The organism is Candidatus Methylopumilus turicensis, assembly GCF_000953015.1.
GTDB classification, from domain to species: domain Bacteria; phylum Pseudomonadota; class Gammaproteobacteria; order Burkholderiales; family Methylophilaceae; genus Methylopumilus_A; species Methylopumilus_A turicensis.
The window spans coordinates 1607488-1664616 of the sequence record NZ_LN794158.1 but is presented as its reverse complement, the minus strand read 5'-3'; the positions used below and the strand labels follow the sequence as shown (position 1 = coordinate 1664616).

The following is a 57129-nucleotide window of genomic DNA, read 5'->3' as shown; positions in this document are numbered from 1 at the left end:
TTTTGGTTGGAGTTATGGCTGGGATAAAGCGGGCACATTGGGCTTTTTGGTGACGTCTATTTTAATCGCGGTGATGTACACCACGTTTATCTTTAGTTTTACCGAGTTAACCACTTCTATACCACATGCTGGCGGCCCTTTTGCTTATGCAAGACGCGCTTTTGGCGCTAAAGCTGCTTATGTGGCAGGCTTTGCCACCTTAATTGAATTTGTGTTTGCGCCACCAGCCATTGCGATGGCGATTGGCGCTTATCTGAACGTTCAGTTCCCTACCGTGGATCCAAAAACGTTTGCGATGAGTGCGTATTTAGTTTTTGTGTTGCTCAATATTGTGGGTGTTCGCATTGCGGCAACCTTTGAATTATTCGTCACTATTTTGGCGATTGCGGAATTGCTGGTATTTATGGGCGTTGTTTCTCCAGGCTTCTCAATGGCTAATTTTGTGGCACATGGCTGGTCGGGTGCAGACACATTTAGCTCAGCTTCTATTTCAGGCATTGTGGCTGCGATTCCTTTCGCGATTTGGTTCTTCTTGGCCATTGAAGGCGTAGCGATGGCAGCGGAAGAAGCACAAGATCCTCGCAGAACAATTCCTAAGGCTTACATCGCTGGTATTTTAACGTTGGTCGCATTAGCAATTGGTGTCATGGTGTTTGCGGGCGGTGCTGGCGATTGGAAAGCGCTTGCCAATATTAACGACCCATTGCCACAAGCCATGAAAATGATTGTGGGTGAGAACAGTGGTTGGTTACATATGTTGGTGTGGATTGGTTTGTTTGGTTTAATTGCTTCTTTCCATGGCATTATTTTGGGTTATTCACGTCAAATTTTCGCATTGTCTCGTGCTGGTTATATGCCTAAGTTTTTTGGTGTAGTGAATGAGAAATTTAAAACCCCGCATCGTGCCATTATTGCCGGTGCTGTAGTGGGTGTGCTTGCGATTGCTGGTGATGAGTTCCAATTTGCTGGCATGACATTGACGGCAAACTTAATCACGATGTCTGTGTTTGGTGCGATTGTGATGTACATCGTTTCAATGTTGAGCTTGTTTAAATTACGTCAGGCTGAGCCAAATTTAGACCGTCCATTCAAGGCAGTTGCTTATCCATTATTCCCAGCAATTGCATTAGTGTTGGCGGGTATTAGCTTGGTGACCATGATTTACTTTAACCAACAATTAAGCTTGGTGTTCTTTGGCTTGATGGCGCTTGGTTTTGTGTACTTCAGCATGACGCAACATCACCGTGATGCTTCATCTGATAATCATTAATTACAGTTTAGTTTTTAGGGTGTAAATTAAGAACCGCGTCAGATTGTTGGCGCGGTTTTATCCATTAAGGTGCTTATGATTTATCGTTATTCCATCGACAGTCATACCTATCAATTTGAAGACTTGAAAGCTGTGCTGGCTAAAGCCACGCCTGCGAGGTCTGGTGATTATTTAGCGGGTGTTGCCGCAGAGACGTACGCCGAAAGAATGGCGGCACGCATGTGCTTGGCTGAGATTCCGCTGAAAACTTTTTTAGAAGATTTGATCATTCCTTACGAGTCAGATGAGGTCACGCGACTCATAGTCGATACGCATAATCAGCAAGCCTTTGCAGAAATAAGTCATCTCACAGTGGGAGACTTTAGGGATTGGCTGCTGACTGATGCAGTGGATACAGCAACGCTCACTCGGGTTGCGCCAGGCATCACGCCGGAAATGGCTGCCGCCGTCAGCAAGCTGATGCGTAACCAAGATTTAATTTTGGTGGCTAAGAAGTGTCAGGTGATTACGGCATTTAGAAATACGATTGGCTTACCAGGTCATATTTCCACACGTTTACAGCCTAACCATCCCACCGATGACCCGCGCGGGATTGCCGCTTCTATTGTAGATGGTTTGCTCTATGGTTCAGGCGATGCCGTCATTGGTATTAACCCAGCTACGGATAGCATTCCTGCTTTGATGGACTTATATTTCTTGGTGGATGAAATCATTAATCAATATCAAATCCCCACGCAGTCGTGCATCTTGACCCATGTGACCAATCAAATTCAGGTCATTGAAAAAGGCGCACCAGTAGATTTGGTATTTCAGTCCATTGCGGGCACTGAAAAAGCGAATAAGAGTTTTGGGATAGATTTGGCTGTGCTTGCAGAAGCACAGTCCGCAGCACTTTCGCTTAATCGCGGAACAGTCGGCAATAACGTCATGTATTTTGAAACTGGGCAAGGTTCAGTCCTTTCCGCGAATGCAAATTTCGGGGTGGATCAGCAGACTTGCGAGGCTCGCGCTTATGCGGTGGCGAGACACTTTTCACCGCTACTCTCTAATACCGTGGTTGGCTTTATCGGCCCAGAATATTTGTACGATGGTAAACAAATTATCCGTGCAGGTTTGGAAGACCACTTTTGTGGAAAGTTATTAGGCGTGCCGCTGGGCTGTGATGTTTGTTACACCAATCATGCGGAAGCTGACCAAGATGACATGGACACATTGATGACCTTGCTCGCTAATGCTGGGTTGACTTTCATCATGGGCATTCCAGGTGCGGATGACATTATGCTCAATTACCAAACCACCTCTTTCCACGATGCGTTGTACTTAAGAAAAGTACTAGGCTTGCGCGCTGCGCCAGAGTTTGAAAAATGGTTAAAACAGATGCATATCATGGATGAAAAAGGCAATGTCCAGCCTGTCACCCAAGCGCATCGTTTGTTACAAAACATGCCTAAACATTTGCTGAATGCGAGTTAACCAAATGACCAAAGAATTTCGGCCAACAATCAAAACTTCAGCCAGTACGGTGCAAGACCCTTGGGGCGATCTTAAACAATTTACCCGGGCCCGTATTGCCCTGGGGCGTGTTGGCAGCAGCTTGCCGACCAAAGAGATTTTAAGCTTTGGAATGTCCCATGCCATGGCGCGAGATGCGGTGCATTTAGCTTTAGACACTGATATCTTGCAATCGCAAATTGAAAGCCTTGGTGTTGAGGTCTTGAAATTGCATAGCCGTGCGCCTGATCGGGCCAGTTATTTATTAAGGCCAGATTGGGGGCGTCGATTAAGCGATGAAAGCGCCGAAATTATCAAAGCCCTTCCACAAGAAAAAATAGATGTCAGCATTGTGATTGGTGATGGACTCTCATCGCTAGCCGTGCAAAAGCATGCAGCGCCCATGTTGCAGGCCATTCAACAAACCATGCCTAGCGAGTGGAAGCTTGGCCCTGTGGTGATTGCCAGCCAAGCCCGCGTTGCTTTGGCCGATGAAGTTGGCGAGTTGATGCATGCGCGCATGGTGATTTTATTAATTGGCGAACGACCTGGCTTGAGTTCGCCAGATAGTTTGGGGCTGTATTTAACCTATCAGCCCAAAGTCGGTTGCAGCGATGCTGACCGCAATTGCATTTCAAATGTACGGCCAGAGGGGTTGAATTATGAAGCCGCTGCTAAGAAATTGATGTGGCTTGCTCAAGAATCTATGCGACTTAAAGTTTCAGGAGTCGCATTGAAGGACGAAAGCGATGTGCACCAAATTGATAAGGATGCCCAACAGTTGCTGACATAGGGCTCAGTCAATATCCGCCCACAAAGCCGTCGAATATTACGCTAAAGCTTTCGCACTTGATTGGTGCGATATGCGCCTTTTGTCAGTTAATGGTGCATTTAGGTGGCGCTGCACTTTGTGTAAGCCCTGATACTTTTTTACATTGGCCGTCTAGTTAACGAGGTCTTTGTCTAGCAAGCTTGTTAGCGACATTGTGCCATCTAGGCTCTAACTTATTAATTTTTAATGAAATTAATAATGCTCATTTAAAACATGAGGTTGGATATCTTGTATGACACCTCACTTGAAATCTTCGTTTTTATCTACTTTAAAAGTTGGCACGGCGATTGCTTTATATAAATCGTAAAACTTTGTTTTTATTTTTTTGCACTTCATATTAAAAGGAAAAATTATGCGTAAATCATTATTACTTGTTGCCGTTCTTGGCACATTGGCCTCATCACAAGCTGTGATGGCTGCTGAAGCGGCGGCTGCAACCCCAACATGGACATTCCCAACGAGCGTTTCATTGGTGAGCGACTACATCTGGCGCGGTCAGTCTCAAACTTGGGGCAACCCAGCGGTGCAAGCTGGTATCGAAGCAGACCACGTTTCGGGCGCTTATGTTGGTTTTTGGGGCTCTAACGTATCTAGCCATTGGTTGCCAAATGCAAACGTAGAGATGGATTTCTCTGCTGGCTTCCGCAATACATTTGCAACAGACTTTAAATATGACATCGGTGGAACATATATCTACTATCCTGATGCTGATTTTTCTAAAGCCCCAGTATTCGCGTATCAAAAATCTAAACTAAATACCTTGGAGTTGTACGGCAGTTTAGGCTGGAAGTGGTTCATGGTTAAAGGCGGTTATATGCCAACTAAGTTTTACGGCTGGAACACAAACAACTCAGGTACAGCCGCTACTAACCCACCAAATGGTCAAAGTTTTGCTGGTGATGCATCAGCAGGCTTAACTGGTGATACAAAGGGTTCTTATTACTATAGTGCTAGTGCTAGTTATGATTTCCCTATGGCTATTAACGTAGCTGGCGAAGTTGGCCATCAAACCATTGCAAATAGTACTGGTTTAGATTGGACTTGGTACAAGTTAGGTGTTACAAAAACATTCGAAGGCACTTTGGCTGGTTGGTCAGTAAATGCGTTTTATACAGGAACCACAGGCAGCGATGCATATAAAGGCTTCTTATCATTCGACAAAGCATCTGACACATCAACAGTCGATAAAAGTAAGTTCGTTGTTGGCATCACAAAAAGCTTCTAATCCGAAAGCGTTTTATTTTTAAAGCTATTTGAAGATATGTGGGCTATATGGCCTGCATATCTTCAACCATAGTGAGGAGACATAACATGAAATTTGTATCAGCGATTATCAAGCCATTTAAGCTTGACGAAGTGCGTGAAGCGCTTTCAGCGATTGGCGTTCAAGGAATCACGGTGACGGAAGTTAAAGGCTTTGGTCGTCAAAAAGGCCATACAGAGCTTTACCGTGGCGCTGAGTATGTGGTGGACTTTTTGCCTAAAGTGAAATTAGAAGTGGCGATTTCAGATGAAATGCTTGATCAAGTGATCGAAGTGATTGAGAAGTCTGCAACGACAGGAAAAATCGGGGATGGCAAGATTTTTGTCTTCAATCTTGAGCAGGTTTATCGCATTCGCACCGGTGAAACCGGTCCTGAAGCGCTATAAGGAGACAGACATGAAAAAATTATTATCAACGCTCGCGTTAATTAGTGCATTAGGGCTGGGCGTATTTGGTGTTACCAGTGTTAGTTACGCGGATGATACCAAAGCAGTTGCAACAGCCGTTGAAGTTGCGCCAGCCACAGATGCTGCCGCGGTTGTGCCTGCTGCACCTGTCGCTGCCGATGAGGTTGCCGCGACGCCAGTTTCAAACAAGGGCGATATCGCTTGGATGATTATGGCAACCGTCTTAGTCACCTTAATGGTGATTCCAGGTTTGGGTTTATTCTACGGCGGCTTGGTGCGCAGTAAGAATATGCTATCAATTTTGATGCAAACGTTTGTGATTTTCTCACTCATCGGTGTGCTTTGGGCTTTGTATGGTTATAGCGTAGCCTTTACTGATGGCAATGCCTTTTTTGGCGGTTTATCTAAAGCGTTCTTACAAGGCATTACACCCGATTCAGTTGTTGGCACCTTTAGTAAGGGTGTTGTGATTCCTGAATACATTTATGTCGCTTTTCAAATGACGTTTGCTGCCATTACACCGGCTCTGATCGTTGGTGCATTTGCGGAACGCATTAAGTTTTCAGCGGTATTGTTATTTGTGGTGCTTTGGTTCACGTTCTCTTACTTGCCAATTGCTCACATGGTTTGGTTCTGGGCAGGTCCTGATGCTTACACCACAAAAGCTGCGGCAGATGCTGCAACTGCTGGTGCAGGTTTCTTGTTCCAAAAAGGCGCCTTAGATTTTGCTGGCGGCACAGTCGTGCATATCAACGCGGGTATTGCGGCTTTGGTTGGTTCAATCATGCTTGGTAGACGTCTAGGCTATGGTAGAGAAGCCATGACACCACATAGCTTAACGATGACGATGATCGGTGCTTCGTTATTGTGGGTGGGTTGGTTTGGTTTCAACGTCGGTTCAAATTTAGAAGCGACAGGGTTTGCTGGCCTAGTGTTCGTGAACACCTTACTAGCAACCTGTGCGGCAACACTTTCTTGGACCTTTGTTGAGTGGATCACTAAAGGCAAGCCATCGATGTTGGGTGGTGTTTCAGGTGCGGTTGCAGGCTTGGTCGCGATTACGCCAGCGTGCGGATTTGCAGGCCCGATGGGTGCAATTGTTTTGGGTCTCGTTGTTTCACCCATTTGCTTCTTATTTGTATCAAAAGTAAAAAGTTGGTTTGGTTACGATGACTCACTCGATGTATTTGGTGTGCACGGAGTAGGCGGTATTGTTGGTGCGATTGGGACGGGGATTGTGGTCAATCCAGCGTTTGGTGGCACTGGCGTTTACGACTACGTCGCCAATGCTGTTGGCAGTTATGATATGTTGACGCAAGTGACTAGTCAGGCCTGGGGTGTGGGCGTGACAGTTGTTTGGTCAACCGTGGTTGCTGTGGTGGCTTACAAGATTGTGGACCTTGTTGTTGGTTTACGTGTAAGCGAAGAAATGGAACGAGAAGGTCTAGACACCAGTGAACATGGTGAGCGCGCTTACCATGTCTAAACTGATGGGTTACTAGAGGTAAATAAAAAAGCGGACAGCAATGTTCGCTTTTTTTATATCTGCGTGATTCATAGATAACTGCGTTAAAATTAGCAGCTAATTTAATTGTTTGGATATGCCCATTCATGATTCCACATCTGACGACCGCACTTAAAGGCCCTCTGCTGGCATTAGAGAAAAATATACTCGACAACATGCCTAAGATTGAGCATTGGTTTCGTGTGCAGTGGCTCGAGCATAGCTCGCCATTTTATGCCTCGGTAGATTTGCGTAATGCCGGATTCAAGCTTGCGCCTGTGGATACCAATTTATTTCCAGGCGGATTTAATAATCTTAATCCGGCTTTTTTATCATTGTGCGTGCAAGCGGCAACCGTCGCTGTTGAAAAGATTTGTCCTGAAGCGCATCGCTTATTACTGATTCCAGAGAACCATACACGTAACACTTTCTATTTGCGTAACGTGGCTGCTCTTGCGCATATTTTGCGCCAAGCGGGTTTGGATGTGCGGATTGGTAGCATCAATCCTGAAATTACTGAGCCGACCCAAATTGAAATTGAGCCGGGCCAAACCATTTTGCTGGAGCCAGTCAAGCGCGTTAAAAATCGCCTCACTTTAGAGGGGTTTGATAGTTGTGCAGTGCTTCTGAATAATGATTTGTCAGGTGGTATTCCTGATATTTTGAAAGGGGTAGAGCAAAATCTGATTCCACCTTTGCATGCCGGCTGGGCAACACGTCGCAAATCTGAACATTTTTCTGCTTACAACCAAGTGGCTGAACAATTCGCTGCGTTTTTAGGCATTGATGAATGGTTGATTAATCCTTATTTTGATACGGCGAGTGGTGTCGATTTTCAGGCGCGCGTAGGCGAAGATGAAATGGCAGCAAAAGTGGAAACTTTGCTCGCTAAAATCCAACAAAAATATCAAGAGTATGGCGTAGAACAAGAGCCTTTTTTGATTGTGAAAGCTGATGCTGGCACTTATGGCATGGGTATTATGACTGTGAAGAGCCCTGACGATGTGCGCGACCTAAACCGTAAACAGCGCAATAAAATGGCGGTGGTCAAAGAAGGCATGGAAGTGAATGAGGTCATCATTCAAGAGGGTGTTTATACCTTTGAGACGATTAATGATGCAGTGGCTGAGCCTGTGGTTTATATGATGGACCACTTTGTTGTGGGCGGTTTTTACCGCGTGCATACTGGTCGAGCCGTGGATGAAAACCTCAATGCGCCAGGCATGCATTTTGTGCCATTGGCATTTGATACCCCATGCTCAACGCCTGATTGCGCCGATGCGCCCGACACTGCTAAAAACCGCTTCTACGCTTATAGTGTGGTGGCGCGGTTAGCCTTGCTCGCGGCTGCGATTGAGCTAGAAGAAAACGACCCGGAGCGTTTGTAATGCGTATCGCACTTATTCTTGATTCTTTACATACCTTAAAACCACACAAAGACAGCAGCCTGGCCATGATGCGTGAGGCCGCCGCTCGTGGGCATGAATTATTTGTGGCACTCCAAGATGATTTGTTTTTACGCCAAGCGCAAGCGCGTTTGCGTGTGCAGTCTTTTGAATTTGTAGATGATGAGAATTGGTTTGTGGTGGGAGATTATCTTGAACATGCTCCGCAAGATTTTGATGTGGTGTTGATGCGAAAAGACCCGCCATTTGATAACGAATTTTTATATTCCACTTACCTTTTGGAGTTGGCCGTCAAGCAGGGCGCACGGGTGCTCAATAACCCAAGCGCCATTCGTGATTGGAATGAAAAACTTTCGGTCGCGAATTTTCCACAGTTTTCGCCTGAGTTTTTAGTGGCGCGTGACATCGGTTTAATTCGAGAGTTTTTACGGTCATATGGTGACATTGTGGTGAAGCCGCTTGATGGGATGGGCGGTACTAGTATTTTCAGACTCACGCAGTCAGATCCCAATATTAGTGTGATTCTTGAAACGATCACGGATAACGGTAATCGCACCATCATGGCGCAACGTTACTTACCGCAAATTTTGCAAGGCGATAAACGCATTATTGTGATTAATGGTGAGCCACTCCCTTATTCGCTGGCACGCATTCCAATGGCTGGCGAAACCCGGGGTAATTTAGCCGCGGGTGGAACCGGTGTGGCACAGAAACTTTCGGAGCGCGACCTTGAAATTGCTAGCACGGTTGGCAAAGTGCTTAAAGAAAAAGGCTTATTCTTGGTTGGTTTAGATGTCATTGGCGAGCATCTCACTGAAATTAATGTGACTAGCCCCACAGGCATGGTGGAGATTGCGGCACAAACCCCATGCAATCCGGCAGCTGTGTTTATGGATGCTCTAGAAGCGTTATAAATTCATGCGATTTTTGGTCTTATTTTTCGCAGTCATCTTAAGTGCTTGTGGCAAAGCGCCTTTGGTGCAAACCCAGTCTTATGTGTTTGGTACGCTGGTGGATATTAGTATTTATGGCGAAACAGAAGAAAAAGCGCATGCCGTCACTAGCCAAATTCTGCAAAACTTTCAGAGGCTACATCATCAATATCATGCTTGGCAGTCTGATAGCGAACTTAGTAAACTGAATCAACGTTTTACAGCAGGCAAAACGCCTGTCGAAATTAGCCCAGAACTTGCCCAAATACTGACGCAAGCCCAAGTGTTATCCAAGCAATCTGAAGGATTATTTAATCCTGCGATTGGTGGTTTGATTGGCGCTTGGGGTTTTCAACGCGATGAATTTACCCCTGTCGAAATTAACGATGCGGCTATTCAACAGTGGGTGCATGCCAATCCACAAATGTCGGACATCGTGATTAAAGATCACGCTGCTTATAGCCTAAATCCAGCTGTACGGCTTGATCTAGGAGGCTATGCCAAAGGCTATGCCTTGGATTTAGCGTTGGCAGAATTGCAAAAGCAAGGCGTCAACAATGCGCTGGTGAATCTTGGCGGTAATATCATTGCGCTTGGTCAGCATGGTGATAAGTCATGGCGAGTGGGCATTCAGCATCCACGCGCCCCTAAGCCGATGGCAACGGTTGATTTGCCCAGTGGTTGGGCCATTGGCACTTCTGGCGACTATCAACGTTACTTCGAGCAAGGTGGAAAACGCTATTGCCATATTATTGATCCGCGTACTGGCTACCCAACACAAAGTGCACAATCAGTGACTGTGTTAATCCCGCCAAGTCCTCAAGCGGGTGTGTTATCAGATGTGGCGTCTAAACCAATATTTTTGAGCGCGCCGGATCAGCGTGAAAATGCCGCAAAACTGATGGGGGTGGCTAACTACTTAATCGTTGATGCAGAGGGAAAGATCACACTGAGTGCATCCATGAATCAGTATGTGCATTGGCTGGCTAAGCCAGAAAAGATTGCAGTGCAATAATGAAAGGCTCGTTCAAATCGAGCAAGCCCTTATTAGGCGATTTGCTCATCATGATCGTTGGCCTGATGGTTGTGGGTTATTTATTCAAATCCTTATGGCACCATGAGCCAGCAGCTAAACTGCAAATTCGATTGGGCGATAAAATTTATGCGACTTATAGCCTAGCGCAAAATCGCAATATTGATATTCCAGGGCCGATTGGCATCACACGCATCGTCATTAATCACGGTAAAGCACGTTTTGCACATTCGCCATGTCCTAATCAATATTGTGTGCACCAAGGTTGGTTGAGTCATCAAGGGCAGGCCGCGATTTGTTTGCCCAATCAAGTGAGCTTAGAATTGTTGGGCGGTGAAAAACCTTTTGATAGTTTGAATTATTGATGACACCCTCTTCCAAAAATAAGCAGATTGAAATTCATACATCTGCAGATGACCATCGTATTGCTCAGTTAGCAGCTTTGGCGATTGGCTTGCATTTGGTTGAGGCGATTTTGCCCTCGCCCATGCCTGGCGTTAAGCCTGGCTTAGCGAATATCATCACGTTATTTGTGCTCTACCGTTTTGATTTTGCAACGGCAGTATGGGTTAGCTTATTGCGCGTATTTGCCAGTAGTTTGATTTTGGGTAATTTTTTATCTCCTACTTTTGCCCTCAGTTTATCGGGGGCATTGCTCAGTTTGGGCGTGCTTTATGTTGCACAATACTTACCCCGGCGGTTTTTTAGCGCGATTGCTTTAAGTGTTTTGGCAGCCTTCGCACATATGATGGGGCAGCTTGTATTGGTCAGGCTGTGGTTGATTCCGCATGCGGGTATCGCTTATTTAGTGCCTATTTTTATGGCGGCGGCCTTGTTATTTGGCGTGGTGAATGGAATATTGACCAATTATTTATTGCGCATGAATCCCGGCCGGGCTGATGAAGGCAAGGGCTAAATAGTGCTTTATGTTAAAATATTCTCAATCTTTCTTAGATGTATATGTTGGCTTAATTGGAGGCTGGAAGTGAGCAAATTGGCACGTGGTTTCATATTGAGTTTGGTACTCACTTTGGCATTGTCCGCTTGTGGCATTAAAGGCCCTTTATATATTCCAGAGAAAAAGTATCCGCAAAACGTGAGCGTGCCACACACTGAAACGCACGCTCAATTGCATCAACTAACCGTTATTTCTTGAGTCTCTTCATGCAACCATTTCAAATGAAAAACGGCGAACTTCACGCCGAAAATTTCCCTTTAAGTAAAATCGCTGCTGAGTTTGGCACACCGACGTATGTGTACTCAAAAGAAGCACTTACTTCAGCGTTTAAGCGCTTTGATTCAGGATTCGAAGGAACGGACCATTTAGTTTGTTTTGCGGTGAAATCGAATCCTAGTTTGGCAATTTTGGGTTTGTTTGCAACATTAGGCGCTGGCTTTGATATTGTTTCAGGCGGTGAATTAGCACGGGTAATTGCTGCGGGTGGCGACCCTTCCAAAGTAGTTTTTTCAGGGGTAGGAAAAACCGAAGCTGAAATGCGGAGTGCATTAGAAGCGGGTATTTTTTGTTTCAATGTGGAATCAGCCAGCGAGTTAGATCGATTGAATAGCGTGGCTGGCAGCATGAATAAAGTTGCACCAGTTTCATTACGTGTGAATCCAAATGTGGATGCAAAAACGCATCCATATATTTCAACAGGGCTTAAGAATAATAAATTTGGGGTGGCTTACGAAGAGGCGTTGGCGCTTTATCAGGCTGCTGCAAAAATGCCAAACATTGCCATTCACGGCGTGGATTGCCACATTGGTTCGCAATTAACGGAGTTGTCACCATTCTTAGATGCTTTAGATCGCGTATTAGCGTTGGTTGACCAGCTTGAGGCTGCAGGTATTCCTATTCATCACATTGATGCAGGTGGCGGGATTGGTATTTGTTACGTGGATGAAACGCCGCCTGATTTTGCTGAGTATGCAAAAGCCATGCGTGAAAAAATGGCTGGCCGACAAGTGAAATTAGTGTTTGAGCCGGGCCGTGCATTGGTGGGTAACGCGGGCGCATTGTTGACGAAAGTGGAGTATCTCAAACATACAGAATCTAAAAATTTCGCCATTGTAGATGCTGCGATGAACGATTTAATGCGTCCCGCTTTATATGACGCCTATCACGACATTGTTGCGGTTAAAGAATCAAGCTTAGATGCACAGGTATACGAAGTAGTTGGCCCTGTGTGCGAAAGCGGGGACTTTTTAGGTCACGACCGTAAGCTTGCTTTAGCGCAAGGTGATTTATTGGCAGTATTGTCAGCAGGCGCTTATGGCATGAGTATGAGTTCTAATTACAACACCCGCCCAAGAGCCGCTGAAGTCATGGTGGATGGGGATAAAGTTTATGAAATTCGTAAACGTGAGCAGGTGGCAGACTTGTTTGCGATGGAGCGCGTTTTGTAAATTTGACATGATTAAAATAAAAAAGCGAGGTTGTTACCTCGCTTTTTTATTGGCTATTTCTTAATCTGATTTAATTAATACTTCAGTCTTAATCAAAAATTACCGTCTTGTTTGCATATGGCAAAATGCGATTTTCGATATGCCAACGCACTGCACGAGATAACACAATACGCTCTAAATCACGACCTTTTTGAATAAGGTCTTCTACTTGGTCGCGGTGTGAAATGCGGTCGATATCTTGTTCGATGATTGGGCCTTCATCCAATACTTCAGTGACGTAATGGCTCGTTGCACCAATCAGTTTTACGCCGCGCTCAAAAGCACGGTGATATGGACGTGCGCCAATAAATGCTGGCAAGAATGAATGGTGAATATTGATGATGCGTTGTGGATATCGCTTCACAAAGTCTGGTGAAAGAATTTGCATGTAGCGCGCAAGCACAATTAGATCAACCTCTGCAGCATCAAACAAAGCGAACTGTTTCGCTTCTGCTTCGGCTTTGTTCTCTTTAGTCACTACAATGTGATGGAAAGGAATGCCGTAAAATTCTGCTAGGCGCGCTGTGTCCAAGTGGTTGCTGATGATCATCGCGATATCGCAAGCGAGCTCACCACCCTGATGGCGATGCAATAAATCCGCCAAGCAGTGGTCATATTGCGAGACCATAATCGCTAAACGTGGACGTTTTTGTGCCAGCTTCAGTTGCCACTCCATTTTGAAGCGCGAGGCGATACCTGCAAAATGCTCTGCGAAGTTATCTGCGTTGATTTTGGAGCCGGTCAGATCCCACTCCACGCGCATTAAGAATAAGTTGTTTTCTGCATCTTGATGCTGGTCTGCATGCAAAATATTGGCATCATGTTGCAGTAAGAAATCAGCGATCGCGGCAACGATTCCCTTTTGATCGGGACAGGTCACCAGCAAGGTGGCTGTATTTTTAATGGATGTCATAAAAGGGGTGCGTCAGTTTGCGCGGCATTATTAGTAAAGAAGCCATTATACCAAGATAAGTCGTGACTGAATAAGTGCATCGCTCGCAAGGTTGTGGTATCTTTTATAAGCGGTGTTTTAGAGCACTTTATTCATTTAATTTAGAGCAACTCGTCACAGTGAAAAAACAACTACCCTTCTTCATTTTATTTTTTGTATTACCTGTCATCGCCATGTTGGCATGGTGGGGATTGTTCTCGAGCGCTAGTCTAAAGGTTGGTATTTCCCCTGCTTATGACTATGTCTATTTGGATGCCGAAGGCCCATATTCAAAGTTGAGTAGCAAGCAAAATGAAGTGCTGTTTTACATGAAGCAGCAAAAGATTGCGCACGGCGCAGAGATTTCAATCGTTTTGACAGATCCGCGCACGACCTCATACAAAGCTCTATTGGCAAGAACAGGCTATATTGTTCAATCTGGCGTGCAGGTTAAAGCGCCTTTGAAGCTTGGTCGTGTCGCGCCACAAAAGGTCGCCACCGCTCAAATTAAAGCCCACCCTCTTCTCGCTTACGGCAAAACCTATTCAGTTTTGTTAGATTATTGTAAAACGCACAGCATGCAGTTGATGCTACCAACGGTTGAAATTTACGATCAAAGTGTCTTGCGTGTTGAAATGCCATTAGAAAAAAAAGTTGGGGATAAGGATTGAAAGTTTTAGCACTTATTTCAGCATTATTGCTCACCTACTATCGGCCAATGATCGAACAAAACTGGCTACAAAGTATCTTTTCGCCCTATGCGAATTTTTTAGACAAGACATTTAATGGCGGCACCCAACAACATGGTGTAATTGCTTGGTGTATGGGTGTTTTGTTGCCTGTGTCTGTATTGAGTATTTCTTACATATTGACGCTAGTATTTGTTGGATATTTTGCGGGCTTTTTAATCAGCCTGGTCGTTCTTTATTTCGTCCTTCGCTTTAGTTACTTTGGCCAACATGCGGAAAAAATAGGTGCGACTTTAAAGGAACAAAATATTGAGCCTGCTCGCCAATTATTAGCCGATTGGGAAAATACAATAACCGACCAATATAACGCGAATCAAATCGCGTCAGTCTGTATTGAAACCACCTTTAAGCGTGCCCATCAAGGCATGTTCGCACCCATTCTCTGGTTTGCATTGCTTGGACCTGCTGGCGCATTGTTATATCGCTTGGCACATCTATTGAAAATAGAATGGTCAGCGCCCGGAAAGCAAAATGAATTTTATGCATTTTCACAACGTGCTTTTTATTATTTAGACTGGCTGCCAGCAAGAGTCACCGCGGGATGTTTTGCAGTGGTTGGCGACTTTGAAGATGCAGCATATTGTTGGCGTACACAGGCGAATAATTGGCCTGACCAATTGCTTGGAATGGTCTTAGCCAGCGGTACTGGTGCCATGGGTGTAAAGTTAGTTGATGCACTTCCTGTAAATGGCGTACTTCAAGCACGCCCCGATATTGGTTTGGGTGATAACGCGGATGCTGATTATGTGCAAGCGGCAGTCGGGCTTGTATGGCGCGTATTATTGTTGATGGTCGGTTTATTGATCTTATTGACTTTTGCACATTGGATTGGCGCTTAATTTTTTACACAATCACAGATTTATTTTAGGTTTTTATTTATGGATATTTTACTCGCGAATCCTCGTGGTTTTTGTGCAGGGGTTGATCGCGCGATTATTATTGTTGAGCAAGCTCTCGAGAAATATGGCGCGCCTATTTATGTGCGTCATGAAGTCGTGCACAACAAGTTTGTGGTGGATGAACTCAAACGTAAGGGTGCAATTTTTATTGATGAGCTAAAAGACGTGCCTATCGGGAATACCGTTATTTTTAGCGCGCATGGGGTTTCTAAAGATGTGCGTGCTGAAGCTGAGTCCATGGGATTGCAAGTGTTTGATGCAACATGCCCGCTCGTGACTAAAGTGCATATTGAAGTTGCAAAAATGCGAGCTGCTAATAAAGAGATTGTGATGATTGGGCATAAGGGTCATCCAGAAGTTGAAGGGACGATGGGACAGTCTGAAAGTGGCATGTATTTGGTGGAATCCCCAGAAGATGTTGCAAGGCTTGAAGTGAATGATCCAAATCAATTAGCTTATGTCACACAAACGACACTTTCAATCGATGATGCAGCGTTGATTGTTGAGGCATTAAAACAAAAATTCCCTAAAATTAGCGCGCCAAAAAGTGACTCGATTTGTTACGCGACGCAAAATCGCCAAGATGCCGTTAAGGTGCTCGCAAAGGATTGTGATTTAGTCATCGTTGTTGGATCGCCCAATAGCTCTAACTCCAACCGATTAAGAGAGGTTGCAGAGAACCAAGGTGTTGAATCCTATATGGTCGATAATGCCAGCTATATTGATGATGCATGGGTGGTTGGTAAAAAACGTATTGGGGTATCAGCCGGTGCGTCAGCCCCGGAAGTTTTAGTCAAAGAAGTGATCGCAAAACTACAGGCACTGACCAATGCTGAGGTAACCGAATTGGATGGTGTGGTGGAAAACGTGGTCTTTCAACTACCAAAAAATCTTAAATCTGCTTAAGTTGATTTAAGTAAAAAGGGCGTTCTGTGTCATTTACACAGAACGCCCTTTTTTTAATGCTGGAATTTCTCTACTTTTTAAGATTGTCCAAACTTAAGGCTGTCACTGGATTTGCCGCTAGCGTAAGCAAGCCACCAATAATGGCTAGATATTGGAAAGGGGAAAGTCCTAAAGCAAACGAAATAAACAAGGCATACACAGACATCACAACTGCAGCAGCTTTTGTTTTATAGCCTAATAGTAAAGCACTGCCGCCCACTAATTGAACCAAAATAATCAGCGGCGCAAACACACCAGGTAGCCCTTGATGCCCAAGCGCATTTTGATAGTCTAAATACCCAGTTGGGCTGTTAAAGAATCCCACAATTAAAGCGATGACTTGTAATAAGAAAATCTGGGCTAGAAGGACGCGCCCTAAAGTGCTTAAATATTTACCCATGATAAAGAGCTTTCTAAAAAATTAGTGATCAAAGTATAACCCACCACTCTCCCGATGAGAATAAGGGGCAAGAGAATAACTTTTGGTGGATAGTGACATCATTTGCTGATGTATCTGGGCTTGGGTAGAATACACGGCTAAGATTTTTTGATTCACGATTTGTTAACTATTAGGAATTGACTCATATGTCTAAAATTATTTTTAAAGCGGGTGAAGCTACTGTTTTCACTGAAGGTAAAGATGTTACCGCTGCGATGCCAGAAATTTTAATTGGTGCGGTAGATGGCCCAGTGGGTGCTGCGTTTGCTAACATGATGGCGCAAAGTAAAGGCCACACTGCCATGTTCGCTGTCCGTGATATTAACCAATTAGTGCGTCCAGCGACCATGATGGTGCCAAAAGTAACCTTAAAAGACAGCATCAATATCGAATTGTTTGGCGGTGTAGTACAAGCGGCAACTGCTGATGCGATTTTAGATTGCGTGATTGAAGGTATCATCCCTAAAGACCAAGTAAACGATTTGTGTATCGTGAGTTTAGTATGGGTTGATCCAGGTTGTGCAGCCTTGGCTAAAGAAGGTAAGTTAGACAAAGCTGATATGTATAAAAATAACTATGATGCAACTAAGTTAGCTATCAAACGTGCTTTAAACGATGAGCCAAGCATTGATGAGTTGATCAAAAATCGTCACACAGTCAAACACTGTATGTGGGAAGAAAGCTGGGGCGAGATCTAATTCGTTTTAGTGTGATACTCAACAAAAAAGCAGCTACGGCTGCTTTTTTGTTGTCTTAACCTTTGGGTTTAAAGTGCTCAATCGCTGGTAAGCGCATGATTTTATCAATGATCAATCTTGCCATTGCCCAAGCCTTGTCTTCTCGCATCATGGCGAGTTCTTGTTCATCGTAAGGCAGATAACGACCGCCGTGCGTGAGTGAATATCTCACGGACTTTTCAACATTGGTGTATGCAAGCATCACATCTTGAATGCGTTCATCTTTAAAGCGGTAAAGTGATGGCATAATTTATTAAAAATATATAAAAGCTAACCCTTTAAGTTTAGCAAAATATTTCGCACTGGTGTGGGCAACGCTGCCCCAATTGCCTCATCAATGCTTAGCCAAATGGTATTTGGCATGTTGGTTTGTCGTGGTCTGTTGGTGACTTGTAATGGCTGTGGCAGTATCTCTAGCTTAAAGTGCGTAAAGACATGTTGAATGCTCGCTAGCGGTTCTTCCGCTTCCACTTCTAAACCAAATTTCCTAAAAGCTACTTCGCTCGCAATGTCTTGCATGTTGATTTCAGGCAGGCTCCATAGGCCGCCCCAAATCCCACTTGATGGACGTTTTTCTAGCATGACTTCATTACCATCTAATATCAACAGCATAGTGGTTTGTCTTTGCGGGATGTTTTTTTTAGGCTTGGGAGTTGGCAGTTCTTTTGTTCTATTCGTAGCAAAGGCCTGGCAACTATCATTGAACGGACAAATGTCGCATTTTGGTTTGCTGCGGGTGCAAATGGTTGCGCCTAAGTCCATGAGGCCTTGTGTATATGCCACCATGTCTTGCTCGGGGACTAAAGACTCAGCCAGTTTCCATAATTGCTTTTCAATTTTAGGAGTGCTCGTCCAACCTTCAATCAAAAAGTGTCTTGCTAACACCCGTTTCACATTGCCATCGAGAATGGTTTGATTTTGATGGAAGGCAAATGAAGCAATGGCTGCAGCAGTTGAACGACCAATCCCAGAAAGCATCTGTATTTGCTCAAAGTCTTGCGGGAATGCGCCAGCATGTTCATCCATGATCGTTTGCGCGGCATTGTGTAAATTACGTGCGCGAGAATAGTAGCCAAGTCCGCTCCAATGTTGCAATACTTCCTCTTGGCTTGCACTGGCTAGGCTTGCAATATCAGGGAAGCGCGCCATGAATTTAGCGTAATAACCAATCACGGCGGTGACTTGCGTTTGCTGCAACATGATTTCCGACACCCAAATTGCATAAGGGTCGTGGGTGTTTTGCCAAGGCAAATCATGACGACCATGATTTTTTTGCCATGCAATAAGGCGTGTCGAGAAATCCTTTTGTCCAGACATTACTGCATTAGAACCCAAGAAGTTTGTTGAGTTTTTTCTTCACTTTGTCTTCAGGTGTCGACGGTGGTGCTGGGGGTTGTGCAGCAGTATCGCCAGCAGGCAAAGCTTCTTGTGTTGGTGCAGTTTTGTTACCGCCACCGATGAGCGATTTAATTGCATCCACTTTATTGCCACTGATTAGGCCTTTCACTGCATCGCCCTTTGCACCACCAACGTTTTCAAGTAGTTTATTTTTTGCAATGCCTGCGGCTAGACCACTAAAGTCGAGTGCATAGTTTGGTTTAGCAAATGTGCCTGTGACTTTAATTGGAATGGTTAAGCCATTTAATATACCTAAATCAGAACCACCTTGGCCTTTGAGCGAGTTAACAACAGTCGGTTTTGCGTTGTAGTTAATCGTTTGGTTGGCAATGTCCACATCTCCATCACCACCGATGCGGAATAGTGGGGCTTTAATAGTTAAGTCTTCGTTATGTGCCACGCCATTTTTAATGTTAAAGCTAGCAGACATTTCAGCAAAGTCTGTTTTTTTGGATTTGTCGCCAGTCACGTTGCTTTGCTTCATGAAGTTGAGTTTGTCTTTCACGCCGCGAATCGTACCTGCAACATCAATGCCTTTAAAAGCACCATCTGCCAAGTTGATTGAGGCAGTACCGTTCAGTGCTTTTTTCAGTGCATTGACAGTGTTGCCTTGCGTCGTGATATCGACATTGAGTGTGCCCTTGCCGCTCAACATGTCGTTATTGATTGCATCCATCAATAATGGCCCAATCGTAATATTCGACATATTTTGTTTGAAGGCAATGTTTGGCGTATTACGGGCATCCACTTTTAAGCTGCCATTCATTTTGCCTTGATAAAGATTGGCTGAGAAAGGCGCTAATTCTACGATCCCTTGATTAGCATTTAATTTCAGATTGACGTCATTCGTCTTGATATTAGCTACTTTCAAGTCGCCAATATGTAACGAACCTTCAGCATTTAATTTTTTAAGCGCACTCAAATCAATCGGCGTGTCAGCTGATTTTGTATCTGCTGGTTTATCTGATTTTGTCATGTATTTATCTGCGTCTAGTTTATTCAAATCAAGATTGAATTGGAAAGTAGGATTGCTAAAGCTGGCAATGCCAACGTTGCCCTTGATGTGCAAATCATCGACATCAATCGCTAAATCAGTATTAATTTTTTCCTGCTTAAGGTCTGAGTGAAGCTTGAGGTTAAATGCACCTTGCATTGCGCCTTTAGGGAGCGCTGGGTCTGTAATGTTTAACTTGCCTGCTAGTTTTGGTAAATCAAAAATTAGCTTCTCAATATTCCCTGTAAATGGTGAAGAGAATTTTCCCTCTACTTCACGTGCGCCTTGTTTAGCTGAAAGCTCACCTGTAACGCCGCTACTCTGCACGGATTGCGGCGAGCCTTTTACATCAGCCAATGACAGTTTCGCATTTATTGTATCGTTACCTTTTTCTTGGCTAAAGCTGACATCTGCTTGTTTGCCAGTGACGACATTTTTTTGCACAGTCAATTTTGGCGCAGACAAATTGAGCGCAATTTTTGCACCCTCTTGATCACCATTGATTGCAAACTTAAGGCCATCAACCAGTAATTTCATGTTTTCTGGTTTGGCATCGATATCGCCTGCTAATGTGATGTTGGCATTCTTTAAGGAAGCAATAGCGCCATTGATTGAAGCATCTAATTTTTTGGCAACAAAATGCTGGTGTTCAACATCCGCCATGAAATTGCCAGATACATTGATTTTGGCATTCACTTTTGGTTTCTGTGTGAGGAGTTCAAAAGAGGTGTTAACCTCAAATGGGGTTGCTAGTGCAACGTGGCCTGTTTTTAGGGTGAGCTGGTTCACCATGTAAACCGTGTCTTGCATCTCATCAATAAAACGCACTTTGGTATTAGTCACGTTGACACCATCAATATCGAATTTAATTTGCTCAGACGCTTCTTCGTCCTTGCTCATCAGGTCATCAAAGTTTGTGCTGCCGTCTTTGTGACGAATTGCAGTGACGTTTAGACCATCAATATAGACGGTATCTACCACCAATTCTTTTTTGAGCAGAGGTAATACAGCCAATGAAACTTTGGCATTGTCGATGCTCGCAAATTCCCGTGCGCTATTGTGTTCAGACAATTTTACTTTGCCTAAGTCGGCGCCTAGTTTTGGCCAAAATGTCAGTTTGATGTCGCCTTCTAAATCAAGTGTGCGCTGTTTCTTCTCTTGTACAAGTTTGACGATCAGTGATTTGTAATCGTTGGGGTTAAAAGTTGCTGCGACACAAACCACCACAACAAGCATTAATGCAAAAATGCCTAGCAAGCCAAAAGCGATATATTTAAGTGTTTTTTTCATAATCACAACCTAAACAATTATTTGAAATATAAAAGGACGATTAAACCCAATGCAATGCGATACCATGCAAAAACTCTAAAGTCATGTGCTGCTATGTAGCGTATGAACGTTTTAATCGCAACCAGCGCTGATAAAAAGGCGGCAATAAAGCCAATTGCAAATAAGCCTGCATCATCCAAAGTCAGTAAATGACGATTTTTAAGTAGGTCATATCCACTCGCGGCAAACATCACTGGGACGGCCAGAAAGAATGAAAATTCCGTTGCAACTTGCCGTGAAAGTCCAAATGACATGCCACCAAGAATGGTCGCACCAGCACGAGATACGCCTGGAATTAAAGCAAGCGCTTGAGCTAAACCTATTTTAAGTGCATCCAGCATGGTCATGGACTCAATCTTGCTAATACGCGCTTTAAGTGACAATTTTTCGATATATAAAATAATCAATCCGCCAGCGATCAAAGCAATGGCAACTGAGATTGGATTGAACAAAACAGCTTTGATCTGGTGGTGGAAAAGCAGGCCTAAAATAGCGAGGGGCAGAAACGCAATCAACAGTTGCAGCACAAACTGTTGAGACTGTTTGTCGCTGGCTATTGTGCGAGCAATGGTTTTAAATCGGGCTTGGTAAAGCCATACCACAGACAAAATAGAGCCGAGTTGAATAACGATTTCAAAAACATCGCGTTTTTCTTTGTCCAGAAAATCAATCAAGTCACCCACGATAATCAGATGGCCTGTGCTGCTAATCGGGAGAAACTCGGTTGCCCCCTCGACCAGTCCTAAAAGTAGGGCCTTAAATAATAGAATTAAATCCATTTTCACTCGCTTTAAGATTGAAAGACTAAAATTTAGAAACGTTCTTCAGGTCTTAAATAACGCCACTCGCCCATTGGCAATTTCCCTAGCGTGACTCCGCCAATCCGAATGCGTTTTAGGCCGAGTACCTTTAAGCCAACTAATTCACACATGCGACGAATTTGACGTTTGCGTCCTTCACGCAGAACAAAGCGAAGCTGATCTTCATTTTGCCAAGACACTTTTGCTGGTTTGAGCTTCACCCCGTCCAGAGACAAGCCTTCATTCAGAAGGTCAAGATCGTTATAAGACAAATCGCCTTCAACGCGCACCAAGTATTCCTTCTCAACCGTTGAGTCTTCACCAATTAAATGGCGCGCGATTCGCCCATCTTGAGTAAGTACTAACAGGCCTGTTGAGTCAATATCCAAGCGTCCTGCGGGGGCAAGACCTTTAAGAAAGGTCCGTTGAAACTCTCTAGGTTGAGCATGGTGTAACAGTGGGTCATCTTGCCATTGATTATCGGGATGAATCAGCACAATGGCTGGGTTGTATCCGTCTTCCGCTTGACCAGAAACATAGCCAATCGGCTTGTTAAGGATGATCGTCACGATTTCGGATTGATGTTGTTCAGCATCTTTGCTGACTTCAATTTTCGCATTCCTCGCCACACGACTGCCTAGCTCATCCACAATTCGGCCATCTACTCTTACCCAACCATTCGTAATCCATTCATCTGCTTCGCGGCGTGAACAAAAACCAAGTTCCGCCATACGTTTTGAAAGTCGTGGAAAATCAGGATTGCTTGGCAATGGCTTAGGCGTAAACATTGGGTTGCTGGCGCGGTCATTGTTGAAGTCGCCGACTTCAAAGCCATCACGCATTTTTCCGCCACGGCGCGGTGTATCTCGGCCTGTATCATCTAAAGTTGGACGTGCTTGCTGAGGACGCGGCGCTTCATCGCGTAATCTGCCATCGTAACGGTGATTGCGTTGCGAAGCCTTGGATGAGGCATTTTCAGCATAATCTGGTGCACGTGTTTCGGCACGTTCAGCAGCCGATTCAGTCTGTGGCCTTACAACAGGTTTAGGTGCGACAGTGCGGTCGCGTTTGCTCGGGTCGCTGCGGCGGACAGGTGCTTTACTTGCACGAGGGCTAGCGCTATCTGTCGGTTTTTTTGTAATTTTAATGGTGGTCAAAATGGATGCCAAAAGTTTGATTTATATGATGTTGCGTATTATACGCTGTAACAAAACTTGCTTGGCTAGCCAGTGCATAATTTAGGCAATAAAAAACCCCACAGTAAATGCTGTGGGGTTGGTAAGTGCGCAAGATTGGTTAAACCTTGTGGTAAACCTCGCTACCTTTTTTCACAAACTCAATTGCCTTTTCTTGCATGCCTTTGTTAAGCGCTTCTTGTTCATCCAAGCCTAACTTATCTGCATAATCACGTACATCTTGTGTGATTTTCATTGAGCAGAAATGTGGGCCACACATTGAACAGAAGTGGGCTTGTTTTGCACCCTCTTGTGGCAATGTCTCATCGTGGAATTCCTTGGCTTTTTCAGGATCAAGGCCAAGATTAAATTGGTCATCCCAACGGAATTCAAAACGCGCTTTTGATAAAGCATTGTCACGAATTTGTGCACCTGGGTGGCCTTTTGCCAAGTCAGCTGCATGTGCCGCAATCTTGTAAGTAATAATCCCGACGCGCACATCTTCTTTGTCTGGCAAGCCAAGATGCTCTTTAGGTGTGACATAGCAAAGCATTGCACAGCCGTACCAGCCAATCATCGCAGCACCAATGCCTGATGTTATGTGATCATAACCTGGCGCGATGTCTGTCGTTAAAGGCCCTAATGTGTAGAAAGGCGCTTCACCGCAGTGCTCAAGTTGCAAGTCCATGTTCTCTTTAATGAGGTGCATAGGTACGTGGCCTGGGCCTTCAATCATGCACTGTACATCGTGTTTCCAAGCAATTTGTGTCAACTCGCCTAGTGTTTTGAGTTCAGCAAATTGTGCTTCGTCGTTTGCATCGTAAATTGAACCAGGACGTAAGCCATCACCCAATGAGAAGCTTACGTCATAAGCTTTCATGATTTCGCAGATGTCTTCGAAGTGTTCATAAAGGAATGATTCTTTATGATGGGCTAAACACCATTTCGCCATGATAGAGCCGCCACGAGACACGATGCCTGTCATGCGTTTTGCTGTCATGGGGATATAAGCCAAGCGAACACCGGCATGAATTGTGAAATAATCCACGCCTTGCTCTGCCTGCTCAATTAATGTGTCGCGGAAGATTTCCCATGTGAGGTCTTCTGCTTTGCCATTCACTTTCTCAAGCGCTTGGTAGATCGGCACTGTACCAATAGGCACAGGGCTATTGCGGATAATCCATTCGCGAGTTTCGTGGATGTTTTTGCCTGTTGATAAATCCATCACGGTATCGCCACCCCAACGTGTGCCCCATACCATTTTTTCAACTTCTTCTGAAATTGAAGAGCCCAGGGCTGAGTTGCCGATGTTGGCATTAATTTTTACTAAGAAATTACGGCCAATAATCATTGGCTCGATTTCAGGGTGGTTAATGTTCAATGGAATAATTGCACGACCACGTGCTACTTCGTCGCGGACAAATTCTGGCGTAATCACTTTAGGAATGCTCGCACCAAAATCATGGCCTTTATGTTGTGTTTGCAACAATTCGCTCATGTTTTCGCGACGTTGATTTTCACGAATCGCGATGTATTCCATTTCTGGGGTGATGATGCCTTTGCGCGCATAGTGCATTTGGCTCACGTTCATGCCGGCTTTAGCACGGCGTGGATGGCGTGAAAGGTTAAAGCGCATTTCAGCCAGAGCAGGGTCGTTTTGACGTTCCACGCCAAATGCGGAACTTGGGCCATCTAGCTGCTCAGTATCGTTTCGCTCTTCAATCCATTTAGCGCGCAAAGCTGGTAAGCCGTTACGGATATCGATTTTAACTGCTGGGTCTGTGTAAGGGCCAGAGGTGTCATACACCATCACAGGAGGATTTTTTTCAGCACCAAAAGCAGACGGTGTGTCGCTGAGGCTGATTTCACGGAAAGGTACTTGAATGTCAGGGCGAGAGCCTTGCACATAGACTTTACGTGAGTTGGCGAAAGATTGTTTGGTTGCTGGATCAATCTCAGCATGTTCACCTACAAAGTGGGCGAGGTTTTTATCAGTGGCGTTCAATTTCTACTCCAAGTAAGTAATACAACGGAGTAGGGAAGCGGTGGACTAGCTTCCCTACGGCGGCATAACCCGCATCAGGTTCAAAGGGTGTATCTCACTCCAAAACAATGTGTTGGAGACCCCTAGCAATGCCCTCAAAATTACGCGAAAAACCCCGCAAAAGCAAGCGATAAAATGAATTGGCTTCGGTTATAATGCTAATCAAAGATTGATTTAAAAAGGGTTAGCAATGAGTTTGAAACAAGAGTCAGCGCAAGTGACGCAGTCACGCTTCAATATGATTGAGCAACAAATCCGCCCTTGGGACGTCTTGGACGGTGCGGTACTTGATCTGCTCGCAAAATTACCAAGAGAAGATTTCGTGCCTAAACAATATGTCGGTTTGGCGTTTGCGGATTTGGAAATCCCGCTAGGGGATGGTCAATTGATGCTTGCACCAAAAATGGAGGGACGTATTCTTCAGTCTTTAGCGATTAAGAAAACGGATAAAGTCCTTGAGATTGGTACTGGCAGTGGTTACCTCACGTCGCTGATCGCACTGCAGGCTAAGCAGGTTGACAGTGTTGAACTCAACGCAAAAATCAGTAAACAAGCGGCTAAAAATATTGCTGCACAAGGGATTAAAAATGTGAATTTGGTGGTGGCGGATGGTATGCAAGGGTTGCCAGCTGGTGCGCCTTATGACGTGATTGTTTTTACGGGGTCCACCCCTTTATTGAATACGCAGGTTCAGCGACAGCTTGCTGAGGGTGGCCGTATGTTCGTCGTGGTTGGCGATGCGCCAGCAATGCAAGCAACACTTATCACCCGAATTTCAGCAGATAATTTTAAAGCCGATGTTTTGTTTGAAACGTGCTTGCCCGCCATTGAAAATGCACCGCAATCAGAAAAATTTGAGTTCTAGTCTTTAAGCAACTTTCTTAAAAAGCGATATTGAATAATATGCGTCTTAATTACTTATTTTTGTTGCTTGGTTTGGCTCTTGGCCATCACGCCCAAGCGGCCGATAGCCAAAATTTGATGCAGATTTATCAGCAAGCATTGAGTCGCGATCCTGTATGGGCTTCTGCACAAAGTAGCCATTTAGCGAGTCAAGAAAAATTAGCGCAAGGCAATGCCCTGTTTTTGCCAACAGTGACTTTTAATTCGGGTGTGAGTGCAACGCAATCTGATGCCAAGTTTTTTGGAGGTGCCACATCAGTATTGCGTGGCGGGCAGAATAATTTTGAAAGCTACAACTACGGCGTAAATGTGAGCCAGCCGATTTATCGTAAGCAAATTCGTGCGCAATTTGAGCAAGCTAAAAGCCAGGTCGCTCAAGCAGATAAACAACTATTGTTGGCTAAGCAAGGTCTTATTATTCGATCCTCTAAGGCTTACTTTGACGTGTTGCTAGCGCAAGATAAAATTGATTTGATTGGCGCACAAAAAACGGCGATTAATAAACAACTTGAGCAAGCTAAAGCCAATTTCGAGGTTGGCACTTCTACGATTACTGATTTTAATGAAGCGCAGGCCCGATTTGATTTAGTGGTGGCGCAAGAGATTGCCGCGATGAATGATTTAGAGGTCAAAAAGCGCGCCATTCAAGCGATTGTAGGCTCAACTCCTCAGGCGCTTGTTGGTGTGAGAAGTGATTTGGTGGCGCAATCACCAGAGCCAATTGAAATGGAAAAATGGGTAGAGGTTGCTGAACAAAATAATTTGACGATTGCCCTTCAACAACAGGCACTAGAAATTGCCACTCAAGAAGTTGAACGACAAAATGCTGGGCACATGCCAACTTTAGATGCGGTGGCTGGGTATAACAATAACTATGCAAACGGCACGGCGACAGGTCTTGGAAACGGCAGTGACATAACGAGCGCAAGCATTGGTCTACAGCTTCAAATTCCACTTTATCAAGGCGGCTTGGTCAGTTCTAAAGTGCGAGAGGCTGTTGCGAACAAACAAAAGGCACTGGATGATTTAGAAGCCGCTAAACGTCAAGCAGACTTGGATACGCGTTCAGCGTATTTGAATCTTTCAAGTAGTGTGGCGCAAATTAAGGCTTACGAGCAGGCGTTGAGTTCTAGCCAAAGTCAGCTCGATTCCACCAATCTTGGTTATGAGGTGGGTGTGCGAACAAGTGTGGATGTGCTGAATGCGCAACAACAATATTTCAGTGCTAAGCGAGATTTACTGCAATCCCGCTATACTTATTTGGTGAATATTTTATCGCTTAAATCCGCAGTTGGTTTGTTGGGCGAGACCGATGTAGAAAGCGTGAATCAACAGCTAGTAAGCCGCTAATCGGCGGGGAGTCACCATGAAAAATGCAGCATATAAGGCAGATCGCAATCAAAGTCAGTTGGTGGCTGTGGATATGCAAACCAAGCTCAGTCGTGTGATGTCGTCAGATATTGATGGCGTGATTAAAAATTGCGCTATTCTTTTACAAAGTGCTGCTCTCCTTGAAATCCCCACTATTTTTACCGAACAATATCCTAAAGGCCTTGGGTTGACTGTGCCTGAGTTATCTCCATATTTGGCAGGTAAAAAAGCGGTTGAGAAAACAGCCTTCTCTTGCTGTGCTGAACCCGCTTTTAACCGTCAACTGTTGGGTGACCATACACAAGTCATTTTGGTTGGGATGGAAGCGCACATTTGTGTTCTGCAAACCGCACTGGATTTGCTAGCTCAAGGCAAAACCGTGTTTGTCCTTGAAGATGCCGTGATTTCGCGCAACCCTGAAAATAAGCGTAATGCGCTTAACAGAATGCGTGAAGCTGGGGTAATCATCAGTAATATTGAGTCTTTGGTGTTTGAATGGCTGGGTGTTGCAGAAGGCGATGCCTTCAAGAAAATCAGCCAGCTCGTCCGCTAGCTTTTATTTGTTTGGCAAGTATTTCGCTATCAACTCCATAAGTCTTTGCGTCGCGCCGCTCGCACTTTTGCTAAAGCTCAAGGCCGCATCGCTCATTGCTTTTCTTGCTTCTACATTGTTCATCAGATCGCTTAACTTTTCTGCGAGTTCTTGCGAGTTGTGTACACGAATTGCAGCGCCCGCTTGCACTGCAGAATCTGTGGCATCGCTAAAATTAAAGGTAAATGGGCCGATTAAAACTGGCTTGCCCATTGCGCTGGCCTCAATAAGATTTTGTCCGCCAAGGGGTAGTAAGCTTCCGCCAATAAATGCAACATCGCATGCCGCATAATAAGTAAACATCTCACCCATGCTGTCACCAAGAATCACGCTACAGTTTGGAATATCGCCAGCCACTGTGCCCATCGAGAATTCTGAACGACGGCAAAAAGCTTGGTGATGTTTTGTGAGTAGCATCGCGACCTCATCGAACCGTTGCGGATGTCTTGGCACAATCACCGTCAGTAAATTGTCAATTCCACTTGCGGCTATGGCCTCTAAAATTAAAGCTTCTTCCCCATCTCGGGTGCTTGCGGCTAAAAAGATAGGGCGTTTTAAGCCTAGTAAGCCACGCAAGTAACGTCCGCGTTCGGCCTCGTCCGCTGGGGGGGTGACATCAAACTTAAGATTGCCCATCACAGTTGCTTTATTCGCGTTGCCGAGCAAGGCATTCAGGCGATTTGCGTCTTGTTCAGTTTGCGCAGCAATGGCGCTTAAATTTGCTAAACCTAGCGCTGAAAGTTTGCCAACTTTTGCGTAGCCCCTTGCTGAGCGCTCAGAAAGTCGTGCATTCACCAATAGCAATGGAATCGCTTGTGCTTTGCAACTTGCAATCAAATTAAACCAAAGCTCTGTCTCCATCAGTAAACCCAATGTTGGCCGGTAATGTTTTAAGAATCCTTTAACAGCATCTGGCGTGTCGTAAGGTAAGTAACACCGCGAGATTCGCGGATATTTTTCTTTTGGGAAAAGTTGCTCGCTCGCCTCGCGGCCTGTTGGGGTGGTGTGACTCAGCAAAATTTGGTGTGCGGGATATTGATCAAGTAAAGCTTCAATTAAAGGCTTTGCCGCGCGTGTTTCGCCAACCGATACGCAATGTAACCAAATCAGTGGTTGCGAAGCAGCTTGGTTATAAAACCCATAACGCTCAGACCAATGCTCAAGGTACGCAGGTTGTTTCAATCCGCGCCATAAAAGCTTAAGGATGGTGAAGGGCAAGAGGAGATACAGCAACGCTGAGTAATGAAGTCGTGTCATGGACTAATTTTCTCACAGATTGTGATTCACAATGTAGCTAGAATTGTCTAGAAAACTATTTTTATTTTGGTTAGTAAACACTCACTAAATGGCAATCATTGCCTGCCATTTAGTGAGTGAAAGATGCACCAAAAAAGCACAGTCAAAATGTAAAATAATGTTAAATATATTGCTTGACCAACACAACAAAATGGAATAATTTTGCAAATCATCACAACATATTGTGGTTTGACCAAATATTAAGCACAATTCAACTTTACATAAAGATTGTGTAAATGCTAAACAAATTACAGAACAAAACAGGGATTCCGCCAATGTTACAAGCCGTTAAAACACCAGAAGAAGCTGCGATGTCAGAAAACAATCAAAAAGAAGTGCCAATGCAATCGGTATCATTGGATATCTGGGATAAAAAATACCGCCTCAAAACTAAACAAGGCGATCATGTTGACCAAAATATGGACGATAGTTATTCACGTGTTGCGCGTGCATTGGCTGACGTGGAAGAAGAGAGTAAGCGTGCTGAGTGGCACGAAAAATTCTTATGGGCATTGCGTCATGGTGCAATTCCTGCGGGCCGTATTACTTCAAATGCTGGTGCGCTGGAGCATAAGCCAGCAACAAGTACTATTAACTGCACGGTATCCGGCATTGTTGAAGACAGCATGGATGGCATCTTAAATAAGGTGCATGAAGCGGGTCTTACATTAAAAGCGGGTTGCGGTATTGGTTATGAGTTCTCAACGCTCCGTCCAAAAGGTGCTTTTGTAGCGGGTGCTGGTGCGTACACAAGCGGCCCACTCTCATTCATGGATATCTTCGATAAGATGTGTTTCACAGTGTCGTCTGCTGGTGGCCGTCGTGGCGCGCAAATGGCGACATTCGATATCTCACATCCTGACGTGACTGATTTTATCAAAGCGAAACGCGAAGCTGGTCGCTTACGCCAATTCAATCTTTCATGCTTAATCACAAAAGAGTTTATGGAAGCAGTCAAGGCTGATGCTGATTGGAAGCTCGCATTCCCTGTGACATCAAAGGAAGCAACGGTTGATGCGCTAGATACTAAAGATGAAGCACAAGTAGTATGGCGCGAATGGCCAATCAAAGACAAATACCTCACCCGCGAGTCAGATGGCAAAACAGCTTGCCGCGTTTACAAAACGATTAGAGCGCGCCGTTTGTGGGATGTCATTATGTCCTCAACATACGATTTCGCTGAGCCTGGCTTTATCTTGATTGACCGCGTAAACGAAATGAACAATAACTGGTTCTGCGAAAATATCCGCGCAACTAACCCATGCGGTGAGCAACCATTGCCACCTTATGGCGCTTGTTTGTTAGGTTCTGTGAACTTAACTAAATTTGTACGCAATCCATTTACTGATCAAGCAACATTCGATTGGGATGAATATCGCCAAGTTGTCTCTATTTTCACGCGTATGCTCGATAACGTCGTCGAAATTAACGGTTTACCGCTAGAACAACAGCGTGCAGAAATCGCGCGCAAACGTCGTCACGGCATGGGCTATTTAGGCCTAGGTTCAACACTCACGATGTTGAAAATGAAATATGGTGAAGAAGCTTCAGTGGCTTTCACAGAGGAAGTTACTAAAGTAATGGCTGAAACAGGTTGGACAGTCGGCATTGATTTAGCCAAAGAAAAAGGCGCTGCACCTATCATGGACGAAGAGTTCGTGGTGACAGGTGACATGCTTTCAAAACGCCCAGAAATGGTGAAGGATGGCTTTAAGCTAGGTGATAAAGTAAAAGGTAAAGTCTTGATGGGCATGTACAGCCGCTATATGCAGCAGTTCCCAGAAGCTTTGCGTAAACAAATCGCTAAAACAGGCGTGCGTTTTAGTCACCATAGCTCAATCGCGCCAACAGGCACGATTTCACTTTCACTCGCAAACAACGCAAGTAACGGCATTGAGCCTTCATTTGCTCACCATTACGCACGTAACGTGATTCGTGAAGGTAAGAAATCAAAAGAGAAAGTGGACGTATTTTCATATGAGCTATTAGCTTATCGTGAGTTAATCAATAGCAAAGCGATGCCATTTAGTGATGCGGAAGATGAGAAGTTGCCAGATTACTTCTTAGATTCATCGACCATTCAAGCAAAAGCGCATGTGGATATTCAAGCGGCAGCGCAAAAATGGATTGATAGCTCAATCTCAAAAACCATCAACGTACCCACAGATTATGACTTTGAAGATTTCAAAAACATCTATCTCTACGCTTACGACAAAGGCTTGAAAGGTTGCACCACTTTCCGCTTTAACCCAGAAGCCTTCCAAGGTGTTTTGGTGACAGAAAAAGACTTAGAAAACACTACCTACAAATTCACGCTAGAAGATGGCACAGTGGTTGAGGTGAAGGGTAACGAAGAGATTGAATACGACGGCGAAATGCACTCAGCCGCCAATCTATACGACGCCCTAAAAGAAGGTTACTACGGCAAGTTCTAATATTAAGAAGTTTAAATATAAAACACCGTATTACCGAAAAAATTAAAGAGAGAACAACATGGCAATTAAAATTGAAAAGAAAATCACAGGCTTCGGTTTAGTGACAGAAGAAGACAAAGCAAAGGCCGCAGAAGTTGCCGCTACGCCAGCACAATCGGCGACTATCGTCCAAATGGGCGAGCCACTGAGCCGCCCGGATAAATTAGTCGGTAACACCTACAAAATTAAAACGCCAGTGACTGAGCATGCGCTCTACATCACCATTAACGACGTCGTGATGAACGAAGGCACACCACAAGAGCACCGCCGTCCATTTGAGATTTTTATTAATTCAAAAAACATGGACCACTTCCAGTGGATTGTTGCCCTCACGCGCGTGATGTCTGCTGTGTTCCGTAAAGGTGGTGATGTGACTTTCTTGGTAGAAGAGCTACACAGCGTATTTGACCCAAGCGGTGGCTACTTCAAAAAAGGCGGTAAATACATCCCTAGCCTCGTGGCTGAAATCGGTGAAGTGGTAGAACAACACTTACAAGAAATCGGCATGCTTAAAAAAGCTGGCCTAGATGAACACCAACAAAAGCTTGTAGCTGAAAAGAAAAAAGAATTCTTAGAAAAGCATGCAAAATCTGGCGGCGATGAAAATGCAGAAGGCTTTCCAGCAGGTGCACAGCTTTGTGCGAAATGTAGCACCAAAGCCGCCATTATTATGGATGGCTGCCTCACCTGCCTCAATTGCGGCGAGAGTAAATGCGGTTAATCAAAGTATTTGATGCAAAATAAAAACCCGCCTAGGCGGGTTTTTTGTTGATAAGCGATTAAAATAAAGATGTTAGTGCAGTGAATAAGGTAGTAAGTTTGGGTAACCAGATGGATGAGCCGTCATTGACTTAGTGTGACCCTGCCGATATAGATTAAGCGCACTAACACCCTTCATCTTAAGTAGCTCTTAAGCGCTAGGCAATAAAAAAGGAACCATCAAGGTTCCTTTTTTATTTTTTGCGAATGAAGATGAGTAACTTCGATAAGCAATCTTTGAATTATTTGTTCATTACGTACATTGTTACTTCAAAGCCGAAACGCATTTCTGTCGCTGCTGGTTTAGTCCACATGGTAAAACTCCTTAATGAATGTTTTATAACTGCCTTAGAAGAATTCTTATTCTACGGAGTGAGCCTGACACTGTCGTTGTAAGCATCATTAAGCTTGTCTAGTGATTATCATGAAAACCATTCTTACACAGCAAAGACACTTAGGCTGTTTATAGGCCGATTTTAAGTTTAATGCGGCGTAAAATTTGCGTGAGCGCATTGCCATCTAGCTTGTAATGTTTGTGTAGCGGTTTTTTCACTTCCCAGCTTGCTTTCATGCCGGCAGGAAATGTCACTAAATCGCCTTTGCCAAATTTGACTGGCTTGCCACCCTCTGGGGTAATCACACATTCGCCCTCTAAAATGTAGGCAATTTCTTGTTCTGGAAATACCCAAGGGAATACAGATACTTCTTTTTCCCAAGTCGGCCATTTAGCCACGTTGAGGCTATCGAGTCTGCTTTGTGCTGGTTTTTTCTCTACGACGATATTTTGCATATATACCTTTGTAAATGGGGTTGCAGTAATGACGAAAAGCGCTATTTTAACTGATAAGCTAAGCCACAAGTTTGTGGATATTTTTAATGTTGTCATTGGGACAAAATTAGGATTAAACTTTACAGGCAAAGAAGTTGAATAAGGCTTTAATTGGGGGTCAGGTATGGATAATAAATACGCACTTGGCAGTACTAAAGTTGCCACAGAACATCATGAGGCGGCGCATAAATCAGCGGTGCAATCGCGAGTTTGTAAGTTTTGCAAAAGCGCTAATTTAGTGCTTTGCCCGACGATGCATGACCATAAGTGCTCAGACTGTGATGAGTGGCAACAAGATGTTGAAAAAAGTTATGCCACGGGAAGAAGCAGTGAATATTAATCCTATGTTAATCCGTGCTATTTTTCGTGAGTTTCCGATTCGAGATGTTTTAAGTTAAGTCTCCGCAGCTTAGGCGCAAGTGTGGCGGTAGCTGCCACCACGCCAAGTGTCATCAAGCCGCCAAAGATCACGGATGGAATCAAACCCATTACCCTCGCCATGAGGCCAGATTCAAAAGCCCCTAACTCATTTGAAGAGCCAATAAACAAACCGTTGATAGAGGCAACTCTGCCACGCATGTGGTCTGGTGTGGCGAGTTGCATAATCGTGGTGCGTAAGACAACTGAAACACCATCACACACACCTGAAAGCATCAAGAGCACTGCAGCAAACCAGAAATGTGGCGTCAGTGCAAAAGCAATGATGCAAACACCAAAACCAGCGACTGACAACAATAGCCATTTGCCAGCATTTTCATCAATTGGATGCTTGGCTAAATATGCGCCGGTGATAATTGCGCCGATGGCTGGTGAAGCACGCAGAATGCCTAGGCCCTCAGGGCCATAGTGATAAACATCGTGAATAAAAGCGGGTAACATCGCCACCGCACCACCAAACAGTACGGCAAACATATCAAGTGCTTGACCGCTCAAAATCACTTGGTGGTTATATACAAAACGCACCCCTTCGGCGATACCAGAAAAAATCGCTTTTTCTGCCACCACTTTTGGGGTGTGTACGTTGAGAGTAAGTAAGGCAATTCCTGAAGCGAAAGCTAAGCCAGAAGAGACTAAGTAAGCGACTTCTAAGCTGGTCCAGCCAACCAAGATTCCGCCAATCGCTGGGCCGGTGATTAAACCAAATTGGAATGCGGCACTACCGATGCTTGCGCCTTTTGCATATTCCTGGCGCGGCATGATGGAAGCGAAAATTGCGCTGTATGTGGGTGCAATAAAAGCGCGAGCTAAACCAATCAGAGCGATTGCACCGTAAATCCATAGTGTTGGGTCGCCTGATAATTTGCCATTTGTGATTGTATAAATTAACAAGGCTGCAATCATGAGCGTGAATGAGGAACTTACCCCAAAGTTACGCCTTGAGTAATGGTCTACCGCATAGCCCGCAAATAAGGCCGTGCAAAAGTAGGGGATGATTTCAGCCAGGCCTATGAGACCAAGCGAGAGTGGGTCGTGTGTGATTTGGTACAAATGCCAGCCTACGACCACCGCCATGATTTGGTAGGAAAGCACCATCAAAACGCGATAACTGAGTAGTTTGAAGAAACTCAAATTGCGTAGCGGATTCGCACTTTGATGTGCTGGGGGATGGTTATTTTTGACCATCAAGTTACTGCTTAAATTTTTTGAAAGTGACCACTAACACGTCACGATAAGCAGGCTGTGTAGGGTCTAATGGTACGATAGGGGTTACTCCGTGCATGCAACGATGATCGTTGACGATAGCAACATCTAAAGGCTCAGTAAGTGTAAAACTATCTAAATTTTTGTGTTCCAAATCGTGCATGGTGGTGGTGCCACTGGAAATATTTTGGCGTTTCACCATCATCACTAATACAAAGTCCACGCCATCACGATGAATGCCTTCAGGTGTAGGTTTGCCAAAAGCTTCGTCATTGGCTTCAATGCGAAACTGATGGCATTCAATGTGCCAAGGCGTATTGGGCATCAGCTCGCTAAACACAGTTTGGCAAAATTTAAGCACGGATTGCATGCTATTACTTTGGATAGTGCTGGTTTGTATCGCTTCAAAGTCACGCGCAATGCCACCATTAAGCGCATTGTAATTTAGACTTTGGTAATGAGGTTGATGCGGCGCTAGAACGATCTCACTGTTTCTAGAAGTCGTATTTAATACGGCATAACGACGACGACGATAACGTCCCCCGTCCGCCATGTGTTCATCGAGCGGCATGTTGTTCCAGCTGTTTGCAAAATCAGACCAATCACTTAAGGCATCTGGAGATTGCGTCAATAGCCAAGCCTGCATTGCTGCACTTGGACAAAAGCTAAAGCCTGTTTTTGTAACTGTCGCGAGTAGATCTTCGCGCAGTTTAAGCAATGGGTGCGTACCTGCCAAAATGATATTTTTCCGAAAAGAGGTTGTGCGCACAAAGCACACTCATTAAACCAAGTCCAACATGATAGCGAATAGACGAAGATATATAAAAATAATTTCAGCATTATTTGTGATTGATCAAAATATAATGGTTTATCAATCGACGAGGCGTGAAAATGAATCAGCAATTTAAGTTGTTACGTGAAAAGCGCTTTTTGCCATTTTTTTGTACCCAATTTTTGGGCGCACTCAATGACAATGTCTTCAAAACTGCTTTAATTACCATGGCGGTATTTCACACGGCTGATTTAACCTCACTTAATGGCGCGGTCCTTGCCACCTTGTTGCCAGGCATTTTTATTTTGCCTTTCTTTTTATTCTCGGCCTCGGCAGGGCAAATTGCCGATAAGTTTGAAAAGTCTCAGCTCATTCGTTTTGTCAAAATATTTGAAGTCATTTTGATGCTATTTGCGGCGCTTGGGTTTGTGCTCCATCTGTTTTGGCTATTAGTTTTGGCGCTTTTTATGATGGGCATGCACTCCACTTTATTTGGGCCAGTGAAATACGCTTATCTGCCGCAAAATCTCGCTGAGTCTGAATTGGTTGGCGGCAATGGCATGGTGGAAATGGGCACCTTTGTTGCTATCTTATTGGGGCAAATGATTGGCGCGGGGCTTGGCATGCATCAAGGCGGTGAGCTGTTAACGGGCTTGAGTATTCTGGGCCTAGCCTTGCTCGGCTATATGGCTAGCAAGCAAATTCCTAACTCTCCTGCGGCTGAACCTCATCTCAACATCAATTGGAACCCAATGACAGAAACGGGTCGTAATATCGCGTTTGTTTGGAAAAGTCAGTCAATATGGCTGGCGATTATTGGCATCTCATGGTTTTGGTTTTATGGCGCGATCTTACTTGCGCAATTCCCTGTATTTGCCAAGGAGATTTTGCATGGCGACGAAAGTGAGTTCATTCTCTTGCTTGCGGTATTTTCAGTCGGGGTTGGGGTTGGTTCGCTACTGTGCGAAAAGCTATCCAAAGGCATCGTAGAAATTGGCTTGGTGCCAATTGGGGCCATGGGCATGATGGCGTTTGGGGTGGATTTATATACGGCTAGCGCGAGTGGTGTTGCTGATTGGCGCTTGCTATTGGATATTGCCTTGATTGGTTTATTCGGCGGAGTTTATATCGTGCCGCTTTATGCACTGATTCAATCTCGCGCCCAGAAGACCCATCAATCTAGAGTGATTGCCGCGAACAATATTTTGAATGCTTTGTTCATGGTGATATCCGCGGTGTTTGCGATGATGATATTTAAGTTAGGGCTTAACATTCCACAACTATTTTTAGTCACCGCGCTGATGAACCCGCTGGTGATTATTTACCTGTGTTTACGTCAGCCTGAATACTTCAGCCGCATGAAAAGCTGGCTAGGTGGGTAAAATGAAAACTGTCATTTTTCGTTCGCCCTGAGCCTGTCGAAGGGCATTAACATTCATAGTTCGACTAGCTCACCACAAACGGCTTCTTGGTTTTGTTTAGTTATCTTCACCCAAGGTCGCCAACATATCGGCTTGGTGCTCTGCAGCAAGTGCGCCAATTAATTCGTCCATATCACCCTCGGTAATCGCGTCAATCTTATAAAGCGTGAGGTTGATGCGGTGGTCGGTAATACGGCCTTGCGGGTAGTTGTAAGTGCGGATGCGCTCAGAGCGGTCGCCAGAACCAATCAAACTTTTACGCTCACTCGCGATTTTCGATTGTTGTGCGCGAACTTCCGCATCTTTAATTCGTGCGACTAACACGCTCATCGCTTGGGCTTTGTTTTTGTGTTGGCTTCGGTCATCTTGGCATTCCACCACAATGCCGGTTGGCAAGTGGGTAATCCGCACAGCGGAATCGGTTTTGTTAATGTGCTGACCACCCGCGCCACTGGCACGGTAGGTATCAATACGAATTTCCGCAGGATTAATCACGACATCACTGACTTCATCTGCTTCTGGCAATACCGCAACAGTACATGCAGATGTATGAATGCGGCCTTGTGTTTCAGTGTCAGGGACGCGTTGCACGCGGTGACCACCAGACTCAAATTTAAGTTTTGAATAAGCGCCGTGGCCTTCTACCTTGGCAATAATTTCTTTGTAGCCACCCACCTCAGAGTCACTTGCTGAAACGATTTCTACTTTCCAGCGTTGACGCTCTGCATAACGTGAATACATGCGGAATAAGTCGCCTGCAAATAAAGCGGATTCATCCCCACCCGTGCCGGCACGGATTTCTAAGAAGATATTGCGTTCATCGTTAGGGTCTTTAGGTAGCAAGAGTTTTTGTAGTTCGTTTTCAACGGCTTCTAAAGTAGCTTTGCCGTTTTCAATTTCTTCTTGTGCAAATTCTTTCATTTCGGGATCGGAGAGCATTTTTTGCGCTTCAGCAATATCGGCTTCGCCTTGCTCAAAGGCACGAAATTGCTCAACGATGGGGGTGATTTCAGCATGCTCTTGCGTGAGCTTACGGTAGTTATCCATGTTGGATGTTGCGCCTTCGCTACTGAGCAGGCGGTTGAGTTCGTCTAAACGCTCGCTTAATGTCGCGAGCTTTTTCATCATGGATGGTTTCATTGCTGTTTCTTTGTCTAAAGATTAAGTTTTAATTTGGTAAAGTTGACGCAACAGCGTCTCTAGTTGTTCGTGCTCATGCCCTGTGCTGTGGTTGAGCGCATGACTTGGGGCATGTAAAAATTTATTGGTGAGTGCATTGCTCAAGGCCTCAATGACCGCGGCGGGATCTTCGCCTTTTGCCAATAGTTTTTGTGCTTTTTCAAGTTCAGTTAAACGTAAATTTTCTGCCTGATCACGGAGTGCGCGTATGGTTGGCACGGCGTCGCGTGTCTTGAGCCAATGCATAAAGTGTTCAACACGCTCAGTGATAATCACTTCGGCTTCAAGTGCTGCCTCTTGGCGGTTTCCTAAGCCCTCTTGGACCACTTGGGCCAAATCATCGACTGTATATAAATACACATCATCTAATTTTGCGACTTCAGGTTCAATGTCACGCGGCACAGCCAAATCAACCATGAACATTGGGCGGCGTTTACGCGCTTTTACTGCCCGTTCCACCATCCCTAGCCCGACGATGGGTAATTGGCTTGCTGTGCTGGTGATCACAATATCAAATTCATGTAACCGGTCAGGCAATTCGGATAATAAAATGGCTTGGCCATTAAATAATGCTGCCAACTCTTCTCCGCGCTCTAGGGTTCGATTGGCTACAGTGATACTGGCCGGTTTTTGTGCGGTAAAGTGTTCAGCGCAAAGCGTAATCATTTCGCCCGCGCCGATAAACAGGACATGCTTATCTTGCAGATTGCCGAATAAACGTTGGGCTAAACGCACTGACGCAGCAGCCATCGAAAGCGAACTTGCTCCGATGTCTGTGGAAGTGCGCACTTCTTTGGCGACGGCAAAGGTACGCTGAAAAAGTTTGTGCAGAAGGGTGCCAACGGTGCCAGCTGTTTCAGCAATTTTGACGGCTTGTTTCATTTGTCCCAAGATTTGTGGTTCGCCTAGCACCATAGAATCCAAACCAGATGCCACACGAAATGCATGTTTAACAGCCTCGTCGCTCGGCAAGGTGTAAATGTAGGGCTGAATGTTGTCACGATCGAGCTTGTGATATTGCGCAAGCCAAGCAAGCGCTTGTTCTGGGTGTGAGGTGTTGCAGTAAAGCTCAGTGCGGTTGCAGGTCGATAAAATCGCAGCCTCACGCACGCCATGTGAGGTCAAGTCGCGAAGTGCATGGGCTAAGGTTTCATGTTGAAACGCCACGTTTTCGCGAATAGAGATTGGGGCTGTGGTGTGATTGACACCAACCGTGAATAATTGCATTTCGCAATTTTCCAGCATCCGGACTTCTTAAGCAAGAAACATAAGCAATAAAATAGCCGATTAGTCTGTTAATTCATGCCTAAATGCGGTTAAAATAATCGTTTTTACTGCATATAGATTCTTTAAAATATTATGGCTAAACAATTCAGAATTGCTCCAAGTATCCTTTCAGCAAACTTCGCCAAACTAGGTCAAGAAATCACAGACGTGATTACGTCTGGTACTGACCTTGTGCACTTTGACGTGATGGATAACCATTACGTCCCAAACTTAACGATTGGCCCATTGGTTTGTGAGTCTATCCGTGAAATTTCTAAAAATGCGGGTGCGTTGATTGACGTGCATTTGATGGTGAAGCCAGTGGATCGTATCATTCCTGACTTCGCAAAAGCTGGCGCGAACATTATTACTTTCCATCCTGAGGCTTCGGATCATATTGATCGTAGTTTAGCGATGGTGCGTGACTTAGGTTGTAAATCTGGCTTGGTGTTTAACCCAGCGACACCACTTCACTACCTAGACCACGTCATGGACAAAGTGGACATGATTTTGTTGATGTCTGTGAACCCGGGCTTTGGCGGTCAAAAATTCATTCCTGAAACATTAAACAAACTGCGTTTAGCACGTGCAAAAATCGACGCTTACACAGCACAAACCGGTCGCGAGATTTGGTTGGAAGTGGACGGCGGCGTGAACGTAGCGAACATTGCTGAAATTGCCCGTGCTGGTGCGGATACATTTGTAGCGGGTTCAGCGGTGTTTGGTGCAGGTAAAGATACTGATCCTAACCGATACAACTCGATTGTTTCTGAATTGCGCGCCCAATTGGCGACAGTCTAATTTAGACGCATTGCAATGAAAGCACCTCAAATTTATACAAAGCAAACAAGTTGGCGATGGTGGGACTAATTCTGTCATCGCTTGCGACGTTAATGTCGCACTGGATTTAAAAAATGGTGCGTTAGCAACCGCTTGTTAAAAAATTTGAGGCCTTTATGTTAGAAACTATCAATCAATCAGAATTTAATGCGCTAGCTGCTCAAGGCTTTAATCGCATTCCCTTAGTGATCGAGACTTTTGCGGATCTCGACACACCGCTCTCGCTTTACCTCAAGCTTGCTAATGCACCGTTCTCCTATTTGCTTGAATCTGTGCAAGGTGGCGAGCGTTTTGGGCGTTATTCCATCATTGGTTTGCCAGCACGCACGCGTATTGTGGCGAATCGCCGTGATGTGCAGGTGTTGCAAGACAATAAGGTGGTTGAAACCGCTAGCGATGTGAATCCACTAGACTTTGTCCAAAGCTATCAAGCGCGCTTCAAAGTGCCGCCTTATCAAGGCTTGCCTCGCTTTACTGGGGGCTTGGCTGGTTATTTTGGCTACGATACCGTGCGTTATATCGAGCGCCGTTTAGCTGACAAGGTGAAGCCCGATGATGTGAACGTACCTGATGTGTTGCTGATGGTGTCTGAAGAGCTGGCAGTAGTGGACAATTTATCAGGCAAGCTTTACTTCATTGTTTATGCAGATCCGGCTGAACAAGATGCTTATGCAAAAGCAAAGCGTCGTTTAGCTGAGTTGATTCTGCGTTTACGCAAATCAGTTTCAATTCCTGAAGCGCAAGCGCTCAAGCAAGAACAAGCCCAGTCGGATTTCGGCGAGGCTAATTTCAAAGCAGCGGTTGAAAAAGCAAAGCGCTATATTTTTGATGGAGACATCATGCAAGTGGTGTTGTCTCAGCGCATGTCACAACCATTTTATGCGCCACCACTTTCTCTATACCGTGCGCTTCGTAGCTTGAATCCATCGCCTTATATGTTCTATTACGATATGGGTGACCATCATGTCGTCGGCGCATCTCCAGAGATTTTAGTGCGTCTTGAAGACGGCACCGTGACAGCTCGTCCAATTGCGGGTACACGTCCTCGCGGTAAAACACGGGAGCAAGATTTGGCATTGGCAGATGAGTTGTTGGCTGACCCAAAAGAACGCGCAGAACATGTCCAATTAATGGACTTAGGTCGTAATGATGTGGGCCGCGTTGCGCAAACAGGCACAGTAAAAGTCACTGACAATATGATGATTGAGCGTTATTCCCACGTGATGCATATTGTTTCGAATGTGGAAGGCAAGCTCAAACCTGGCATGGATGCGATTGATGTGTTGAAAGCGACGTTTCCCGCCGGTACGGTAAGTGGCGCACCAAAAGTACGTGCTATGGAAATCATTGATGAATTAGAGCCGATTAAACGCGGGATTTATGCTGGCGCTGTGGGATATTTAGGCTTTAATGGTGATATGGACGTGGCGATTGCAATTCGTACTGGCGTGATTAAAAACAATAAGCTTTATGTGCAAGCAGGTGCGGGCATCGTGGCCGACTCTGTGCCTGAAAGTGAATGGATGGAAACGCAAAACAAAGCGCGCGCGGTGTTACGTGCTGCCGAGTTAGTTAATTTGGGCCTAGATACCGGCCTGGAAGGTAAGGAGTAAGCCATGCTATTAATGATTGATAATTACGACTCCTTTACCTATAACCTCGTGCAATATTTGGCTGAACTAGGTCAAGATGTGCAGGTTTACCGTAATGATGAAATTGACTTAGCTAAAATAAAGTCGCTCAATCCCGACCATATTGTGATTTCACCCGGCCCATGTACCCCAAATGAAGCGGGCATTTCTGTGCCATTGATTCATGAGTTTGCAGGCAAAATTCCTTTGCTTGGTGTGTGTTTGGGGCATCAAAGTATCGGCCAAGCTTTTGGTGGTAAAATTGTGCATGCAAAACAATTGATGCACGGTAAAACATCATTGATTCATCATAAAAATATTGGTGTGTTTAAAGACCTGCCTAATCCATATACGGCGACGCGTTATCACTCATTGGTGATTGAGCGTGAAAGCATTCCTGATTGTCTTGAAATTACCGCATGGACGGATGATGGTGAGATTATGGGGGTGCGCCATAAAACGTTAGCGGTTGAAGGTGTGCAATTCCATCCTGAGTCGATTTTGACTGAGTATGGTCATGAGCTACTTAATAACTTTTTGAAGGCCAACTAAGCCATGGCGTTTAAAGACGTTCTTAGTCAATTGCTTGAGCGTCAAGATCTGACGCAAAGCGGGATGTTGGACGTTATGCATCAAGTGATGAGCGGCGAACTGACGCCGGCACAGATTTCAGCTTTTCTCATTGCACTTCGTGCCAAAGGTGAAACGGTCGATGAGATTGCTGCTGCCGCGATGGTGATGCGCGAACTTTCTACCAAAGTCGACATTCAAGATGCTTCCCATTTGATTGATACTTGCGGAACTGGCGGCGATGGAATCCAAACATTTAATGTTTCAACCGTATCCGCTTTTGTAGCGGCAGCGGCAGGCGCGACTGTAGCAAAGCATGGTGGGCGTTCTGTTTCTTCAACTTGCGGTAGTGCAGATGTGCTCGAAGCGCTGGGCGTGAATGTCAACCAAACGCCGGCGCAAGTGGCTGAGTGCGTGAATGCAATTGGTATTGGTTTTATGTTTGCCCCAAATCATCACAGCGCGATGAAATATGCCGCCCCTGTGCGCCGAGAGCTGGGTGTTCGTACTTTGTTTAACTTACTTGGCCCAATGACAAATCCAGCGACAGCGCGTCGTCAGGTCATGGGTGTGTTTGATAAAAGTCTCACTGGTAAGCTTGCGAAAGTCTTACAGCAACTTGGGAGTGAGCATGTGCTGGTGGTTCACGGTGCCGATGGTATGGATGAAATTTCATTCACTGGTGACACCTATGTAGCTGAGCTGAAAAATGGTCAAGTGACCGAGTATGTGATTAATCCTAGCCAATTAGGCTTAGCAATACATCGTCTCAATGACATTCAAATCCAAAACGCAGAAGAATCTAAAGCCATGATCTTGGATGTGTTAAATGGCAAGCCTCGAAATGAAAAATCAAGCGCTGCCAGAGATATCGTGCTCATGAATGCTGGTGCTGCGATTTATGTATCAGGCCAAGCCGAAAATCTGAAAGCTGGCGTTCAAAAAGCGGCTGAAGTGATTGGTTGCGGTGCTGCGCTAGAGAAATTAAAACAGTTAATTGTGCGATCTCATCAAACTTAACTCCATTCGAAGTTAAACCAAATCGAGCCTAAAAAGGTAGTTATGTCAGACATTTTAAATAAAATTTTAGCCACGAAACGTGAGGAAGTTGCCGCCGCTCAAGCAATTAAATCACTCGATGATCTTCGTGTAGAGGCCTACAACGAGCCTGACCCAAGAGATTTCGTCGGCAACATTTTTAATAAAGTGGATGCGAATTTACCTGCGGTCATTGCTGAAATTAAAAAAGCGAGCCCTTCAAAAGGCGTGATTCGTGAAAATTTCAATCCTGCAGAAATCGCTAAATCTTATGAAAAAGGCGGCGCAGCATGTTTGTCAGTATTAACCGATCAACAGTATTTTCAGGGATCACCTGAATACTTGAAACAAGCACGCGCGGCTTGTAAATTGCCTGTGTTACGCAAAGATTTCATGATTGATCCATACCAAGTCTATGAAGCACGTGCGATGGGTGCCGATTGTATTTTGCTGATTGCTGCTGCGCTTGAGTTAGCGCAAATGAAAGAGTTGGAAGAACTTTCGCACGACCTCGGCATGGCCGTGTTGGTGGAAGTGCATGATGCTGACGAGTTGCAATTAGCCTTGCAATTAGAAACGCCGCTCATCGGGATTAACAACCGTAATTTACGCACGTTTGACGTGACATTGCAGACCACGCTAGATTTATTGAAGCTGATGCCGGAAGATCGTTTTGTGGTCACCGAGTCTGGCATTTTCACGCCAGAAGATGTGTCATTGATGATGAACAATCAAGTGAATGCATTCTTGGTCGGTGAAGCGTTTATGCGTCAACCAGACCCGGGCGCTGAGCTTGCTCGCGTGTTTGCATCGCCAGCCTCAGGTTGTTCATCTTAATTGCGCTAGAGGATAAATCATGGCAAAAGATAACCAGCAGTTTTTAGCAATTCGTCCACGTCGTATGCGTAAAGATGAATTTTCACGCCGCTTGATGCGTGAAAACGTGCTGACAACTAATGACCTGATTTATCCAGTTTTTGTGCTTGATGGCGAAAACCGTATTGAAGAAGTGGCTTCAATGCCGGGGGTGAAACGTCAAAGCATAGACCTACTTCTCAAAACTGCTGCTGAGTGTGTATCGCTTGGCATTCCAGCCATTGCTTTATTTCCAGTCGTCCCACAAGCATTCAAAAGTTTAGATGCCAAAGAGGCCTTTAATCCAAATGGACTCGTCCCGCGCACCGTTAAAGCATTAAAAGCCGCTTTCCCAGATTTGGGCGTGATTACGGATGTTGCTTTAGACCCTTACACCACTCATGGCCAAGATGGGTTGATTGATGATACTGGGTATGTGCTCAATGATGAAACGGTTGAAGTGCTCGTTAAACAAGCGCTTTGCCATGCCGAAGCTGGTGCTGATGTAGTAGCGCCATCTGACATGATGGATGGCCGCATTGGTGCCATTCGCGATGCGCTTGAAGAACATGGTTTTATCTATACTCGTATTTTGGCTTACTCAGCGAAATATGCGTCAGCCTTTTATGGCCCTTTCCGTGATGCAGTTGGTTCATCCGCCAATTTAGGCAAAGGCAATAAATACAATTACCAAATGGATCCAGCTAATTCAGACGAGGCCATTAAAGAGGTGGCTTTGGACATTGAAGAAGGTGCCGACATGGTGATGGTTAAGCCTGGTATGCCCTATTTGGATATCGTTCGCCGGGTTAAAGAAGAGTTCGGCGTGCCGACTTATGCTTATCACGTGAGTGGCGAATACGCCATGCTCAAGGCGGCAGCACAAAATGGTTGGCTTGATGAAAAAGCGTGTGTGATGGAAGCGATGCTTGGCTTTAAGCGCGCTGGCGCTGATGGTGTGTTGACCTATTATGCGATGGACATCGCTCGATGGTTATCCGCTAATTAGATATTCTTTTCTTACCATATTCTCAGTAAAAATCTTCCATGTCACCCCGCACTTGATGCGGGGTCCATTTTAAATGATTTTGAAATTCAACATGGATGCCGGATCAAGTCCGGCATGACGATCCACTATTCTGTGCTGGTTAACTATTTTGGTTTAATAAAATCCTGAGTCCTTCAGCATCTACTCGATCTGCATTTCCGCCATTCACCACGCTTTTCGTTGAAAAGCGAATATCGTCAAACTCAAACACGCTGAGCTTAATAAAGCCATTGGGTCCTTCAAGCGTGAACATGGGCACTTTCAAGCGCTCACTATTTTTACCGCTCGTTTTTTTATCACCAGATTTTCTATCTCTTACGCGGTAAGACTTGTCGTTGCTGTCGTAAGGAATTTGCTGGTTGAGCAAAAAAATTTCAACATCTTTTGCACTATCTGCGAATAAGTGAATGTTGGTTTCAGCGTATTGCCCGGCGGTGCCATCGAGCACGCTGCCTGTTAAGTGAGGGTTAAAGCGCGCAAAGATTTGCATGGTAGCCAGCGCATCTTGACGCAGTATACGCAAGGCCTCTGGTTGATCATCGCTATTGTATATCTCATGAAAAAGCCGAATCTCTTCTTCAATTTCAGCATTCGATGGCAAACAGTTGGCATCCACCACGCCTAGCTGGCGTCCGGCTTTTTTCTTTGCATAGCCGTAATCCGAAACGCCATCTTCGGCCATCATGCGAGCCGCTTGCTGCGCTACTAATTGGCGCAATTGTGACTGTCGTCCGCCGTTATCTTTTGCCATGATCACTACTCACTAATACAGCGCGTTGGTGTCGGTCGCATCTGTCGCAATTGCGCTTGCGCCAGTGCTCCCTTTTTCTGGCGGTGGGTATTCTTGATAGAAGTACTCATAAAATCCACTTTCATCTTCATGTGCACGATTGCCAGTTTTTAAATTAATTCGAATCGAAGCAACACCATCAGGGGGATTGATATAGTTATCTGCAACCCCTCTTAAAGCCAAGCTCATATATTTAATCCAAATAGGCAGTGCTGCTGAACCACCGGTTTCAGATCCCCCTAGTGATTGCGGTTTGTCATAGCCCATCCACACCACAGCGACTTGTTTAGGATTAAAGCCAGCAAACCAAGTGTCAATATGATTATTGGTCGTTCCTGTTTTACCCGCCAAGTCACTTCGGCCAAGTTGTCGCGCTTTTGCCGCCGTGCCAATTTGTGTGACGTCATGCATCATGGAGGTCATCAAAAAAGCATTCCGCTCATCGATCACCCGCTCGGCGGTGTTGCCAGCCTCGACGAATTTTGTTTCTTCGATGATCTTCCCTTTACTATCTTCAATTCGACTAATTAAGAAAGGGTTGACGCGATAACCGCCATTGGCAAATACGGCATAGGCTTGGGCCATTTGCCATGGCGTCACCGAGCCTGCGCCAAGTGCCATGGTTAAATAAGCAGGATGATCTTTTGCTGAAAAGCCAAAGCGCGTGATGTAATCTTGCGCATATTCAACCCCAATCGAATTGAGCACGCGGATCGACACCATGTTTTTAGATTTGGTAAGTGCCGTTCTTAAGCGCATTGGGCCTTCATATTTTCCATCGAAGTTGTGCGGCTCCCAACTACTGCCGCTACCTGTGAAACTAGCAGGAAAAGAAATCGGCGCATCATCAATCACACTCGCCGGTGTAAAGCCTTTTTCTAATGCCGCAGAATAAATAAATGGTTTAAAACTAGAGCCTGGTTGACGCCAAGCTTGGGTGACATGGTTGAATTTATTACGGTTAAAGTCAAAGCCCCCTACTAGTGCTCGCACAGCGCCATTTTTAGGGTCAAGTGAAACAAATGCAGACTCGACTTGAGGGAGTTGTGTGATTCTCCAACGCTCTCCATCTTTAGCAACACGCACAATTGAGCCCACTTTGATTTTAATTTTTTCGCTGACTTTGGGGTCATGCAAGGCGCGATTCACCAGTGCTAATCCTTCAGCTTCAATTTGCACATCCTCGCCACTACTGGTGTGAATGCGTACTGATTTGTCAGTGATTTTAGTCACAATTGCAGGAGACAATCCGCCAAATGTCTCAAGTGAATCGATGGCTTTTTCCATCGTTTGATTCGCGTTATCGCCGCTTAATTCACTTGGCGCAACGTAGCCTTCAGGGCCCCGATATCCATGGCGTAAATCGTATTCCATGATGCCTTGCGCAATGGCGGTATTGGCCGCTTCTTGGTCAGCTTTAATGATGGTCGTATAAACCTTCAAGCCACTACTATAAATCTGGTCTTGGTAACGCTCATACATGGTTTGACGCACAATTTCACCCACATAATCAGCGGCAAGATCGCGTGATTGTTGTGAGGTTTTAAATCGTAGCGGCTCTTTGAGTGCGGCTTGATAAGTCGCTTCATCAATAAAGCCACCACGACGCATATCACGTAACACTTCATGTTGACGCTTAATCGCCCGCTTGGGATGTGTAAATGGATTGTAGCTGGTTGGGGCTTTTGGAAGCCCTGCTAATAACGCAGTTTCGGCAAGATTGAGCTTATTGAGTGGTTTGCCATAATACACTTGCGCAGCTGCCGCAAAGCCATAGGCACGCTGGCCTAGGTAAATTTGATTAATATAAAGCTCTAAGATTTTGTCTTTAGGCAAGCTGTGTTCAATTTTAATCGCCAGCATGGCCTCATTGAGTTTGCGTTTGAGACTTCGCTCGCTCGATAAGAAAAAGTTACGCGCCACTTGCATGGTGATGGTACTTGCGCCTTCTTTTGAGCCCCCAGTTACATTGTTCATCGCTGCACGCAGAATGCCCTTAGTATCAATGCCGCCATGTTGATAAAAGCGTCTGTCTTCAATCGCAATAACGGCAGATTTCATGTTCAGCGGGACATTGCTAATGTCCACAAATGCCCGACGCTCTTCGCCATACTCAGCCAATAAAAAACCATCTTCTGAATAAACGCGCAATGGTAGTTTTGGTTGGTAATTAGTAAGGGCTTCTAAGGAAGGCAAATCTGGATAAATCAGCGCGGCAGCCAGTCCCACCATCAAGGCCACCACAGTCAGTAGCGCCAAGAAAGACATCACCAAAAACAACCACCAATTTTTTAGGAACATAGATAAAAGAGAGCTTGAAGTATCAAAAAAGTCATTATATGTGGCTTAAGTTACAAACTAAAAAATAATTTTAAAGCGAGGTCTGTTGGTGTCGAAAAAAAGCAATATCTGACAATCTATTAAGATTCCCTTAAAATGCTATTCATATAAGTGATGGGCATTTTGATTGCCTGAATGGATTGCTAAATTGCCTAAAATATTTTTTGTCGGCTTGATGGGTGCGGGGAAAACCACGGTTGGCCGGTTTCTCGCTAAAAATCTCGAATTAGACTTTTACGATACCGATCAAGAAATTGAAAAGCGAACTGGCGTTCGGGTCCCGATTATATTTGAAATGGAAGGTGAGGCGGGTTTTCGCAAGCGCGAAGTTGGCATGATTGATGAGCTTACCCAGCTTGATAACATCGTGCTAGCCACAGGCGGTGGGGCCGTGTTGTCTGCTGAAAACCGTCAGAATCTTGGGAGTCGTGGGATAGTGATTTATTTGCGTGCAAGTGTGCATGACCTATATTTGCGCACGCGCTTTGATCGCAATCGCCCGCTTTTACAAAACACCAATGCCCAAGCCAAACTTGAGCAATTGTTTAATGAACGTGATCCGTTTTATCGTGAAATTGCCCACCATATTGTCGACACCGGCAATCAGCCCGTGATTAATATCGTGGAAAAAATCCAAGCGTTACTCGGCTACTCAACCTCGGAGCCTCAAATTTAAATGGCATCAACTATGCAAACGCTAGAAGTCTCATTGGGTGATCGCAGTTATCCAATTCATATTGGCCAACATTTATTAAGCCAAGCGGAATTGATTCTGCCGCATCTTAAGCGTAAACAGGTCGCGATTGTCAGCAATACCACGGTTGCACCTTTATATATGGCGCAATTGGCTGAGCCACTCCGTATGGCTGGTGTTAAGGTGATTGAGATTATCTTGCCGGATGGCGAAGCTTATAAAAATACTGAAACCCTTAACCTTATATATGACGCGCTTTTGCAAAACCGTTGCGAGCGAAGCACCACACTGATCGCGCTGGGCGGTGGAGTGATAGGCGATATGACAGGCTATGCCGCCGCAACCTATTTGCGCGGTGTGCCTTTTATACAAATTCCCACCACTTTGCTCTCGCAAGTGGATTCCTCTGTGGGTGGCAAAACAGGCATCAACCATCCGCTGGGTAAAAACATGATCGGTGCGTTTTATCAGCCGCAGTTGGTGTTGGCTGATACCGAAACGCTTAAAACACTCCCAGCAAGAGAGCTTTCAGCTGGCGTGGCAGAGGTCATTAAATATGGCCTGATTCGCGATGTTAAGTTTTTTGATTGGCTAGAATCTAATATAGTTAAGTTAATGGCCTTGGATACAGCAGTCACTTCAGAAGCCATTTATCGCTCATGCCAAAATAAAGCGGACGTTGTTGCGGCGGACGAACATGAAACGGGCGAGCGTGCCACGCTTAATTTAGGCCATACCTTTGGTCATGCCGTTGAAAACGCGATGGGCTATGGCGTGTGGTTGCACGGCGAAGCGGTAGCCGCTGGCACCATAATGGCGGCAGATTTATCAAAACGCCTCGGCTGGCTAAATGATGCTGAAGTGGCGCGTATCTCAAAAATTTTCAAGGCGGCTAATTTGCCAATCGAAGCACCAAAATTAGGGGTCGATAAATATATCGATTTAATGGGGCTAGATAAAAAAGTGGTGGATGGAAAAATCCGCCTCGTCCTGCAACAAGGCATTGGCAAGTCTGTGGTGACAAGTGACTACCCAGCTGAAGCGCTTCGTCAAACATTGAGCCTTTAGGAATCTAAAATCTAGACCCCGCATCAAACCGCAAGGGTCTTGTCCGTGTAATATATCTGTTAAAACAGATTATTCACACGCCAAAGTGCGGGGTGACACACCGTTTTTGTTTTGCTGTCATGCCGCACTTGATGCGGCATCCAAATTATCTGTAATTAAAGGCAACAAATGACAACACTCGCAAGTTACGCCGCTAATCCTGCCCAATCGCGTGGCAGAAAATTTCAAGAGTCCGATCCGCAAGGACGCAATCAATTTCAGCGCGACCGCGACCGTATCATTCATTCCAGTGCATTTCGTCGTTTGGAATACAAAACCCAAGTCTTTGTGAACCACGAAGGCGATTTATTCCGCACACGTCTCACCCACAGTCTTGAAGTTGCCCAAATCGGCCGCGCCATTGCCCGCAATTTAAACTTACATGAAGACTTGGTTGAAGGCATCGCCTTGGCGCATGATTTAGGCCACACGCCTTTCGGCCATGCAGGCCAGGATGCCCTCAATGAATGCATGCGCGACTTTGGTGGCTTTGAGCACAATCTTCAATCGCTCCGTGTGGTGGATTTGCTAGAACAACGCTATGCCGAGTTTGATGGCTTGAATCTTACCTTTGAACTTCGTGAAGGCATTCTCAAACATTGTTCTTTGAATAACGCAAAGTTGCTAGGCGATGTGGGCGAGCGCTTTATTAATAAAGAACAACCATCTTTAGAAGCGCAGCTTACTAATCTGGCTGATGAGATTGCTTACAACAACCACGATGTGGACGATGGTTTGCGTTCGGGGCTCATTACTTTAGAACAATTAGAACAAGTCACCTTGTTTGCAGACAACCTGAATAAGGTACGCACTCAATATCCAGAACTCACTGGTCGCAGACTCATTCATGAAACCGTGCGCCGCATGATTAATGCGCTGGTGGTCGATTTGTGTGCGCAAAGCAATACTAATATTGCCAATGCCGCGCCAAAGACAGTTGATGATGTGCGTAGCAATGCCATGCTGATTAGCTTTAGCCCAGCCATGCGTGAACAACAAACCGAACTCAAACGCTTTTTGCGCACAAATTTATATCAGCACTACCGCGTCAATCGCATGACCTCAAAAGCACAACGCATCGTGCGCGATTTGTTTCAGATCTTTATGCAAGATGTAAAACTCATGCCTGATGAGTTTCAGCAGAGAGCAAAGCCAGATAGTCAAACTGACCAAGCCCGCGCAGTTGCTGATTATATTGCTGGCATGACAGACCGCTACGCCATAAGAGAATATCAGCGATTATTTACGGTATCGGATCGTGAATTATAAATAGTGACCATTTTTGTTAACAGAAGCCGCTTATGCGGCTTTTTTTATGCCGCTCTTTGGTGAGATGTTGTACTAATTACAAAGAATTAAAATTTACATCTATATCACCTAGTGGCATAATTTATGAGAATTATCAAGACGCGGCATTTTGATCGATGGGCAAAAAAGCTAGGGTTAACCGATGCGGCATTAGTGAATGCAGTAGTTGAAATTAACAATGGTCTTGTGGATGCCAATTTAGGCGGCTCCTTAGTTAAAAAGCGAGTGGCGGTTAATGGGAAAGGGAAGCGCGCAGGAGCAAGAACGATTGTTGCGACAAACTTTGGCGAATCTTGTTACTTTATATATGGCTTTGAGAAAAGCGCTCAGGCAAACATTAGTCCCTCGGAGTTGGAGGCATTGAAAGCGCTTGCTACAGATTTGTTGGCGATATCGGAACAGAACTTAGATGCGCTATTGGCAGAAGAAAGAATGATGGAGGTAAAAAGTGAAGGCTAAACAAGAGGCAAAAAGTGGAATTCTCGAAGCGGTCTATGAGTCAGCGCAAGACTTGTACGATATTGGCTTTATCAATAAAGCCAGAATGCAAACCTATCAGGCCCTGTGTCTTGAGCCCATCAGGGCATATGACAATCAAGAAATACGTGCCCTACGAGACCGCTACAAACTTAGCCAAAGTGCGCTCGCTATTGTACTGAATACCAGCGCATCAGCTGTCAGAAAGTGGGAAATTGGGGATAAGCACCCAAGTGGGCCATCGTTAAAGCTATTAAATATCCTGGACCGTAAAGGATTGCAGGCCTTGATATGAAAAAGGAATACAACCTAACCAAAGCCAAACGTGGCAGTGTTGTTAGCGCGCGAGGTAAAACACGCATCACTATTTATTTAGATGACGCAGTCTTGGCTAAATTTCGTGAGCAAGCAGAAAGCCAAGGCAAGGGTTATCAAACACTGATCAATGAGGTATTGCTTCAAGCCAGTACTCAAAACACAACGCCAGTCACCGAAGAAAGTCTGCGTAAAATCTTGCGGGAAGAGCTACGCGTAGCATAAATTGCCGCGCCAGCTAGTGAACCATTAAGCGAACACCATAGCGCTAAGTGCTGATTTATCAGGATTTCCATCAATTTTGTTGTAAAAAAACAACAAAAAATCCTTAGTTGTCAAAAAACATACAACTTTACTTGCTAACCTTGCTTTTGGTTTGGCATACTCTCAACACCTTCATGGGGTAAATACGCCTTCATGAGGAAACAAAAATTTTAGGAGAAATATATGAACAAGAAATTAGGTTTAGCAGTTGCTGGTGCTTTAGTAGCATTCTCATCTGCAGCTAACGCTGGTATCACAATCCCAGCTGGTGATTGGACTGTTGACATCGGTGGTAACGTTAACGCGTTCTACACAAATACACGCTTTTCAGGTGACGTGATCGGAAGCGAATCAACATCATTTGGTACAAAAAACAGCATCTCGACAGGTCTTTTGCCATCAGCATTAGGCATTGGGGCTAAAACACGTCAGAATGATTTGGACATTGCGTTTCAATTCACATTCTTCACTGGTATTAATGCTGGTAGCGTAAATGGTTCACCTTTAGCTTCATCTACTGGCTCATCACAAGGTGCTTCAACAGCAGGTGGTGGTAACTCATTGAACATTCGTCAGGCTTACATGACTGTTGGTGATGCCTCATGGGGTACTATCAAAATGGGTCGTGATCTAGGCGTGTTCGGTTCTGATGCAATTCTTTCAGACATGACATTGTTAGGCGTTGGTAACGGTGCAGGCGGTCAAGGTTCTTCAACACTTGGTCGTATCGGTTCTGGTTATGTTTATGCCGACTGGATTGGTCAGTTTCAATATCAATCTCCAAACTTCAACGGTTTGCAATTCACTGTAGCCGCTCGTGAGAATTTAAATAATTTAGTAACTACTGTAAACGCCAAAACTCAACTTGGTTTTGACGGTAAAGTAACTTACGACTTCGCTGCGAACGATGTTACTGGTCGCGTATGGTTGGGTGGATTGAGCCAGAAGCATCAAGACGGTTTTGATGGCGCGTACACATCAAAAGCTGTTGAAGTTGGTGCTAAAGTTGCATATGCAGGTGCTGGATTAGTTGGTTACTACTATGATGGCGAAGGTCTTGACGGTCAATTAGGTCAATTTACAGGTACTGGCTCAGCACTTGGTGGCTTGCAGTTCTTAAATGGTTTTAAATCTAAAGATAGCGGTGGTTACGTTCAAGCTACATATGCGATCCCAGGTGTAGGCACTAAATTGGGTGCTTCATGGGGCACAAGCAAATCTTCATACAACGGTTCTACTACTGAGAATGAATCATACATCGTTGGTGCTTATCATCCACTCACTAAGAGCTTGAATTTAGTAGCTGAATACACTGATGCTGAACTTAAAGCTTCTAATGCAGAAGAGAACTTGAAAGCTAAGGCTAAGACAGTTTCACTTGGCGCGATTTTATTCTTCTAGGATTTATTTCTTAGTTTGATAAAGCTTAACGGCACCTTCGGGTGCCGTTTTTAGTTTTTGGATAAGAAAGAGAATATGTATAAATTATTATTCGTTGCTCTAGTATTTTTAGGTGGATGTGCACAATTGCAGCATGGAGCAATCCAGCCAGTAGTTTTGAAAGATGCTAAAAATAGTATTTATTTCACAACTTGTGCGGGTGCTGTTGAAGATTGGCCTAGTTGTTATGACAAAGCTTCGGCAACTTGTAACGGAAAGTATGATGTGATTACAAGAGAAGATAATAATCGCGGCACTAAGCGCGAACTAACTTTTCAATGTAAGAAATAAATTACTCAATATTTTTTGTTATATTAGGTCTTGAGTATCAATAGAGGCATCTTGCATTTATGTCAAAACTAAAAAAAGTAGTGATTGTTGTTCATCGTGATGAAAGTGCAAATGATTTTCACGAGATTGCAAGAAGGGTCAGAAATTTAGATTCTAGTATTGGCGTCGCAACGATTTCCGAGCTTTTGACTTCAAAGATGGTTCCGCCAGAGTTTCTTCAACTCCCATTGCTGGTCATTTATTTGTGTAATCCACCTAAAATTGAATTTAATATTGCGGCCAAGCTTGCTGTTAAAGAAATGAGTAAAATTGATGAATATGAGCATTTTAAGAAACATAATATTCCTTGCTTGCCAATAGAGCGTTTTAAGTTTGGGATGGAGCTTGACCCGAAGGTTTACGGGGCTTTGGTAGTGCTGAAGCCGGAGAACATTACCTCTACGGGTGCAAGTGTAAATATGGTCCCTACTGAGTTGCTCCCAACTATCAATATTGAGGACTTCCCTGAGGACCATTTGATTCACAAAGATAGCTACCTGGTTCAGAATTTTGTTAAAACGGGGAAATTTCCAACACATTACAGAGTGTTAGTTTTTCTAGGTGAAATTCTATATTCAGTTAAATCGACTCAAAAATCCGCGTACCCAACACAATTAGTTGATATTAAGGAGTTGCTGAAAAATTCTGTCGCGTCTAATTTAACTGGACATAGAACTGCAACTTTAACTATTGACAAGAGAGTGAATGAATTTGCATTGAATGTTTCAAATGCCTTCCTTGAACATCCATTACTTGGTATTGATATTATTAAAGACGAGCAATCAGATGCACTTTATGTACTGGAAGTTAATCTGGGCGGAAATACTTGGGCATTCTCTTCTAAACTCTCGCATTTATTTAGAGAGGCTATGGGGGGAAGAAATGCGATGGTTCGCCAATACAACGCTTGGGATAGGGCTGCAGAAGCCTTAGTCAGAAAAACCCACGAGCTGGCGAGTTAGTGTTGGCGAATCTAAAAAAAGCCGTGATTGTCGTTTATCGCGAAGAAAATGCAGAAGACTTTCAGCAAATCGCTAGGCGAGTTAAAAGACTTGACTCATCTTTGGGCGTAGCTATGGTTCCTGAATTTCTAACCTCCAAAATGGTGCCTCCGGAATTTCTTCAGTTGCCTTTACTCGTCATCTACCTATGTAATCCGCCTGAAACAGAGTTTGCAATAGCTGCTAAAATTGCAGTTAAAGAAATGAGCAAAATTGAAGAGTATGAACATTTCAAACGAAATAATCTCCCATGTTTACCAATTGAGCGTTTTAGATGGGGAATGGAATTAGACCCAAAGATTTATGGTGATTGGGTGGTATTAAAGCCAGAGCATATTCAATCCACTGGTAAAGATGTGAATATGGTGTCGACTAAGCTTATCCCCACCCTCACAATCCAAAATTTTCCCGAAGAACATCTGATACGTCAAGATAGTTATTTGGTTCAGAATTTTATTAAATGTGGTGAAACCCCCACACATTTCCGAGTTACCGTTTTCCTGAATGAAGTTCTCTTTAGTTCTAGAGCTCGCTCCAAACTTTCTTATCCCAAGACTGATTCCAGTTTAATGTTAAACACAACAGTCGCTTCTAACATGCGAGAGAACCGCTCAACACAGCTGTTTCAAGATGAAGAAATCAACAATTTTGCAAGAATGGTTGCCAATGCTTTCCCTCAAAATCCATTGCTTGGCATTGATATTTTGAAAGACGATTTAACTGGGAAACTTTATGTTTTAGAAGTAAACCTTGGCGGAAATACATGGCATTTTTCGTCTCTCATTGGTGAGGGATATCGGTTTGATCTTGGTGGAAGAAATGCTATGGTTCGTCAATACAATGCTTGGGATAAAGCGGCTTCAGCTTTAGTACGAAAGACGCATGAGCTCGCAAAATAAATTCACAACTTGGAAAGATAGGTTTCAAAATACGCAAAATGACTATTTTCAAATAGGCTTTGAGTGCCCTGAAGTTAGACGTGCCGAGTTCTTTAATTTGCGTGAAATGGACAAAAAAGAATTTAAGAAGATACTAGAGTTTCCAGCAGATGGAATGATGCTGAATGATTTGTATCCAGAGGCACATATAGATAGGGCAGAGCTAATGGAAGCTGATTTCTCAGCATACCAAAAACATCCAATTATTACCGATTTCTTTTTCAACAAAATCGAGCGTAATGGTTATGATGCAATCATGTCTATTACCCCTATTCATCATGCCTCAGACGATGAGCAGAGAAACTATTTAAGTGCCGCTTATGAATGCCTATCGGCTAATGGATTGTTAGTCGTGGGCGAGGTTTTTAGCGGCTCAAAGGTTGCAAAATTTTTAGATCAGTTTGTGAACGAATTTTCTATAAATGGACATCGTGGTAATTATCCAAATCTAAGCTTCAAGGATGAATTTGAGGCGGCTGGATTCCATGATGTTGAAGCTAAGGTCATGAGTTGTCCTTGGGTTTTCCAAGATGAAGATCAAATGATGATCTTTGTTACTAAGCTTCTTGGCTTAAAAGCTATTAGTAGGGATTTTCTATTATGTAATCTTAAAAAA

The 57129-nt window shown here is 44.6% G+C and carries 58 protein-coding genes and 1 riboswitch (2 of these 59 cut by a window edge); of the genes, 41 read left to right on the top strand and 17 right to left on the bottom strand.

What is annotated here, in order from left to right:
- From eat to lysA, 13 genes are all read left to right on the top strand, one after another.
- Positions 1-1270, top strand: the 3' portion of a protein-coding gene (eat, locus tag BN1209_RS08420; RefSeq protein WP_045751774.1) for an ethanolamine permease. The gene continues 80 nt to the left of window position 1, outside the view; the window shows 1270 of its 1350 coding nt (coding positions 81-1350); its start codon lies beyond the left edge, outside the window; it ends in the stop codon at positions 1268-1270.
- Positions 1271-1345: 75 nt separating this feature from the next.
- On the top strand, positions 1346-2743 hold the full coding sequence (locus BN1209_RS08415; protein WP_045751773.1) for an ethanolamine ammonia-lyase subunit EutB: 1398 nt from the start codon (positions 1346-1348) through the stop codon (positions 2741-2743).
- Positions 2744-2747: 4 nt separating this feature from the next.
- Complete coding sequence (gene eutC / locus BN1209_RS08410) at positions 2748-3554, top strand: ethanolamine ammonia-lyase subunit EutC (RefSeq protein ID WP_045752090.1); 807 nt, start codon at positions 2748-2750, stop codon at positions 3552-3554.
- Positions 3555-3945: 391 nt separating this feature from the next.
- On the top strand, positions 3946-4818 hold the full coding sequence (locus BN1209_RS08405) for a TorF family putative porin (protein WP_045751772.1): 873 nt from the start codon (positions 3946-3948) through the stop codon (positions 4816-4818).
- Between the two features lie 86 nt (positions 4819-4904).
- The gene (glnK, locus tag BN1209_RS08400) at positions 4905-5243 is read left to right on the top strand and encodes a P-II family nitrogen regulator (RefSeq protein ID WP_045751771.1); all 339 of its coding nucleotides are present in this window, start codon (positions 4905-4907) and stop codon (positions 5241-5243) included.
- A gap of 10 nt (positions 5244-5253) precedes the next feature.
- Positions 5254-6750: an ammonium transporter gene (locus BN1209_RS08395; RefSeq protein WP_045751770.1), complete on the top strand. Its 1497-nt coding sequence runs from the start codon at positions 5254-5256 to the stop codon at positions 6748-6750.
- Positions 6751-6875: 125 nt separating this feature from the next.
- On the top strand, positions 6876-8156 hold the full coding sequence (gshA, locus tag BN1209_RS08390) for a glutamate--cysteine ligase (protein WP_045751769.1): 1281 nt from the start codon (positions 6876-6878) through the stop codon (positions 8154-8156).
- Positions 8156-9088 (top strand): glutathione synthase, encoded by a 933-nt coding sequence (gshB, locus tag BN1209_RS08385; protein ID WP_045751768.1) that lies wholly within the window; start codon positions 8156-8158, stop codon positions 9086-9088. The genes gshA and gshB overlap by 1 nt, the downstream gene beginning before the upstream one ends.
- 4 nt (positions 9089-9092) lie before the next feature.
- Entirely contained in the window at positions 9093-10121 is a 1029-nt protein-coding gene (locus BN1209_RS08380; protein WP_045751767.1) for an FAD:protein FMN transferase, read from the top strand.
- A complete protein-coding gene (locus tag BN1209_RS08375) occupies positions 10121-10504 on the top strand; it encodes a NusG domain II-containing protein (RefSeq protein ID WP_045751766.1) in 384 nt (127 codons plus the stop codon). The genes BN1209_RS08380 and BN1209_RS08375 overlap by 1 nt, the downstream gene beginning before the upstream one ends.
- Positions 10504-11055, top strand: coding sequence for a Gx transporter family protein (locus BN1209_RS08370; protein WP_045751765.1), 552 nt, complete (start codon positions 10504-10506; stop codon positions 11053-11055). The genes BN1209_RS08375 and BN1209_RS08370 overlap by 1 nt, the downstream gene beginning before the upstream one ends.
- 69 nt (positions 11056-11124) lie before the next feature.
- Positions 11125-11295, top strand: coding sequence for an LPS translocon maturation chaperone LptM (gene lptM, locus BN1209_RS09075; protein WP_171816523.1), 171 nt, complete (start codon positions 11125-11127; stop codon positions 11293-11295).
- A gap of 8 nt (positions 11296-11303) precedes the next feature.
- On the top strand, positions 11304-12545 hold the full coding sequence (lysA, locus tag BN1209_RS08365; protein WP_045751764.1) for a diaminopimelate decarboxylase: 1242 nt from the start codon (positions 11304-11306) through the stop codon (positions 12543-12545).
- Between the two features lie 88 nt (positions 12546-12633).
- Here lysA and purU read toward each other — a convergent pair whose 3' ends face one another.
- Positions 12634-13488 (bottom strand): formyltetrahydrofolate deformylase, encoded by an 855-nt coding sequence (gene purU / locus BN1209_RS08360; protein ID WP_045752089.1) that lies wholly within the window; start codon positions 13486-13488, stop codon positions 12634-12636.
- Between the two features lie 167 nt (positions 13489-13655).
- Here purU and BN1209_RS08355 point away from each other — a divergent pair, with 167 nt between their 5' ends.
- From BN1209_RS08355 to ispH, 3 genes are read left to right on the top strand one after another with little or no spacing between them, the layout of a single operon-like run.
- Positions 13656-14186: a hypothetical protein gene (locus BN1209_RS08355; protein WP_045751763.1), complete on the top strand. Its 531-nt coding sequence runs from the start codon at positions 13656-13658 to the stop codon at positions 14184-14186.
- Positions 14183-15103, top strand: a complete 921-nt coding sequence (locus tag BN1209_RS08350) for a CobD/CbiB family protein (RefSeq protein WP_144402569.1) — start codon at positions 14183-14185, stop codon at positions 15101-15103. Before BN1209_RS08355 ends, BN1209_RS08350 begins: the two co-directional genes overlap by 4 nt.
- 39 nt (positions 15104-15142) lie before the next feature.
- Entirely contained in the window at positions 15143-16069 is a 927-nt protein-coding gene (gene ispH, locus BN1209_RS08345) for a 4-hydroxy-3-methylbut-2-enyl diphosphate reductase (protein WP_045751762.1), read from the top strand.
- Positions 16070-16139: 70 nt separating this feature from the next.
- Here the strand turns inward: ispH and BN1209_RS08340 are convergent, their stop codons facing one another.
- Positions 16140-16508 carry a DoxX family protein gene (locus BN1209_RS08340; protein WP_045751761.1) on the bottom strand — a complete coding sequence of 123 codons (369 nt, stop codon included), beginning with the start codon at positions 16506-16508 and terminating at the stop codon, positions 16140-16142.
- 185 nt (positions 16509-16693) lie between these two features.
- On the opposite strand from BN1209_RS08340, the gene fae reads away from it, so the two are divergent.
- Positions 16694-17245, top strand: a complete 552-nt coding sequence (fae, locus tag BN1209_RS08335; RefSeq protein ID WP_045751760.1) for a formaldehyde-activating enzyme — start codon at positions 16694-16696, stop codon at positions 17243-17245.
- Positions 17246-17300: 55 nt separating this feature from the next.
- Here fae and BN1209_RS08330 read toward each other — a convergent pair whose 3' ends face one another.
- The 6 genes from BN1209_RS08330 to thiC form a co-directional block, all read right to left on the bottom strand.
- Positions 17301-17531, bottom strand: coding sequence for a hypothetical protein (locus BN1209_RS08330; RefSeq protein ID WP_045751759.1), 231 nt, complete (start codon positions 17529-17531; stop codon positions 17301-17303).
- Between the two features lie 23 nt (positions 17532-17554).
- Entirely contained in the window at positions 17555-18601 is a 1047-nt protein-coding gene (gene mutY / locus BN1209_RS08325; protein WP_045752087.1) for an A/G-specific adenine glycosylase, read from the bottom strand.
- Between the two features lie 7 nt (positions 18602-18608).
- Positions 18609-20966, bottom strand: a complete 2358-nt coding sequence (locus tag BN1209_RS08320; protein ID WP_045751758.1) for an AsmA family protein — start codon at positions 20964-20966, stop codon at positions 18609-18611.
- Between the two features lie 17 nt (positions 20967-20983).
- Positions 20984-21784 (bottom strand): undecaprenyl-diphosphate phosphatase, encoded by an 801-nt coding sequence (locus BN1209_RS08315; RefSeq protein ID WP_045751757.1) that lies wholly within the window; start codon positions 21782-21784, stop codon positions 20984-20986.
- 32 nt (positions 21785-21816) lie between these two features.
- Positions 21817-22962, bottom strand: coding sequence for a pseudouridine synthase (locus BN1209_RS08310; RefSeq protein WP_045752086.1), 1146 nt, complete (start codon positions 22960-22962; stop codon positions 21817-21819).
- A gap of 139 nt (positions 22963-23101) precedes the next feature.
- On the bottom strand, positions 23102-24985 hold the full coding sequence (thiC, locus tag BN1209_RS08305; protein WP_045751756.1) for a phosphomethylpyrimidine synthase ThiC: 1884 nt from the start codon (positions 24983-24985) through the stop codon (positions 23102-23104).
- Between the two features lie 34 nt (positions 24986-25019).
- A riboswitch (TPP riboswitch) is annotated at positions 25020-25119 on the bottom strand.
- A gap of 95 nt (positions 25120-25214) precedes the next feature.
- Here thiC and BN1209_RS08300 point away from each other — a divergent pair.
- Genes BN1209_RS08300 through BN1209_RS08290 form a run of 3 tightly spaced genes read left to right on the top strand, consistent with a single transcriptional unit; the run spans position 25215 to position 27851 of the window.
- Positions 25215-25889, top strand: coding sequence for a protein-L-isoaspartate O-methyltransferase family protein (locus BN1209_RS08300; RefSeq protein WP_045751755.1), 675 nt, complete (start codon positions 25215-25217; stop codon positions 25887-25889).
- Positions 25890-25927: 38 nt separating this feature from the next.
- Positions 25928-27277 (top strand): TolC family outer membrane protein, encoded by a 1350-nt coding sequence (locus BN1209_RS08295; RefSeq protein WP_045751754.1) that lies wholly within the window; start codon positions 25928-25930, stop codon positions 27275-27277.
- A gap of 16 nt (positions 27278-27293) precedes the next feature.
- Positions 27294-27851 (top strand): hydrolase, encoded by a 558-nt coding sequence (locus tag BN1209_RS08290; protein ID WP_045751753.1) that lies wholly within the window; start codon positions 27294-27296, stop codon positions 27849-27851.
- A 3-nt stretch (positions 27852-27854) separates the two neighbouring features.
- Here the strand turns inward: BN1209_RS08290 and waaA are convergent, their stop codons facing one another.
- The gene (gene waaA, locus BN1209_RS08285; RefSeq protein ID WP_045751752.1) at positions 27855-29147 is read right to left on the bottom strand and encodes a lipid IV(A) 3-deoxy-D-manno-octulosonic acid transferase; all 1293 of its coding nucleotides are present in this window, start codon (positions 29145-29147) and stop codon (positions 27855-27857) included.
- A 314-nt stretch (positions 29148-29461) separates the two neighbouring features.
- On the opposite strand from waaA, the gene BN1209_RS08280 reads away from it, so the two are divergent.
- Together BN1209_RS08280 and BN1209_RS08275 are read left to right on the top strand one after the other, a co-directional pair.
- Positions 29462-31621: an adenosylcobalamin-dependent ribonucleoside-diphosphate reductase gene (locus BN1209_RS08280; RefSeq protein WP_045752085.1), complete on the top strand. Its 2160-nt coding sequence runs from the start codon at positions 29462-29464 to the stop codon at positions 31619-31621.
- A 58-nt stretch (positions 31622-31679) separates the two neighbouring features.
- The gene (locus BN1209_RS08275; RefSeq protein ID WP_045751751.1) at positions 31680-32381 is read left to right on the top strand and encodes a TSCPD domain-containing protein; all 702 of its coding nucleotides are present in this window, start codon (positions 31680-31682) and stop codon (positions 32379-32381) included.
- A gap of 280 nt (positions 32382-32661) precedes the next feature.
- Here BN1209_RS08275 and pqqA read toward each other — a convergent pair whose 3' ends face one another.
- Positions 32662-32733 (bottom strand): pyrroloquinoline quinone precursor peptide PqqA, encoded by a 72-nt coding sequence (gene pqqA, locus BN1209_RS09070; protein ID WP_081624291.1) that lies wholly within the window; start codon positions 32731-32733, stop codon positions 32662-32664.
- Positions 32734-32882: 149 nt separating this feature from the next.
- Positions 32883-33209 carry a cupin domain-containing protein gene (locus BN1209_RS08265; protein WP_045751749.1) on the bottom strand — a complete coding sequence of 109 codons (327 nt, stop codon included), beginning with the start codon at positions 33207-33209 and terminating at the stop codon, positions 32883-32885.
- A gap of 163 nt (positions 33210-33372) precedes the next feature.
- On the opposite strand from BN1209_RS08265, the gene BN1209_RS08260 reads away from it, so the two are divergent.
- Positions 33373-33588 (top strand): hypothetical protein, encoded by a 216-nt coding sequence (locus BN1209_RS08260; protein WP_045751748.1) that lies wholly within the window; start codon positions 33373-33375, stop codon positions 33586-33588.
- A 17-nt stretch (positions 33589-33605) separates the two neighbouring features.
- On the opposite strand, the gene BN1209_RS08255 is transcribed toward BN1209_RS08260, so the two are convergent.
- Positions 33606-34871: an MFS transporter gene (locus BN1209_RS08255; protein WP_045751747.1), complete on the bottom strand. Its 1266-nt coding sequence runs from the start codon at positions 34869-34871 to the stop codon at positions 33606-33608.
- Positions 34872-34875: 4 nt separating this feature from the next.
- Entirely contained in the window at positions 34876-35625 is a 750-nt protein-coding gene (locus BN1209_RS08250; RefSeq protein ID WP_052661135.1) for a 2OG-Fe dioxygenase family protein, read from the bottom strand.
- A 155-nt stretch (positions 35626-35780) separates the two neighbouring features.
- Between BN1209_RS08250 and BN1209_RS08245 the strand changes: the two genes are divergently transcribed.
- Positions 35781-37043: an MFS transporter gene (locus tag BN1209_RS08245; protein ID WP_045751746.1), complete on the top strand. Its 1263-nt coding sequence runs from the start codon at positions 35781-35783 to the stop codon at positions 37041-37043.
- Between the two features lie 96 nt (positions 37044-37139).
- Here the strand turns inward: BN1209_RS08245 and prfA are convergent, their stop codons facing one another.
- Together prfA and hemA are read right to left on the bottom strand one after the other, a co-directional pair.
- Complete coding sequence (gene prfA / locus BN1209_RS08240) at positions 37140-38222, bottom strand: peptide chain release factor 1 (protein WP_045751745.1); 1083 nt, start codon at positions 38220-38222, stop codon at positions 37140-37142.
- A 21-nt stretch (positions 38223-38243) separates the two neighbouring features.
- The gene (hemA, locus tag BN1209_RS08235; RefSeq protein WP_045752083.1) at positions 38244-39488 is read right to left on the bottom strand and encodes a glutamyl-tRNA reductase; all 1245 of its coding nucleotides are present in this window, start codon (positions 39486-39488) and stop codon (positions 38244-38246) included.
- A gap of 132 nt (positions 39489-39620) precedes the next feature.
- Between hemA and rpe the strand changes: the two genes are divergently transcribed.
- The 6 genes from rpe (at position 39621) to hemB (ending at position 45470) form a co-directional block, all read left to right on the top strand.
- Positions 39621-40328: a ribulose-phosphate 3-epimerase gene (rpe, locus tag BN1209_RS08230; RefSeq protein ID WP_045751744.1), complete on the top strand. Its 708-nt coding sequence runs from the start codon at positions 39621-39623 to the stop codon at positions 40326-40328.
- A gap of 155 nt (positions 40329-40483) precedes the next feature.
- A complete protein-coding gene (gene trpE / locus BN1209_RS08225; protein WP_045751743.1) occupies positions 40484-41980 on the top strand; it encodes an anthranilate synthase component I in 1497 nt (498 codons plus the stop codon).
- A 3-nt stretch (positions 41981-41983) separates the two neighbouring features.
- The gene (locus tag BN1209_RS08220) at positions 41984-42550 is read left to right on the top strand and encodes an anthranilate synthase component II (protein WP_045751742.1); all 567 of its coding nucleotides are present in this window, start codon (positions 41984-41986) and stop codon (positions 42548-42550) included.
- A 3-nt stretch (positions 42551-42553) separates the two neighbouring features.
- Complete coding sequence (gene trpD / locus BN1209_RS08215) at positions 42554-43588, top strand: anthranilate phosphoribosyltransferase (RefSeq protein WP_045751741.1); 1035 nt, start codon at positions 42554-42556, stop codon at positions 43586-43588.
- 42 nt (positions 43589-43630) lie between these two features.
- Positions 43631-44443, top strand: coding sequence for an indole-3-glycerol phosphate synthase TrpC (gene trpC / locus BN1209_RS08210; protein WP_045751740.1), 813 nt, complete (start codon positions 43631-43633; stop codon positions 44441-44443).
- Between the two features lie 19 nt (positions 44444-44462).
- On the top strand, positions 44463-45470 hold the full coding sequence (hemB, locus tag BN1209_RS08205) for a porphobilinogen synthase (RefSeq protein ID WP_045751739.1): 1008 nt from the start codon (positions 44463-44465) through the stop codon (positions 45468-45470).
- Positions 45471-45609: 139 nt separating this feature from the next.
- Here hemB and BN1209_RS08200 read toward each other — a convergent pair whose 3' ends face one another.
- Both BN1209_RS08200 and BN1209_RS08195 read right to left on the bottom strand, forming a co-directional pair.
- Positions 45610-46260: a hypothetical protein gene (locus BN1209_RS08200; protein WP_045751738.1), complete on the bottom strand. Its 651-nt coding sequence runs from the start codon at positions 46258-46260 to the stop codon at positions 45610-45612.
- Positions 46261-46272: 12 nt separating this feature from the next.
- The gene (locus BN1209_RS08195; protein ID WP_045751737.1) at positions 46273-48600 is read right to left on the bottom strand and encodes a penicillin-binding protein 1A; all 2328 of its coding nucleotides are present in this window, start codon (positions 48598-48600) and stop codon (positions 46273-46275) included.
- 214 nt (positions 48601-48814) lie between these two features.
- Here BN1209_RS08195 and BN1209_RS08190 point away from each other — a divergent pair, with 214 nt between their 5' ends.
- The 11 genes from BN1209_RS08190 to BN1209_RS08140 form a co-directional block, all read left to right on the top strand.
- A complete protein-coding gene (locus tag BN1209_RS08190) occupies positions 48815-49315 on the top strand; it encodes a shikimate kinase (protein ID WP_045752082.1) in 501 nt (166 codons plus the stop codon).
- A 12-nt stretch (positions 49316-49327) separates the two neighbouring features.
- The gene (aroB, locus tag BN1209_RS08185; RefSeq protein ID WP_045752081.1) at positions 49328-50401 is read left to right on the top strand and encodes a 3-dehydroquinate synthase; all 1074 of its coding nucleotides are present in this window, start codon (positions 49328-49330) and stop codon (positions 50399-50401) included.
- A 168-nt stretch (positions 50402-50569) separates the two neighbouring features.
- Complete coding sequence (locus BN1209_RS08180) at positions 50570-51709, top strand: deoxyguanosinetriphosphate triphosphohydrolase (RefSeq protein ID WP_045751736.1); 1140 nt, start codon at positions 50570-50572, stop codon at positions 51707-51709.
- Positions 51710-51832: 123 nt separating this feature from the next.
- Positions 51833-52207: a type II toxin-antitoxin system RelE/ParE family toxin gene (locus tag BN1209_RS08175; RefSeq protein ID WP_045751735.1), complete on the top strand. Its 375-nt coding sequence runs from the start codon at positions 51833-51835 to the stop codon at positions 52205-52207.
- Positions 52197-52520 carry a helix-turn-helix domain-containing protein gene (locus BN1209_RS08170; protein ID WP_045751734.1) on the top strand — a complete coding sequence of 108 codons (324 nt, stop codon included), beginning with the start codon at positions 52197-52199 and terminating at the stop codon, positions 52518-52520. Before BN1209_RS08175 ends, BN1209_RS08170 begins: the two co-directional genes overlap by 11 nt.
- The gene (locus BN1209_RS08165) at positions 52517-52765 is read left to right on the top strand and encodes a BrnA antitoxin family protein (protein ID WP_045751733.1); all 249 of its coding nucleotides are present in this window, start codon (positions 52517-52519) and stop codon (positions 52763-52765) included. Before BN1209_RS08170 ends, BN1209_RS08165 begins: the two co-directional genes overlap by 4 nt.
- A 222-nt stretch (positions 52766-52987) precedes the next feature.
- On the top strand, positions 52988-54205 hold the full coding sequence (locus BN1209_RS08160) for a porin (protein ID WP_045751732.1): 1218 nt from the start codon (positions 52988-52990) through the stop codon (positions 54203-54205).
- Between the two features lie 75 nt (positions 54206-54280).
- On the top strand, positions 54281-54535 hold the full coding sequence (locus tag BN1209_RS08155; protein ID WP_045751731.1) for a hypothetical protein: 255 nt from the start codon (positions 54281-54283) through the stop codon (positions 54533-54535).
- Between the two features lie 59 nt (positions 54536-54594).
- A complete protein-coding gene (locus BN1209_RS08150) occupies positions 54595-55536 on the top strand; it encodes an ATP-grasp domain-containing protein (protein WP_045751730.1) in 942 nt (313 codons plus the stop codon).
- Entirely contained in the window at positions 55536-56474 is a 939-nt protein-coding gene (locus BN1209_RS08145; RefSeq protein WP_045751729.1) for a hypothetical protein, read from the top strand. The genes BN1209_RS08150 and BN1209_RS08145 overlap by 1 nt, the downstream gene beginning before the upstream one ends.
- Positions 56458-57129 carry the 5' portion of a class I SAM-dependent methyltransferase gene (locus BN1209_RS08140; protein WP_045751728.1) on the top strand. The gene runs 75 nt beyond the window's last position, so only the first 672 of its 747 coding nucleotides appear in the window; its start codon is at positions 56458-56460; the stop codon falls past the right edge of the window. The genes BN1209_RS08145 and BN1209_RS08140 overlap by 17 nt, the downstream gene beginning before the upstream one ends.

What these genes read in the sequence shown, in the direction of transcription:
- BN1209_RS08415 (WP_045751773.1), top strand. Translation starts at nt 1,346, where the DNA reads ATGATTTATCGTTATTCCATCGACAGTCATACCTATCAATTTGAAGAC.
- eutC (WP_045752090.1), top strand. Translation starts at nt 2,748, where the DNA reads ATGACCAAAGAATTTCGGCCAACAATCAAAACTTCAGCCAGTACGGTG.
- BN1209_RS08405 (WP_045751772.1), top strand. Translation starts at nt 3,946, where the DNA reads ATGCGTAAATCATTATTACTTGTTGCCGTTCTTGGCACATTGGCCTCA.
- glnK (WP_045751771.1), top strand. Translation starts at nt 4,905, where the DNA reads ATGAAATTTGTATCAGCGATTATCAAGCCATTTAAGCTTGACGAAGTG.
- BN1209_RS08395 (WP_045751770.1), top strand. Translation starts at nt 5,254, where the DNA reads ATGAAAAAATTATTATCAACGCTCGCGTTAATTAGTGCATTAGGGCTG.
- gshA (WP_045751769.1), top strand. Translation starts at nt 6,876, where the DNA reads ATGATTCCACATCTGACGACCGCACTTAAAGGCCCTCTGCTGGCATTA.
- gshB (WP_045751768.1), top strand. Translation starts at nt 8,156, where the DNA reads ATGCGTATCGCACTTATTCTTGATTCTTTACATACCTTAAAACCACAC.
- BN1209_RS08380 (WP_045751767.1), top strand. Translation starts at nt 9,093, where the DNA reads ATGCGATTTTTGGTCTTATTTTTCGCAGTCATCTTAAGTGCTTGTGGC.
- BN1209_RS08375 (WP_045751766.1), top strand. Translation starts at nt 10,121, where the DNA reads ATGAAAGGCTCGTTCAAATCGAGCAAGCCCTTATTAGGCGATTTGCTC.
- BN1209_RS08370 (WP_045751765.1), top strand. Translation starts at nt 10,504, where the DNA reads ATGACACCCTCTTCCAAAAATAAGCAGATTGAAATTCATACATCTGCA.
- lysA (WP_045751764.1), top strand. Translation starts at nt 11,304, where the DNA reads ATGCAACCATTTCAAATGAAAAACGGCGAACTTCACGCCGAAAATTTC.
- ispH (WP_045751762.1), top strand. Translation starts at nt 15,143, where the DNA reads ATGGATATTTTACTCGCGAATCCTCGTGGTTTTTGTGCAGGGGTTGAT.
- BN1209_RS08340 (WP_045751761.1), bottom strand. Translation starts at nt 16,508, where the DNA reads ATGGGTAAATATTTAAGCACTTTAGGGCGCGTCCTTCTAGCCCAGATT.
- fae (WP_045751760.1), top strand. Translation starts at nt 16,694, where the DNA reads ATGTCTAAAATTATTTTTAAAGCGGGTGAAGCTACTGTTTTCACTGAA.
- BN1209_RS08330 (WP_045751759.1), bottom strand. Translation starts at nt 17,531, where the DNA reads ATGCCATCACTTTACCGCTTTAAAGATGAACGCATTCAAGATGTGATG.
- mutY (WP_045752087.1), bottom strand. Translation starts at nt 18,601, where the DNA reads ATGTCTGGACAAAAGGATTTCTCGACACGCCTTATTGCATGGCAAAAA.
- BN1209_RS08320 (WP_045751758.1), bottom strand. Translation starts at nt 20,966, where the DNA reads ATGAAAAAAACACTTAAATATATCGCTTTTGGCTTGCTAGGCATTTTT.
- BN1209_RS08315 (WP_045751757.1), bottom strand. Translation starts at nt 21,784, where the DNA reads ATGGATTTAATTCTATTATTTAAGGCCCTACTTTTAGGACTGGTCGAG.
- BN1209_RS08300 (WP_045751755.1), top strand. Translation starts at nt 25,215, where the DNA reads ATGAGTTTGAAACAAGAGTCAGCGCAAGTGACGCAGTCACGCTTCAAT.
- BN1209_RS08295 (WP_045751754.1), top strand. Translation starts at nt 25,928, where the DNA reads ATGCGTCTTAATTACTTATTTTTGTTGCTTGGTTTGGCTCTTGGCCAT.
- BN1209_RS08290 (WP_045751753.1), top strand. Translation starts at nt 27,294, where the DNA reads ATGAAAAATGCAGCATATAAGGCAGATCGCAATCAAAGTCAGTTGGTG.
- waaA (WP_045751752.1), bottom strand. Translation starts at nt 29,147, where the DNA reads ATGACACGACTTCATTACTCAGCGTTGCTGTATCTCCTCTTGCCCTTC.
- BN1209_RS08280 (WP_045752085.1), top strand. Translation starts at nt 29,462, where the DNA reads ATGTTACAAGCCGTTAAAACACCAGAAGAAGCTGCGATGTCAGAAAAC.
- BN1209_RS08275 (WP_045751751.1), top strand. Translation starts at nt 31,680, where the DNA reads ATGGCAATTAAAATTGAAAAGAAAATCACAGGCTTCGGTTTAGTGACA.
- BN1209_RS08265 (WP_045751749.1), bottom strand. Translation starts at nt 33,209, where the DNA reads ATGCAAAATATCGTCGTAGAGAAAAAACCAGCACAAAGCAGACTCGAT.
- BN1209_RS08260 (WP_045751748.1), top strand. Translation starts at nt 33,373, where the DNA reads ATGGATAATAAATACGCACTTGGCAGTACTAAAGTTGCCACAGAACAT.
- BN1209_RS08255 (WP_045751747.1), bottom strand. Translation starts at nt 34,871, where the DNA reads ATGGTCAAAAATAACCATCCCCCAGCACATCAAAGTGCGAATCCGCTA.
- BN1209_RS08245 (WP_045751746.1), top strand. Translation starts at nt 35,781, where the DNA reads ATGAATCAGCAATTTAAGTTGTTACGTGAAAAGCGCTTTTTGCCATTT.
- prfA (WP_045751745.1), bottom strand. Translation starts at nt 38,222, where the DNA reads ATGAAACCATCCATGATGAAAAAGCTCGCGACATTAAGCGAGCGTTTA.
- hemA (WP_045752083.1), bottom strand. Translation starts at nt 39,488, where the DNA reads ATGCAATTATTCACGGTTGGTGTCAATCACACCACAGCCCCAATCTCT.
- rpe (WP_045751744.1), top strand. Translation starts at nt 39,621, where the DNA reads ATGGCTAAACAATTCAGAATTGCTCCAAGTATCCTTTCAGCAAACTTC.
- trpE (WP_045751743.1), top strand. Translation starts at nt 40,484, where the DNA reads ATGTTAGAAACTATCAATCAATCAGAATTTAATGCGCTAGCTGCTCAA.
- BN1209_RS08220 (WP_045751742.1), top strand. Translation starts at nt 41,984, where the DNA reads ATGCTATTAATGATTGATAATTACGACTCCTTTACCTATAACCTCGTG.
- trpD (WP_045751741.1), top strand. Translation starts at nt 42,554, where the DNA reads ATGGCGTTTAAAGACGTTCTTAGTCAATTGCTTGAGCGTCAAGATCTG.
- trpC (WP_045751740.1), top strand. Translation starts at nt 43,631, where the DNA reads ATGTCAGACATTTTAAATAAAATTTTAGCCACGAAACGTGAGGAAGTT.
- hemB (WP_045751739.1), top strand. Translation starts at nt 44,463, where the DNA reads ATGGCAAAAGATAACCAGCAGTTTTTAGCAATTCGTCCACGTCGTATG.
- BN1209_RS08200 (WP_045751738.1), bottom strand. Translation starts at nt 46,260, where the DNA reads ATGGCAAAAGATAACGGCGGACGACAGTCACAATTGCGCCAATTAGTA.
- BN1209_RS08195 (WP_045751737.1), bottom strand. Translation starts at nt 48,600, where the DNA reads ATGTTCCTAAAAAATTGGTGGTTGTTTTTGGTGATGTCTTTCTTGGCG.
- BN1209_RS08190 (WP_045752082.1), top strand. Translation starts at nt 48,815, where the DNA reads ATGGGTGCGGGGAAAACCACGGTTGGCCGGTTTCTCGCTAAAAATCTC.
- aroB (WP_045752081.1), top strand. Translation starts at nt 49,328, where the DNA reads ATGCAAACGCTAGAAGTCTCATTGGGTGATCGCAGTTATCCAATTCAT.
- BN1209_RS08180 (WP_045751736.1), top strand. Translation starts at nt 50,570, where the DNA reads ATGACAACACTCGCAAGTTACGCCGCTAATCCTGCCCAATCGCGTGGC.
- BN1209_RS08175 (WP_045751735.1), top strand. Translation starts at nt 51,833, where the DNA reads ATGAGAATTATCAAGACGCGGCATTTTGATCGATGGGCAAAAAAGCTA.
- BN1209_RS08165 (WP_045751733.1), top strand. Translation starts at nt 52,517, where the DNA reads ATGAAAAAGGAATACAACCTAACCAAAGCCAAACGTGGCAGTGTTGTT.
- BN1209_RS08160 (WP_045751732.1), top strand. Translation starts at nt 52,988, where the DNA reads ATGAACAAGAAATTAGGTTTAGCAGTTGCTGGTGCTTTAGTAGCATTC.
- BN1209_RS08155 (WP_045751731.1), top strand. Translation starts at nt 54,281, where the DNA reads ATGTATAAATTATTATTCGTTGCTCTAGTATTTTTAGGTGGATGTGCA.
- BN1209_RS08150 (WP_045751730.1), top strand. Translation starts at nt 54,595, where the DNA reads ATGTCAAAACTAAAAAAAGTAGTGATTGTTGTTCATCGTGATGAAAGT.